Origin of the sequence: Streptomyces dengpaensis, from assembly GCF_002946835.1 — a bacterium.
GTDB lineage: Bacteria > Actinomycetota > Actinomycetes > Streptomycetales > Streptomycetaceae > Streptomyces > Streptomyces dengpaensis.
The window spans coordinates 4287286-4344956 of the sequence record NZ_CP026652.1 but is presented as its reverse complement, the minus strand read 5'-3'; the positions used below and the strand labels follow the sequence as shown (position 1 = coordinate 4344956).

47 protein-coding genes, 3 tRNA genes and 2 pseudogenes (2 of these 52 only partly in view) are annotated in these 57671 nt (G+C 68.8%); 30 read left to right on the top strand and 22 right to left on the bottom strand.

The genetic code is table 11. The annotated features are described in order from the left end of the window. From dnaA to C4B68_RS19965, 9 genes are all read left to right on the top strand, one after another. Positions 1 to 1446: the 3' portion of a chromosomal replication initiator protein DnaA gene (gene dnaA, locus C4B68_RS20010; protein WP_099502040.1), read on the top strand. It extends 510 nt beyond the left edge of the window; only the last 1446 of its 1956 coding nucleotides appear in the window; the start codon falls outside the window, past its left edge; its stop codon occupies positions 1444 to 1446. A 1002-nt stretch (positions 1447 to 2448) separates the two neighbouring features. Continuing rightward, positions 2449 to 3579, top strand: coding sequence for a DNA polymerase III subunit beta (gene dnaN, locus C4B68_RS20000; RefSeq protein WP_099502042.1), 1131 nt, complete (start codon positions 2449 to 2451; stop codon positions 3577 to 3579). Between the two features lie 161 nt (positions 3580 to 3740). Continuing rightward, a complete protein-coding gene (gnd, locus tag C4B68_RS19995) occupies positions 3741 to 4616 on the top strand; it encodes a phosphogluconate dehydrogenase (NAD(+)-dependent, decarboxylating) (protein ID WP_099502043.1) in 876 nt (291 codons plus the stop codon). Between the two features lie 131 nt (positions 4617 to 4747). Further along, on the top strand, positions 4748 to 5869 hold the full coding sequence (gene recF, locus C4B68_RS19990) for a DNA replication/repair protein RecF (RefSeq protein WP_099502044.1): 1122 nt from the start codon (positions 4748 to 4750) through the stop codon (positions 5867 to 5869). Continuing rightward, positions 5866 to 6450: a DciA family protein gene (locus C4B68_RS19985; RefSeq protein ID WP_099502045.1), complete on the top strand. Its 585-nt coding sequence runs from the start codon at positions 5866 to 5868 to the stop codon at positions 6448 to 6450. Before recF ends, C4B68_RS19985 begins: the two co-directional genes overlap by 4 nt. Positions 6451 to 6939: 489 nt before the next feature. Continuing rightward, on the top strand, positions 6940 to 9003 hold the full coding sequence (gene gyrB / locus C4B68_RS19980) for a DNA topoisomerase (ATP-hydrolyzing) subunit B (protein ID WP_099502046.1): 2064 nt from the start codon (positions 6940 to 6942) through the stop codon (positions 9001 to 9003). 42 nt (positions 9004 to 9045) lie between these two features. Then, complete coding sequence (gene gyrA / locus C4B68_RS19975) at positions 9046 to 11676, top strand: DNA gyrase subunit A (protein WP_099502047.1); 2631 nt, start codon at positions 9046 to 9048, stop codon at positions 11674 to 11676. A gap of 18 nt (positions 11677 to 11694) precedes the next feature. Further along, positions 11695 to 12390 carry a DUF3566 domain-containing protein gene (locus C4B68_RS19970; protein ID WP_099502048.1) on the top strand — a complete coding sequence of 232 codons (696 nt, stop codon included), beginning with the start codon at positions 11695 to 11697 and terminating at the stop codon, positions 12388 to 12390. 132 nt (positions 12391 to 12522) lie between these two features. After that, positions 12523 to 12599, top strand: a tRNA-Ile gene (locus C4B68_RS19965). A 341-nt stretch (positions 12600 to 12940) separates the two neighbouring features. On the opposite strand, the gene C4B68_RS19960 is transcribed toward C4B68_RS19965, so the two are convergent. Further along, positions 12941 to 13297 carry a DUF6344 domain-containing protein gene (locus tag C4B68_RS19960; RefSeq protein WP_099502049.1) on the bottom strand — a complete coding sequence of 119 codons (357 nt, stop codon included), beginning with the start codon at positions 13295 to 13297 and terminating at the stop codon, positions 12941 to 12943. A 326-nt stretch (positions 13298 to 13623) separates the two neighbouring features. Here C4B68_RS19960 and C4B68_RS43370 point away from each other — a divergent pair, with 326 nt between their 5' ends. Both C4B68_RS43370 and C4B68_RS19950 read left to right on the top strand, forming a co-directional pair. Next, positions 13624 to 13752 carry a DLW-39 family protein gene (locus C4B68_RS43370; RefSeq protein ID WP_003999697.1) on the top strand — a complete coding sequence of 43 codons (129 nt, stop codon included), beginning with the start codon at positions 13624 to 13626 and terminating at the stop codon, positions 13750 to 13752. 192 nt (positions 13753 to 13944) lie between these two features. Next, positions 13945 to 15465, top strand: a complete 1521-nt coding sequence (locus C4B68_RS19950) for a hypothetical protein (protein WP_180289255.1) — start codon at positions 13945 to 13947, stop codon at positions 15463 to 15465. 34 nt (positions 15466 to 15499) lie between these two features. Here the strand turns inward: C4B68_RS19950 and C4B68_RS42490 are convergent, their stop codons facing one another. Then, a complete protein-coding gene (locus C4B68_RS42490; protein ID WP_099502051.1) occupies positions 15500 to 17743 on the bottom strand; it encodes a serine/threonine-protein kinase in 2244 nt (747 codons plus the stop codon). Between the two features lie 130 nt (positions 17744 to 17873). After that, entirely contained in the window at positions 17874 to 18422 is a 549-nt protein-coding gene (locus C4B68_RS19940; RefSeq protein WP_099502052.1) for a helix-turn-helix domain-containing protein, read from the bottom strand. A 183-nt stretch (positions 18423 to 18605) separates the two neighbouring features. Between C4B68_RS19940 and C4B68_RS19935 the strand changes: the two genes are divergently transcribed. Further along, positions 18606 to 18678, top strand: a tRNA-Ala gene (locus C4B68_RS19935). Between the two features lie 506 nt (positions 18679 to 19184). On the opposite strand, the gene C4B68_RS19930 is transcribed toward C4B68_RS19935, so the two are convergent. Continuing rightward, on the bottom strand, positions 19185 to 19889 hold the full coding sequence (locus C4B68_RS19930; protein WP_099502053.1) for a DUF5324 family protein: 705 nt from the start codon (positions 19887 to 19889) through the stop codon (positions 19185 to 19187). Between the two features lie 332 nt (positions 19890 to 20221). Here C4B68_RS19930 and C4B68_RS19925 point away from each other — a divergent pair, with 332 nt between their 5' ends. Together C4B68_RS19925 and C4B68_RS19920 are read left to right on the top strand one after the other, a co-directional pair. Further along, positions 20222 to 20755 (top strand): peptidylprolyl isomerase, encoded by a 534-nt coding sequence (locus C4B68_RS19925; protein ID WP_099502054.1) that lies wholly within the window; start codon positions 20222 to 20224, stop codon positions 20753 to 20755. 195 nt (positions 20756 to 20950) lie between these two features. Beyond that, complete coding sequence (locus C4B68_RS19920; protein WP_099502055.1) at positions 20951 to 21856, top strand: rhomboid family intramembrane serine protease; 906 nt, start codon at positions 20951 to 20953, stop codon at positions 21854 to 21856. Between the two features lie 400 nt (positions 21857 to 22256). Here the strand turns inward: C4B68_RS19920 and crgA are convergent, their stop codons facing one another. Beyond that, the gene (gene crgA / locus C4B68_RS19915) at positions 22257 to 22511 is read right to left on the bottom strand and encodes a cell division protein CrgA (RefSeq protein ID WP_099502056.1); all 255 of its coding nucleotides are present in this window, start codon (positions 22509 to 22511) and stop codon (positions 22257 to 22259) included. Between the two features lie 141 nt (positions 22512 to 22652). On the opposite strand from crgA, the gene C4B68_RS19910 reads away from it, so the two are divergent. The 6 genes from C4B68_RS19910 to C4B68_RS19885 all read left to right on the top strand — a co-directional run bounded on the left by C4B68_RS19910 (position 22653) and on the right by C4B68_RS19885 (position 27247). Continuing rightward, positions 22653 to 23432 (top strand): DUF881 domain-containing protein, encoded by a 780-nt coding sequence (locus C4B68_RS19910; protein WP_099502057.1) that lies wholly within the window; start codon positions 22653 to 22655, stop codon positions 23430 to 23432. A 43-nt stretch (positions 23433 to 23475) separates the two neighbouring features. Further along, positions 23476 to 24177, top strand: a complete 702-nt coding sequence (locus C4B68_RS19905; RefSeq protein ID WP_099502153.1) for a class E sortase — start codon at positions 23476 to 23478, stop codon at positions 24175 to 24177. A 71-nt stretch (positions 24178 to 24248) separates the two neighbouring features. Next, the gene (locus C4B68_RS19900) at positions 24249 to 24410 is read left to right on the top strand and encodes a hypothetical protein (protein WP_099502058.1); all 162 of its coding nucleotides are present in this window, start codon (positions 24249 to 24251) and stop codon (positions 24408 to 24410) included. Beyond that, the gene (locus C4B68_RS19895) at positions 24407 to 25045 is read left to right on the top strand and encodes an aminodeoxychorismate/anthranilate synthase component II (protein WP_099502059.1); all 639 of its coding nucleotides are present in this window, start codon (positions 24407 to 24409) and stop codon (positions 25043 to 25045) included. The genes C4B68_RS19900 and C4B68_RS19895 overlap by 4 nt, the downstream gene beginning before the upstream one ends. Continuing rightward, a complete protein-coding gene (locus C4B68_RS19890; RefSeq protein WP_099502060.1) occupies positions 25042 to 26430 on the top strand; it encodes a class E sortase in 1389 nt (462 codons plus the stop codon). Before C4B68_RS19895 ends, C4B68_RS19890 begins: the two co-directional genes overlap by 4 nt. A gap of 55 nt (positions 26431 to 26485) precedes the next feature. Further along, the gene (locus C4B68_RS19885; protein ID WP_099502061.1) at positions 26486 to 27247 is read left to right on the top strand and encodes a class E sortase; all 762 of its coding nucleotides are present in this window, start codon (positions 26486 to 26488) and stop codon (positions 27245 to 27247) included. Positions 27248 to 27350: 103 nt separating this feature from the next. On the opposite strand, the gene C4B68_RS19880 is transcribed toward C4B68_RS19885, so the two are convergent. The 8 genes from C4B68_RS19880 to C4B68_RS44090 all read right to left on the bottom strand — a co-directional run bounded on the left by C4B68_RS19880 (position 27351) and on the right by C4B68_RS44090 (position 36881). Further along, complete coding sequence (locus tag C4B68_RS19880) at positions 27351 to 28400, bottom strand: restriction endonuclease (RefSeq protein WP_099502062.1); 1050 nt, start codon at positions 28398 to 28400, stop codon at positions 27351 to 27353. A 217-nt stretch (positions 28401 to 28617) separates the two neighbouring features. Then, positions 28618 to 30606 (bottom strand): Stk1 family PASTA domain-containing Ser/Thr kinase, encoded by a 1989-nt coding sequence (gene pknB / locus C4B68_RS19875; protein ID WP_099502063.1) that lies wholly within the window; start codon positions 30604 to 30606, stop codon positions 28618 to 28620. 170 nt (positions 30607 to 30776) lie between these two features. Then, positions 30777 to 32246: a peptidoglycan D,D-transpeptidase FtsI family protein gene (locus C4B68_RS19865; RefSeq protein ID WP_099502064.1), complete on the bottom strand. Its 1470-nt coding sequence runs from the start codon at positions 32244 to 32246 to the stop codon at positions 30777 to 30779. Beyond that, positions 32243 to 33688 carry an FtsW/RodA/SpoVE family cell cycle protein gene (locus tag C4B68_RS19860; RefSeq protein ID WP_099502065.1) on the bottom strand — a complete coding sequence of 482 codons (1446 nt, stop codon included), beginning with the start codon at positions 33686 to 33688 and terminating at the stop codon, positions 32243 to 32245. The genes C4B68_RS19865 and C4B68_RS19860 overlap by 4 nt, the downstream gene beginning before the upstream one ends. 26 nt (positions 33689 to 33714) lie before the next feature. Continuing rightward, on the bottom strand, positions 33715 to 35286 hold the full coding sequence (locus C4B68_RS19855) for a Stp1/IreP family PP2C-type Ser/Thr phosphatase (RefSeq protein WP_099502154.1): 1572 nt from the start codon (positions 35284 to 35286) through the stop codon (positions 33715 to 33717). Positions 35287 to 35384: 98 nt separating this feature from the next. Beyond that, positions 35385 to 35909 (bottom strand): FHA domain-containing protein FhaB/FipA, encoded by a 525-nt coding sequence (locus tag C4B68_RS19850; RefSeq protein WP_099502066.1) that lies wholly within the window; start codon positions 35907 to 35909, stop codon positions 35385 to 35387. 10 nt (positions 35910 to 35919) lie between these two features. Beyond that, positions 35920 to 36759 carry an FhaA domain-containing protein gene (locus C4B68_RS19845; protein WP_099502067.1) on the bottom strand — a complete coding sequence of 280 codons (840 nt, stop codon included), beginning with the start codon at positions 36757 to 36759 and terminating at the stop codon, positions 35920 to 35922. Continuing rightward, positions 36747 to 36881: a hypothetical protein gene (locus C4B68_RS44090; protein ID WP_257217332.1), complete on the bottom strand. Its 135-nt coding sequence runs from the start codon at positions 36879 to 36881 to the stop codon at positions 36747 to 36749. The genes C4B68_RS19845 and C4B68_RS44090 overlap by 13 nt, the downstream gene beginning before the upstream one ends. Before the next feature lie 424 nt (positions 36882 to 37305). On the opposite strand from C4B68_RS44090, the gene C4B68_RS19840 reads away from it, so the two are divergent. The 3 genes and pseudogenes from C4B68_RS19840 to C4B68_RS43365 form a co-directional block, all read left to right on the top strand. After that, positions 37306 to 37392: transfer RNA gene (locus C4B68_RS19840), tRNA-Leu, on the top strand. Between the two features lie 193 nt (positions 37393 to 37585). Next, positions 37586 to 37786 (top strand): hypothetical protein, encoded by a 201-nt coding sequence (locus C4B68_RS19835; RefSeq protein WP_099502068.1) that lies wholly within the window; start codon positions 37586 to 37588, stop codon positions 37784 to 37786. A gap of 160 nt (positions 37787 to 37946) precedes the next feature. Then, positions 37947 to 38192: pseudogene (locus C4B68_RS43365) on the top strand (IS5 family transposase); the annotation flags it as partial. A 22-nt stretch (positions 38193 to 38214) separates the two neighbouring features. On the opposite strand, the gene C4B68_RS19830 reads toward C4B68_RS43365, so the two are convergent. Together C4B68_RS19830 and C4B68_RS19825 are read right to left on the bottom strand one after the other, a co-directional pair. Beyond that, entirely contained in the window at positions 38215 to 40647 is a 2433-nt protein-coding gene (locus C4B68_RS19830) for an ATP-binding SpoIIE family protein phosphatase (protein ID WP_099502069.1), read from the bottom strand. Positions 40648 to 40728: 81 nt separating this feature from the next. Continuing rightward, the gene (locus C4B68_RS19825) at positions 40729 to 43200 is read right to left on the bottom strand and encodes a SpoIIE family protein phosphatase (RefSeq protein WP_099502070.1); all 2472 of its coding nucleotides are present in this window, start codon (positions 43198 to 43200) and stop codon (positions 40729 to 40731) included. 308 nt (positions 43201 to 43508) lie between these two features. On the opposite strand from C4B68_RS19825, the gene C4B68_RS19820 reads away from it, so the two are divergent. After that, the gene (locus tag C4B68_RS19820; protein ID WP_104880004.1) at positions 43509 to 44138 is read left to right on the top strand and encodes a TetR/AcrR family transcriptional regulator; all 630 of its coding nucleotides are present in this window, start codon (positions 43509 to 43511) and stop codon (positions 44136 to 44138) included. A gap of 233 nt (positions 44139 to 44371) precedes the next feature. On the opposite strand, the gene C4B68_RS19815 is transcribed toward C4B68_RS19820, so the two are convergent. The 4 genes and pseudogenes from C4B68_RS19815 to C4B68_RS41960 all read right to left on the bottom strand — a co-directional run. Then, positions 44372 to 45556 (bottom strand): cytochrome P450, encoded by a 1185-nt coding sequence (locus tag C4B68_RS19815; protein ID WP_099502072.1) that lies wholly within the window; start codon positions 45554 to 45556, stop codon positions 44372 to 44374. A gap of 31 nt (positions 45557 to 45587) precedes the next feature. Further along, the gene (locus tag C4B68_RS19810; RefSeq protein ID WP_099502073.1) at positions 45588 to 46955 is read right to left on the bottom strand and encodes an NAD(P)/FAD-dependent oxidoreductase; all 1368 of its coding nucleotides are present in this window, start codon (positions 46953 to 46955) and stop codon (positions 45588 to 45590) included. Next, the gene (locus C4B68_RS19805) at positions 46945 to 47154 is read right to left on the bottom strand and encodes a ferredoxin (RefSeq protein ID WP_099502155.1); all 210 of its coding nucleotides are present in this window, start codon (positions 47152 to 47154) and stop codon (positions 46945 to 46947) included. The genes C4B68_RS19810 and C4B68_RS19805 overlap by 11 nt, the downstream gene beginning before the upstream one ends. 120 nt (positions 47155 to 47274) lie before the next feature. Further along, positions 47275 to 47457: pseudogene (locus C4B68_RS41960) on the bottom strand (hypothetical protein); the annotation flags it as partial. 204 nt (positions 47458 to 47661) lie between these two features. Here C4B68_RS41960 and C4B68_RS19800 point away from each other — a divergent pair. Further along, positions 47662 to 47916, top strand: a complete 255-nt coding sequence (locus C4B68_RS19800) for a hypothetical protein (RefSeq protein WP_099502074.1) — start codon at positions 47662 to 47664, stop codon at positions 47914 to 47916. A 356-nt stretch (positions 47917 to 48272) separates the two neighbouring features. On the opposite strand, the gene C4B68_RS19795 is transcribed toward C4B68_RS19800, so the two are convergent. Together C4B68_RS19795 and C4B68_RS19790 are read right to left on the bottom strand one after the other, a co-directional pair. Beyond that, on the bottom strand, positions 48273 to 49031 hold the full coding sequence (locus C4B68_RS19795; RefSeq protein ID WP_099502075.1) for a TetR/AcrR family transcriptional regulator: 759 nt from the start codon (positions 49029 to 49031) through the stop codon (positions 48273 to 48275). Positions 49032 to 49255: 224 nt separating this feature from the next. Continuing rightward, a complete protein-coding gene (locus C4B68_RS19790) occupies positions 49256 to 49912 on the bottom strand; it encodes a TetR/AcrR family transcriptional regulator (protein ID WP_099502076.1) in 657 nt (218 codons plus the stop codon). A 129-nt stretch (positions 49913 to 50041) separates the two neighbouring features. Here C4B68_RS19790 and C4B68_RS19785 point away from each other — a divergent pair, with 129 nt between their 5' ends. Together C4B68_RS19785 and C4B68_RS19780 are read left to right on the top strand one after the other, a co-directional pair. Beyond that, positions 50042 to 53260, top strand: coding sequence for a bifunctional cytochrome P450/NADPH--P450 reductase (locus C4B68_RS19785; protein ID WP_099502077.1), 3219 nt, complete (start codon positions 50042 to 50044; stop codon positions 53258 to 53260). A gap of 133 nt (positions 53261 to 53393) precedes the next feature. Beyond that, positions 53394 to 54440 (top strand): zinc-binding dehydrogenase, encoded by a 1047-nt coding sequence (locus C4B68_RS19780; protein WP_099502078.1) that lies wholly within the window; start codon positions 53394 to 53396, stop codon positions 54438 to 54440. A 94-nt stretch (positions 54441 to 54534) separates the two neighbouring features. Here the strand turns inward: C4B68_RS19780 and C4B68_RS19775 are convergent, their stop codons facing one another. After that, positions 54535 to 55170, bottom strand: a complete 636-nt coding sequence (locus tag C4B68_RS19775; protein WP_099502079.1) for a TetR/AcrR family transcriptional regulator — start codon at positions 55168 to 55170, stop codon at positions 54535 to 54537. A gap of 137 nt (positions 55171 to 55307) precedes the next feature. On the opposite strand from C4B68_RS19775, the gene C4B68_RS19770 reads away from it, so the two are divergent. The 3 genes in view from C4B68_RS19770 to mhpA are tightly spaced (each overlapping or abutting the next) and all read left to right on the top strand, a layout consistent with a single transcriptional unit that may run on beyond the window. Beyond that, on the top strand, positions 55308 to 56453 hold the full coding sequence (locus C4B68_RS19770; RefSeq protein WP_099502080.1) for a VOC family protein: 1146 nt from the start codon (positions 55308 to 55310) through the stop codon (positions 56451 to 56453). Beyond that, positions 56450 to 57424, top strand: coding sequence for a fumarylacetoacetate hydrolase family protein (locus C4B68_RS19765; RefSeq protein WP_099502081.1), 975 nt, complete (start codon positions 56450 to 56452; stop codon positions 57422 to 57424). The genes C4B68_RS19770 and C4B68_RS19765 overlap by 4 nt, the downstream gene beginning before the upstream one ends. Next, on the top strand, positions 57421 to 57671 hold the 5' portion of the coding sequence (mhpA, locus tag C4B68_RS19760) for a bifunctional 3-(3-hydroxy-phenyl)propionate/3-hydroxycinnamic acid hydroxylase MhpA (protein WP_099502082.1). Its footprint extends 1393 nt past the window's final position; 251 of the gene's 1644 nt are visible here — the first part of the coding sequence; the start codon lies at positions 57421 to 57423; the stop codon falls past the right edge of the window. Before C4B68_RS19765 ends, mhpA begins: the two co-directional genes overlap by 4 nt.

The window sequence follows — 57671 nt, the reverse complement described above, 5'->3', positions numbered from 1 at the left end:
GACCACCGCAGCGGCCGCTCCGACCAGCTTCCCGGCGCCCCGGGCGACCAGCTCCCGACCGCCCGCCCCGCGTACCCGGACTATCAGCGCCCCGAGCCGGGCGCCTGGCCGAGGCACTCCCAGGAGGACTACGGCTGGCAGCAGCAGCGCCTCGGCTTCCCGGAACGCGACCCGTACGCCTCGCCCTCGCAGGACTACCGGCCGCAGTCGATGGAGCGCCCGCCCTACGAGCAGCAGCGCCCGGACTACGACCAGGCGCGCCCCGATTACGACCAGCGGCCCGACCGCCGGGTTCAGGAGCCGCCCTCGGGCAGCGGTCAGGCACATCGCGGCGGCTCCGCGCTGCCCTCCTCCAGCGGCGCCCCCGGCCCGCTGGCCGCGCAGCCCGCGCCGGCGAGCGGTCCCGGTGAGCCGACCGCGCGCCTCAACCCGAAGTACCTCTTCGACACCTTCGTCATCGGTGCCTCCAACCGCTTCGCGCACGCGGCCGCGGTCGCCGTCGCCGAGGCACCGGCGAAGGCATACAACCCCCTCTTCATCTATGGGGAGTCGGGTCTCGGCAAGACGCACCTGCTGCACGCGATCGGGCACTACGCGCGCAGCCTGTACCCGGGCACGCGGGTGCGGTACGTGAGCTCCGAGGAGTTCACCAACGAGTTCATCAACTCCATCCGCGACGGCAAGGGCGACAGCTTCCGCAAGCGGTACCGCGAGATGGACATCCTGCTGGTCGACGACATCCAGTTCCTCGCGGACAAGGAGTCGACGCAGGAGGAGTTCTTCCACACCTTCAATACGCTCCACAACGCGAACAAACAGATCGTGCTGTCCTCCGACCGGCCGCCCAAGCAGCTGGTCACCTTGGAGGACCGACTGCGGAACCGTTTCGAGTGGGGTCTGATCACCGATGTCCAGCCGCCCGAGCTGGAGACCCGAATCGCCATCCTTCGTAAGAAGGCGGTTCAGGAGCAGCTCAACGCTCCACCGGAGGTGCTGGAGTTCATCGCCTCCCGGATCTCGCGCAACATCCGCGAGCTGGAGGGCGCGCTGATCCGGGTGACGGCGTTCGCGTCGCTCAACCGGCAGCCGGTGGATCTGGGTCTGACGGAGATCGTCCTCAAGGACCTGATCCCCGGCGGCGAGGACTCGGCCCCCGAGATCACCGCGACCGCGATCATGGCGGCCACCGCCGACTACTTCGGCCTCACGGTGGACGACCTGTGCGGGTCCTCGCGCAGCCGCGTCCTCGTGACGGCGCGGCAGATCGCCATGTATCTGTGCCGCGAGCTCACGGACCTGTCGCTGCCGAAGATCGGCGCGCAGTTCGGCGGCCGCGACCACACGACCGTCATGCACGCCGACCGCAAGATCCGCGCGCTGATGGCCGAGCGTCGCTCCATCTACAACCAGGTGACCGAACTCACGAACCGCATCAAGAACGGCTGACAGAGGCCGTCGTACGTCGCCGAAGGCGCCCCGGGAGACATTCCTGAGGGCGCCTTTCGCTGTTCTCGCACCCGGTTCTCACACCCGCCCGGAGGGGCTCCGGCACCGCTCCGAGAGGCTCTGACACCGCGCCGAGGGGGGGCAGACAACCGCTCCGAGAGGGTCAGACACGTGCTCCCAGGGCGCCCGCCCCGCTTTCCACCGCTACCGACTCGACACCTGCCGTTCGAATATGAGCCCGGGTACGGCCACTCTCCACAGATTCGGTGAGTTTCTGGCGTCCACACCCTGGGGACTGGGAAGTTGTCCCGATCGTGTCCACAGGGGGCACGGTTGAGAGACCATCAGACCAGGTCAACCCCCTGTGGATTCGTGGACGAAGACTCTCCACAGTCTGTGGACGGAGAAAAGATCCACAGGGCGTGCACGGAGTTGTCCACCGTCGGCCCACAGGCGGACGCCGGTTGTCCCCAGCGCTCCCCAGCTTCTCCACACCTCTGTCCACTGTTCGGCAACGCGCCGCGCCTTCTCACCGTGTCGAGTGAAAGGCGTCACACCAAGGTGCCCGGTTGGGCTGTGGGGAACGTGGGTAAGGCTGGGGACGGCGCTGGGGAGAAGTGGGCCGAGGCTGTGCATCGAGTGTGCAGAACTTTTCGTCGTCCACAGAGACCCCCGGTTGTCCACCGTCTCCGCCCACAGGGTCAGTGGACAAAAAATCGCCTCTGAGCTGCGAAAACGCGGTTATCCACGGTTTCCACAGGCCCTACTACTACTCCCAACTAGAGAGAGCCTGGGAATCGTTTCGAAGACGGGGCTGTGCACAACTCGCTCTCGGAGGCTCAGGGGCCGCTCGGCACGACTTGACCCCGAGGGGCACCGACTGTCAGTGAGGTGCGTCAGACTGGTCCCCGGTGTCCTTCCCCTCACAGGGCCGAGCGACACCGAGTCAGAGGACGAAGGCCAGCAGGGCGGCAGCGCCGGCAACAGACGGAGGCGGCAACGGTGAAGATCCGGGTGGAACGCGACGTACTCGCGGAGGCAGTGGCCTGGGCGGCACGCAGTCTCCCGGCCCGTCCGCCGGCGCCTGTGCTCGCCGGCCTCCTTCTGAAGGCCGAGGAGGGCGCTCTGAGCCTCTCCAGCTTCGACTACGAGGTCTCGGCACGCGTCTCCGTGGACGCGGAGGTCGACGAAGAGGGCACGGTCCTCGTCTCCGGCCGCCTGCTCGCGGACATCTGCCGCGCCCTGCCCAACCGGCCGGTGGAGATTTCCACAGACGGTGTACGGGCGACCGTGGTCTGCGGCTCCTCGCGATTCACACTCCACACCCTGCCTGTGGAGGAGTACCCGGCGCTTCCGCAGATGCCGTCGGCGACCGGCACCGTTCCCGGTGAGGTCTTCGCCTCGGCCGCCGCCCAGGTGGCCATCGCGGCAGGGCGCGACGACACGCTCCCCGTGCTCACCGGTGTCCGCATCGAGATCGAGGGCGACACGGTCACCCTCGCCTCCACCGACCGCTACCGCTTCGCGGTCCGCGAGTTCCTGTGGAAGCCGGAGAACCCGGACGCGTCCGCGGTCGCCCTGGTGCCCGCCAAGACGCTCCTGGACATCGCCAAGGCCCTCACGAGCGGCGACAGCGTGATCCTGGCGCTGTCCGGCTCCGGAGCGGGCGAGGGCCTGATCGGCTTCGAGGGCGCCGGGCGGCGTACGACCACCCGTCTGCTCGAAGGCGACCTCCCGAAGTACCGCACGCTGTTCCCGACGGAGTTCAACTCCGTGGCCGTGATCGAGACCGCCCCCTTCGTGGAGGCCGTCAAGCGCGTCGCCCTGGTCGCCGAGCGGAACACCCCGGTGCGCCTGAGCTTCGAGCAGGGCGTGCTGATCCTGGAGGCCGGTTCCAGCGACGACGCACAGGCTGTGGAAAGGGTCGACGCCCAGCTGGAGGGCGACGACATCTCGATCGCCTTCAACCCGACGTTCCTGCTCGACGGCCTGAGCGCCATCGACTCGCCGGTGGCCCAGCTCTCCTTCACCACGTCCACCAAGCCCGCGCTGCTGAGCGGCAAGGCAGCCATGGACGCCGAGGCGGACGAGGCCTACAAGTATCTGATCATGCCGGTGCGCCTGTCGGGCTGAGCCCTTCGCCCGCCGGGCCGCACGGTCCGGCGGGCGAATTCGTAGGAGGGGCGTACTTCTGAGCGGCTATGCCCACAGGTGTGCGTGAGCGTCTGGGTTTAGGCTCAGACACAGGTACGAGTGTGCCCTCACGCCACGTCGCAACCCCTAAGGAACAACTGATGGAGCTCGGTCTCGTCGGCCTCGGCAAGATGGGCGGCAACATGCGCGAGCGGATCCGCCGCGCAGGCCACACCGTCATCGGATACGACCGCAACCCGGACCTCGCCGATGTCCACAGCCTGGAAGAGCTTGTGAGCAAGCTCAAGGGCCCGCGCGTGGTGTGGGTCATGGTCCCGGCCGGTGCCGCGACCCAGTCGACCATCGACGAGCTGGCCGCCCTGCTGGAGCCGGGCGACGTCGTCGTGGACGGTGGAAACTCCCGCTGGACGGACGACGAGAAGCACGCCGTCGAGCTGGGCATCAAGGGCATCGGCTTCGTCGACTGCGGTGTCTCCGGTGGCGTCTGGGGCCTGGAGAACGGCTATGCGCTGATGTACGGCGGCGACAAGGAGAACGTCGCCAAGGTGCAGCCGATCTTCGACGCGCTCAAGCCCGAGGGCGACTTCGGGTCGGTGCACGCGGGCAAGGTCGGCGCGGGCCACTTCGCGAAAATGGTCCACAACGGCATCGAGTACGCCATGATGCAGGCCTATGCCGAGGGCTGGGAGCTCCTGGAGAAGGTCGACTCCGTCACCGATGTGCGCGAGGTCTTCCGCTCCTGGCAGGAGGGCACGGTCATCCGCTCCTGGCTGCTCGACCTCGCCGTCAACGCGCTGGACGATGACGAGCACCTCGACAAGCTCCGCGGCTACGCCGAGGACTCGGGCGAGGGCCGCTGGACGGTGGAAGCCGCCATCGACAACGCGGTGCCGCTCCCGGCGATCACCGCTTCGCTCTTCGCGCGCTTCGCCTCGCGGCAGGACGACTCGCCGCAGATGAAGATGATCGCGGCGCTGCGCAACCAGTTCGGCGGCCACGCCGTCGAGAAGGCCTGATCCGCGCCCCGGGTTCTCCACACCCGGGGTGACCCGGTTGTCCACAGCCGGGGAAAGCCCGCAGGCCGGAACGCATCCGGCCGCCGGGGGAAAACCCGAAACACCACGCTGGGGGAGGTCGGCGAACGACCATGCACGTCACGCATCTGTCGCTGGCCGACTTCCGCTCGTACGCCCGGGTCGAGGTCCCTCTCGACCCGGGCGTCACCGCGTTCGTGGGCCCCAACGGGCAGGGCAAGACGAATCTGGTCGAGGCCGTCGGCTATCTCGCGACCCTTGGCAGCCACCGCGTCTCCTCCGACGCGCCGCTCGTCCGCATGGGCGCCGACCGGGCGATCGTCCGGGCCAATGTCCGCCAGGGCGAGCGTCAGCAGCTCATCGAGCTGGAGCTGAACCCCGGCAAGGCCAACCGCGCCCGCATCAACAGGTCCTCGCAGGTCAGACCCCGTGACGTCCTCGGCATCGTACGAACCGTGCTGTTCGCCCCCGAGGACCTCGCCCTCGTCAAGGGCGACCCTGGTGAGCGGCGCCGTTTCCTCGACGAGCTGATCACCGCCCGTTCCCCGCGCATGGCGGGTGTCCGCTCCGACTACGACCGGGTCCTCAAGCAGCGCAACACCCTCCTGAAGTCGGCCGCGCTGGCCCGCCGGCACGGCGGCCGCACCATGGACCTGTCGACGCTCGACGTGTGGGACCAGCACCTCGCGCGCGTGGGCGCCGAGCTACTCGCCCAGCGGCTCGACCTGATCTCCGCGATCCAGCCGCTGACCGACAAGGCGTACGAGCAGCTGGCGCCCGGCGGCGGCCCGATCACCCTGGAGTACAAGCCGTCCGCCCCCGGCGAGGCACACACGCGCGAGGACCTGTACGAGCAGCTGATGGCGGCGCTCGCCGAGGTCCGCAAGCAGGAGATCGAGCGGGGCGTGACCCTTGTAGGACCCCATCGGGACGATTTGCTTCTCAAACTCGGTCAGCTGCCCGCCAAGGGATACGCCTCCCACGGCGAGTCCTGGTCCTACGCGCTGGCGCTGCGCCTGGCCTCGTACGACCTGCTCAGGGCCGAGGGCAACGAGCCGGTGCTGGTGCTGGACGACGTGTTCGCGGAGCTGGACACGCGCAGGAGGGAGCGCCTCGCGGAACTCGTCGCGTCCGGCGAGCAGGTGCTGGTGACCGCCGCGGTCGACAACGACGTACCGCACGTACTGGCGGGGGCGCGGTACGCCGTGTCCGAGGGCACGGTGGAACGCGTATGACAGAGAACACACCGAAAAAAAACGCTCCCGAAAGCGCATCTGGCGACACACCCAAGAAAAAGACCCCCAAGACCCCCGAGCCCTCCGGCGTCGACCTCGCGCGCGTGGCGCTGCGCGCAGCCAAGGAGCAGGCACGCGCGCGTGGGGACGCGGCGCAGCAAAAGAAGCAGGCGCGGCGCGGCGGCCTGCGCTCCGGCGCGCGCGCCGACGGGCGCGACCCCATGGCGCTCGGCGCCGCCATCAACCGGCTGCTCACCGAGCGCGGCTGGGAGACACCGGCCGCCGTGGGCGGCGTGATGGGCCGCTGGCCGCAGATCGTCGGCGACGACCTGGCCAAACACTGTGTTCCGCTGCGGTATGACGACGAGCCGGCCGAGCGGGTGCTGACCGTGCAGTGCGACTCGACCGCCTGGGCCACCCAGCTGCGTCTGCTCGCCCCGCAGCTGGTCGCGCGGCTGAACCAGGACCTCGGGCACGGCACGGTGCGGCTGATCAAGGTGCAGGGCCCCGGGGGCCCCGCGCGCCGCTTCGGGCCCCTGCGCGCCCCCGGGAGCACGGGGCCCGGCGACACCTACGGGTGACCGCGGCCTGCGGAAACTGCCGATCGCCGCTGGCAGGGTCACGACACGGCCGACGTTGCAACCCACGTCACAGTCGACATTGCAGCCGACGTTACAGCCGTCGGTCACGGCTGATCGCGGCAAATTCGCAACCGTCGATCGCGGCTCATAGCCAAGTGCCGCGACCGTGGATCACGGGCGACCGTGGCGGCCGCGAACACCGACCTGACTCCGCAGTAGCCAAGGGTTGACACCCGGAAGCGCTGAGTGCCGCTGTGAGCCTCTTTGAGCCCGGGTCCGCATATGGGGAGTCGGCCGAGACCGGTTCAGGGCGGCACATGCGGACTCAGGTACCGGCAAACCCCCATCACTGTCGGCGCTACCGGTAGACTGGAAGCTAATCCCGCCCCAAACGTGGGGACCGTCCGGGAAAAGCTGAGCAACGCTGATCAGGGCTTACCAACGCAACATGCCGCAGCCGCTCCGGCAACCCGCCGACGAGCCTGGCTCGTGCTGTGCCAGAAAGGGCGCTTCGTGGCCGATTCCGGCAACCCCAACGAGAACATCCCGTCCACCGACGCCGGCCCCAACGGCGAGGTCACATCCTCGTACGACGCCAGCGCCATCACCGTCCTCGAGGGTCTGGACGCGGTCCGCAAGCGACCCGGTATGTACATCGGCTCGACCGGCGAGCGCGGACTGCACCACCTCGTGCAAGAGGTTGTCGACAACTCCGTCGACGAGGCGCTGGCCGGCCACGCGGACACCATCGACGTGACGATCCTCGCCGACGGCGGGGTGCGCGTGATCGACAACGGTCGCGGCATCCCGGTGGACATCCACCCGGTCGAGAAGAAGCCGGCCGTCGAGGTCGTGCTGACCGTGCTGCACGCGGGCGGCAAGTTCGGCGGCGGCGGGTACGCGGTTTCCGGCGGTCTGCACGGCGTCGGCGTCTCCGTGGTGAACGCCCTGTCCACCAAGGTCTCGGTCGAGATCAAGCGGGACGGCTACCGCTGGACGCAGGACTACAAGATGGGCGTCCCGACGGCCCCGCTCGCCAAGCACGAGACGGTCGAGGACTCGGGCACGGCGGTCACCTTCTGGGCCGACCCGGACATCTTCGAGACCACTGACTTCTCCTTCGAGACGCTGTCGCGGCGCTTCCAGGAGATGGCGTTCCTCAACAAGGGTTTGACGATCAAACTCACTGATGAGCGCGAGTCGGCGAAGGCCACCGCGGGCGCGGACGAGGCCGGGGCGGACGAGACTCCCGAGGTCAAGACCGTCACGTACCACTACGAGGGTGGCATCGTCGACTTCGTGAAGTACCTCAACTCCCGCAAGGGAGACGTGGTCCACGACACCGTGATCGACATCGAGGCCGAGGACAAGGAGCGCATGCTCGCCGTCGAGGTCGCGATGCAGTGGAACAGCGGCTACACCGAGGGCGTGTACTCCTTCGCCAACACCATCCACACCCACGAGGGCGGTACGCACGAGGAGGGCTTCCGCGCGGCACTCACCGGCCTCATCAACCGGTACGCGCGCGACAAGAAGCTGCTGCGCGAGAAGGACGACAACCTCACCGGTGACGACATCCGCGAGGGTCTGACCGCGATCATCTCGGTCAAGCTCGGCGAGCCCCAGTTCGAGGGCCAGACGAAGACCAAGCTGGGCAACACGGAGGCGAAGACCTTCGTGCAGAAGGTCGTGCACGAGCACCTTACGGACTGGCTGGACCGCAACCCGAACGAGGCCGCGGAGATCGTCCGCAAGTCCATCCAGGCGGCCACCGCGCGCGTGGCGGCCCGCAAGGCGCGCGACCTCACCCGCCGCAAGGGTCTCCTCGAGTCCGCGTCCCTGCCGGGCAAGCTCTCGGACTGCCAGTCGAACGACCCCATCAAGTGCGAGATCTTCATCGTCGAGGGTGACTCCGCCGGCGGCTCGGCCAAGTCCGGCCGGAACCCGGAATACCAGGCCATCCTGCCGATCCGCGGCAAGATCCTGAACGTCGAGAAGGCCCGGATCGACAAGATCCTGCAGAACCAGGAGATCCAGGCGCTGATCTCCGCCTTCGGCACCGGAGTCCACGAGGACTTCGACATCGAGAAGCTCCGCTATCACAAGATCATCCTGATGGCGGACGCCGACGTCGACGGCCAGCACATCAACACCCTGCTGCTGACCTTCCTGTTCCGCTTCATGCGGCCGCTGGTCGAGGCCGGGCACGTCTTCCTGTCGCGCCCGCCGCTCTACAAGATCAAGTGGGGCCGGGACGACTTCGAGTACGCGTACTCGGACCGTGAGCGCGACGCGCTCATCGAGCTCGGCCGGCAGAACGGCAAGCGCATCAAGGATGACTCGGTCCAGCGCTTCAAGGGTCTCGGTGAGATGAACGCCGAGGAGCTGCGCATCACGACGATGGACCAGGAGCACCGCGTCCTGGGCCAGGTCACCCTCGACGACGCCGCCCAGGCCGACGACCTGTTCTCGGTGCTGATGGGCGAGGACGTCGAGGCGCGGCGCGCGTTCATCCAGCGCAACGCCAAGGACGTCCGCTTCCTCGACATCTGAGTCGGTCTCCGCTGACCGCACCAGGAAGGATCTTCACCAGCAATGACCGACGAGAACATGCCCCCTACGCCTGAAGAAGGCGTCGACATCAGCGTGAGTGTCGAGACCGTGGTGCCCGAGGAAGGCGTCCAGCGTGTCGAGCCCGTCGGGCTCGAGACGGAGATGCAGCGCTCCTACCTCGACTACGCGATGTCCGTCATCGTGTCGCGCGCGCTGCCCGACGTACGGGACGGTCTCAAGCCCGTCCACCGCCGCGTCCTGTACGCCATGTACGACGGCGGCTACCGGCCCGAGAAGGGCTTCTACAAGTGCGCCCGCGTCGTCGGCGACGTCATGGGCAACTACCACCCGCACGGCGACTCCTCGATCTACGACGCGCTGGTCCGCCTCGCGCAGCCGTGGTCGATGCGGATGCCGCTGGTGGACTCCAACGGCAACTTCGGCTCTCCGGGCAACGACCCCGCCGCCGCCATGCGCTACACCGAGTGCAAGATGGCGCCGCTGTCCATGGAGATGGTCCGCGACATCGACGAGGAGACCGTCGACTTCACGGACAACTACGACGGCCGCTCCCAGGAGCCGACCGTCCTGCCGGCCCGCTTCCCGAACCTGCTGATCAACGGCTCGGCGGGCATCGCGGTCGGCATGGCGACCAACATCCCGCCGCACAACCTCCGCGAGGTCGCGGCCGGCGCCCAGTGGTACCTCGAGAACTCCGAGGCCTCCCATGAGGAGCTCCTCGACGCTCTTATCGAGCGCATCAAGGGCCCCGATTTCCCGACCGGCGCCCTCGTAGTGGGCCGCAAGGGCATCGAGGAGGCGTACCGCACGGGCCGTGGCTCCATCACGATGCGCGCGGTCGTCGAGGTCGAGGAGATCCAGAACCGCCAGTGCCTGGTGGTCACCGAGCTCCCCTACCAGGTCAACCCGGACAACCTCGCGCAGAAGATCGCCGACCTGGTCAAGGACGGCAAGATCGGCGGCATCGCCGATGTCCGTGACGAGACGTCGTCCCGTACGGGCCAGCGGCTGGTCATCGTCCTGAAGCGCGACGCGGTCGCCAAGGTCGTCCTGAACAACCTCTACAAGCACACCGACCTGCAGACGAACTTCGGCGCCAACATGCTGGCGCTGGTCGACGGCGTGCCCCGGACCCTCTCGCTGGACGCGTTCATCCGCCACTGGGTGGCGCACCAGGTCGAGGTCGTCGTCCGCCGTACGAAGTTCCGGCTGCGCAAGGCCGAGGAGCGCGCGCACATCCTGCGCGGCCTCCTGAAGGCCCTGGACTCCATCGACGAGGTCATCGCGCTGATCCGGCGCAGTGACACCGTCGAGATCGCGCGCGAGGGCCTGATGGGCCTCCTGGAGATCGACGAGATCCAGGCCAACGCGATCCTCGAGATGCAGCTGCGCCGACTGGCCGCCCTGGAGCGCCAGAAGATCATCCAGGAGCACGACGAACTCCAGGCGAAGATCACGGAGTACAACGCGATCCTGGCCTCGCCGATCCGTCAGCGCGGCATCATCAGCGAGGAACTCGCCGCGATCGTCGAGAAGTTCGGCGACGACCGCCGCTCCAAGCTGGTGCCCTTCGACGGCGACATGTCCATCGAGGACCTCATCGCCGAAGAGGACATCGTCGTCACCATCACGCGCGGCGGCTACGTCAAGCGCACCAAGACGGACGACTACCGCTCGCAGAAGCGCGGCGGCAAGGGCGTACGCGGCACGAAGCTCAAGGAAGACGACATCGTCGACCACTTCTTCGTGTCGACGACGCACCACTGGCTGCTGTTCTTCACCAACAAGGGCCGCGTCTACCGCGCGAAGGCGTACGAGCTTCCGGACGCCGGCCGTGAGGCGCGCGGTCAGCACGTCGCCAACCTTCTGGCCTTCCAGCCGGACGAGGCGATCGCCGAGATCCTCGCGATCCGCGACTACGAAGCGGCGCCGTACCTGGTGTTGGCCACCAAGGGCGGCCTGGTCAAGAAGACGCCTCTGAAGGATTACGATTCGCCCCGCTCCGGCGGCGTGATCGCGATCAACCTCCGTGAAACGGAGGACGGTTCCGATGACGAACTGATCGGAGCCGAACTCGTCTCGGCCGAGGATGATCTGCTTCTGATCAGCAAGAAGGCGCAGTCGATCAGGTTTACCGCGACCGACGAGGCACTGCGTCCCATGGGCCGTGCCACCTCGGGCGTCAAGGGCATGAGCTTCCGTGAGGGAGACCAGCTGCTCTCGATGAATGTTGTTCGACCCGGTACGTTCGTGTTCACTGCCACAGACGGTGGGTACGCGAAGCGGACCGCCGTCGACGAGTACCGCGTCCAGGGTCGCGGCGGCCTCGGCATCAAGGCCGCCAAGATCGTCGAGGACCGCGGGTCTCTCGTCGGTGCGCTGGTGGTCGAGGAGACCGACGAGATCCTCGCCATCACGCTGTCCGGCGGTGTGATTCGTACGCGAGTCAACGAGGTCAGGGAGACGGGCCGTGACACCATGGGCGTCCAACTGATCAACCTGGGCAAGCGCGATGCCGTCGTCGGTATCGCTCGTAACGCCGAGGCCGGCCGCGAGGCGGAGGAAGTCGACGGCGAGGATGTCGTGGACGAGACCGTCGAGGTCGTGGAGGTCGTCGGTACGGACGAGGGCGAGCCGTCCTCGGCCGAGTAGCGCGAGGAGTGAGTCATCGTGAGCGGAGCCACGGGCGCCGGATCGACCGGTACGGATACGGACGGCGGCCGTGGCCCCGCCACGCATGCGACTGACTCCCATGACTCTCATGGATCCCAGGGGGGAACTGTGACGGACACCCGAGGCCCGCAGGCCCAGCAGTACGCGGGCGGGCAGGCGGCCCCGGCGGCGGCACCCGGTTCGCCGGCGCCGGGCTCTCCGCTGCCCGGGGAGCGGCAGCCGCAGCCCGCGCAGCCGTATCACCCGCCGCAGGCGTACCCGGCCCAGCAGCCGCCGACGGGCGCGGTCCGCCGGCCGCGCACCGGGGCGCGTACGACGCCGCGTACGCGCAAGGCGCGACTGCGGGTTGCCAAGGCCGACCCGTGGTCGGTGATGAAGGTCAGCTTCCTGCTCTCCATCGCCCTGGGCATCTGCACGATCGTGGCGGCCGCGGTGCTGTGGATGGTCATGGACGCGATGGGCGTCTTCTCGACCGTCGGCGGCACGATCTCGGAGGCGACGGGCTCGAACGAATCCAACGGATTCGACCTCCAGGCCTTCCTCTCGCTCCCGAACGTCCTGATGTTCACGTCGGTCATCGCGGTCATCGACGTGGTCCTCGCCACGGCGCTCGCCACGCTCGGCGCGTTCATCTACAACCTCTCCGCCGGCTTCGTCGGCGGCGTCGAGCTGACGCTGGCCGAGGACGAGTAGGACGACTAAGCGCCGTCTCAAACGTCTTCTGACGGCCTTCCGACGGTCCTCCGACTATCGATTTTGGGACTGGCCACGTCGTGCGCTAATCTTCAGAGGTCAGCGCGCGGGACACACACCGCAAAGCGCGGCGGGGCTATAGCTCAGTTGGTTAGAGCGCATCCCTGATAAGGATGAGGCCACAGGTTCAAATCCTGTTAGCCCCACCAGCACGAAGACCCCTAGGTGATCACACCTAGGGGTCTTTGGCATCTACGGTGAACCTGCGCGACGCTGCTCTTGCGCGGAGACTGAGGTCATCCGCCCGGGAGCGCAGCGGCTACTGCAAGCGCTGAACGGAGCACCCCACAACACGAAGACCCCCACCGATCCCGGTTGGGGGTCTTGCTGGTGCACGGCGTGTACGCAAGTTCGCCGGTACGTGAGGGATGTTGCGGGCGGTGTCAGTAGTGCTAGCGGAGCCGGTGGAGCCAGTGGTGCAGGCAGTCCGCGCGGGACGTGAGTGCGTGAGGGGCAATGCGCGTCCGGGTCGCGGGGCGGTGCCGTCTGGTCAGCGCTGCAGGGGCGCGTCGGCTTCCGCCGCTGTGTGGGAGTCATCGGCGTCGCACAGGGCCAGGAGGTCGGCCGTGTCTGTGTCGGCCGGCGGGCGGTGGCGGCAAGTCGGCGAGGAGCCGTGGGCCTCGGCACGGATGCGTTGCTTCATCGTGGGGGGCAGGGCCCGGCTATAGGACCAGGACCAGGGGGACATCATCGTCGGCACCGTCACGGGGGCCGCGCTGTTGCGCGTCGTGCTGGCCTGCGGTACAGCCGCGGCCGCGGTGGTCGTAATGAGTCCGAGCGCCGTGCAGAGCGCCAGGAAGGCGGTGACGAACGCGGTCCACAGCTTCATGACCTTGTTCTGGGTCATGGCCCCTCACTTTCGGGTCAGGCGATTTGCGTACTTTCCTCATGATGTGTATGCGGCCCGCGAAGTGGTGGACCAACGCCTGTGGCGCGTCGATGTTCGGATGAACACCACCCGGATGGCCGCAAGAGACCCGAAAAGGCGGGGATCGCAGCAAAAGTCACTGTCTGTGAGGTGTGATCACCCTGCGATCGGAGCGGCCGCGTCCGCATCTACTGCTGTGTGCTGGGCGGGAGTTGAGGGCTGATCCAGATCACCGATCGATATCGGTCGGTGTGTATAGTCGGGCGCCAGAGGTCCCCTACGTCAAGGAAAGACGAGGTCGCGCGGTGAAGAAGCTTCTCCTGGTCGCACTAGCCGCCATCGGCGGGCTCCTCGTGTACCGCCAGATCCAGGCGGATCGCGCCGAGCAGGATCTGTGGACGGAGGCGACTGACTCCGTGCCCACGGGTTCGTGAGCATCGACAACAGTCTCAGAGCAGACCCCGGCCGCTCCTCGCGGCCGGGTTTTGTGTTGTCTGGGGGGCTTGAGGTCTGTGGGGGTTTCGTGCTCGTGTGTGGGGCCTCGTAGACGCGCCTTCCGGCCGCCCGTACGGAAAGCACGGGTGGCTCGGTGGCCCGCGGGGCAGGATGGGCCACGGTCCGATGCCGTGACGACGGGCTACGAGGTCTGCGACGGGGGGCGCGTGATGGGGCGGCGCACGGTGAGGCGGCGCACGGTGAGGCGGCGCGCGATGCCGTGGCCCGGCCGGGCGCTCGCGGCCGCCGCAGCGGCGCTCTGCGCGACGGCCGCTTCGGCGGGCCAGGCCGCCGCGACCGGCGGCACGCAGATGGCTGCGACCGGCAGCACGCAGATGGTGGCGGCCTCGGCCACTCCAGCGCCGTACGCCTTCGCCGAGGACGCCACGACCGTCAAAGGCACGACGGACACCACCGGCTCCGTCCGACTCGACCCGGGCAAGGCGTACAAGAGCTCCATACGCAGGGACGGCAAGCTCTACTACCGCCTCGAACTCGACGCCACGTCCAACGCGTACGTCTCCGTCACCGCCGTCCCCAGGCCGGGTGCGACGGTCTCCTACTCGGACGGCCTCAAGGTGTCGGTGCAGGACGCCAACAGCCGCAACTGCTCCTCCTCCGGAACCGCCCACTTCGGCGCCACCCAGAGCCCCCACCCCATCGCGGCCTGGGCGGCGCGCGAAACGGGCGGTGACCAGTACGCCTGCCAGACGGCGGGGACGTACTACGTGGTCGTCGCACGCAGCGGTACGACGGATTCCGCGTCCGGCGACTGGGACCTGGAGCTCAGTCATGTGTCGGAGCCCAGCCTGAAGGTGGCGGCCGGTTCGACGAACGCTCCCGAGGTCTGGAACTCCGCGTCGCCCGACGCGCTCGCGGGGGACCCGAAGCGCCGCAGGGGCGGTGCGGGGTTCACCACGGCGAGCCCGCTGGAGCAGGGCATCTGGCAGGACGGGATCAGCCCCGGGCAGACGCTCTTCTACAAGGTGCCGGTCGACTGGGGACAACAGCTCTACGCGACCGCGGACCTGGGCAGTTCCAGCCGTGGCACCGGCTATGTGGGCACCGCACTCGCCATGTCCGTCTACAACCCCGTACGCGGCTTCGTCGACGACGTCGGCTCCGGGTACGACGGCAGCCAGCGCTCTGCCGCGCTCGATCCGCTGCCTCCCGTCACGTACGAGAACCGCTACGCCCTCAACGACCGCGTGAGCGGGATGCGGTTCGCGGGCTCGTACTACCTCGCGGTCCATCTCTCCGCGCAGGTCGCCGACAGATTCGGCGACGGACCGTTCGGGCTGACGCTGCGCGTGCACGTAGCGGGGACGGCACGGACGGGCCCGGATTACGCGGGACGGCCCGAGCCCAGTGGCGCGTTCGACGTCGCGGCGGGGGACTCCGACGAAGCGCCGGACGACGGCACGGCGGGCGGGCCGCTCGGTCCGGGGGACGGTGGCAGCGATCGCACAGCGATGAAGCTCGTCGCCTTGGGCGGGATCGGCACGGGGAGCGCGCTGGTACTGGCCCTCGCGGTGTGGACGGTGGTCGCGCGGGGCCGGGCGGGCGTCGCGCCGGAGGACGCGGATACGGCCTCGGCTCCGCTGCCTGCGCCTGCCTCGAGACCGTGGGAGCGGGCGCCGCGGGGCTGGTAGGACCGGCCCCGCTCGGGCTGGCTCCGTTCAGATCTCAGATCTGGGCCAGCGCCCAGAATCCCACCGCGAAGCAGGCCAGCGCGATGAGCAGCACCGGCACAGCCACCTTCGCGGGCGGCCCGGGCCGCGGCCGAGCCCGCCTCGCGCGCCGCTCCGGAATTGCCCCCGTCTGAGGTGGAACCTGCGGGGATCGAGCGGTGTATGAACCAGTAGAGGCGTACGCGTGCTGCTGCATCGCGGCGGACGGAGCCGCGGACCGATGAGGGGAGGGCACTTGCGTGGGAGTGGGCGTCGGAGTGTGGAGGGGAGTTGGCGCCGGGAGCGCGACCGCGGTGGAGGGAGTGGGCGGCTGCTCGGGCGGATGCCTCGGCTGGTGGGGGATGGGCTGCTGCTGAGTCTCGTGCCATACCTGCTCGGGCTGTGGATGCAGCGGGGACTGCCGTTGAGGCTGAGGGTGCGGTTGAGGCTGGCTCCGGGGCTGAGCCGGTGGCTGTCCGTCGGGAACGGCCGGCTGCGGGGGCGGCAAGTGGAAGCTGCCGGTGTCCGACATCGTGGACAGCTGTGGGGGGACGGCGCCCTGGGGAGTGGGTTGCGGTGGCGGTGGTACGTCGCCCAGTGCCGACTGCGGTCGTACGTTGCCGGGGACGGACTCCGGCTGTACGGGACTGGCGCCGGCCTCCGGTCGTACGTGACTGGAGTCCGGGTCGGGTCCTACGTGGCCGGTGCGGGACTCCGGCTGTATGCCACCGGTACTGGAACCTGCCCTGGCACCTCCGGAATCGGCCTCCTGATACAGCGGGCCCGAGCTGGCTTGCCAGGGCTCGGCACTGGCACCGACACCGGCGGACGCGGAGTCAGGGACAGAGCCAGGTTCGAGCCTGGTCCCGGGGCCAGTGACGGACTCGGACTCGAAGCCGACACCGGGTTCAGCGCCGACGCCGGGCCCGTAGTCGGAGTCAGATGCAGGGTGGCGTTCAGAGGCGGAGCTGATGTCGGCCACCGGGACGGATTTGGAACGGGCGGCGGCGTCACGGCCGGAGTCGGAGTCGGAGCCGGGCACAGCACCGGAGTCGAAAACGGGCCCAGCACCGGAGCCAGCCCCAGGACCAGGGCTGGAGGAAGAGCCAGAGCCAGAGCCAGAGCCAGAGCCGGGCGCCAAGTCGAAGGCGGTACGGGAGTTGGAGCCCGTGCTGCCAGAGTCGGATCCGGAGTTGGAGCCGGAGTCGACGCCAGAGCCGAAGGCGGCGCCGGACCCGGCGTCAGAGCCGACACCAGAGCCGAAACCAGACCCGGACCCAGGCCAACGTGGCGTGCTGTCCAGGCCAAGTCGTGGCGCCGCTGCGCCCCGAGGCGGTGGTCCGGACGGCAAGCCGTCCGCGTTCACCCCTGGCACAGCCCGGAGTGGTCCGTGTGGACCGAACCCCTCGGGCAGCGGCCCGAGTTGGTCGAAGACCTCGACCAACTCGTCGTCGGGGCCTGGCTCGGGCAGCAGCTCGGCGGCCGAGGCGAGCGCCTTGCGCGCCCCGGTAGCGGTGCGGAACCGTGCGTGCGGGTCGGGCTGCAGCAGCATGGCCACGACCTGCCACAGCGGCTCGGGTATGCCCCGTGGCGCGGACGGTGTGCCGTTCTCGGCGAAGTACTCGATCAGCGCCTTGGCGTCTGGCTTGGCACCCTCCAGCAGATAGAGGGCGACCAGACCCACGGCGAAGAGATCGGCGGGGAAATCCGGCTCGGCGCCCATCATCTGCTCGGGTGCGAAGTAACCGGGCGTTCCCACCACATAGTTGGTCTCGGTCAGCCGGGGCTCGCCCAGCCGCATCGCGATGCCGAAGTCGGAAAGGCGCAGCCGTGGCCGGGCCGTGCCAGTCGCCTCGAGGAGCACGTTGGCGGGCTTGATGTCGCGATGCACGACCCCCTCGGCGTGCACGGCGGCGACGCCGGCCAGCAGTTGGTCGAGCAGGGTGCAGACGAAAGGCGGAGGCAGGGGGCCGTAGTCATTGACCAGGTGGACCAGGGAACCCCCGGCGACGAGATCCATGGTGAACAGGACCTTGTCATCGTCGGCGGCCCAGCTGGCGGGAGCCAGCACATGCGGATGATCGATCCGCAGCGCCTGCTCCCGCACGAAGCGGAGCAGCGCATGCGCGTCCCTCTGCTGCAGTACCTTGGCGGCCACATACCGGCGCCGCCGTTGGTCCCAGGCGCGCCAGACCGCACCGACTCCCCCGTGCCCGATCGGGTCGACCAGTTCGTACCGGCCGGCGAAGACCTCACCCATGGTCGTACGTCGCTCCCCTTCGGCGGTCGGTCCGGAGGCCTCTTCCGAGGTGCCCGGCTGCCTGACTTGCGGCGGCTGGAAGGTGTAACGGTCCTTCAACAGCCGGGCGTTCGGCGGCCTGGCGGCTGGCTCAGCTCTGGTGCGACTGGTAGTGCGCGACCGCATCGGAGGTGCGGCCGGCGCCGTACACCCGGAGGAACTCTGCCAGTTCCGGGTGGGTCGGGGCGAGGGTGTCGGCGGCCTCGATGATGTCGCCGGCGGCTGCCACCGAGCGCAGCAGCGACTGGATCTCGCGGACCACCCGTTTGACCGTCGGCGCGCCCGAACTGGTCGTCGACTGCGTGCTGTTGCTGAGCACCGAGCCCCCCTGCGACTTCTTGATCTCGTCCATGCGCTCGGTCGCCTCGGCGGCGCTGACACTGCCGTCCACGACCTGACCCGCCAGGTCCTGCAGCAGCTGTACACGCTGGACCACGGCGGGATTGCCGATCTTGGCCCGCTGACCGCTCATCAGCTGCGACAGCATGGGCGCGGACAGACCCAGCACCCCGGCAAGACGCGCCTGGTTGAGACCCAGATCGTCTATGAGCCTACGGAAGAGCGCCCCCAGCGGCTCCCCGTACCAGTTCCGCTGCAGCTCCCGGGCTCTTGCGGTCGCTTCCTGCTGTGCGGCGTCCATTGCGTCTCCCCATCGCTTCCCCAAATACCCGTGGTTCGCTGTAGCGAACCACGTCGAGCATCTTACGGAGAGTGGTCGTCCACGGGGACCCCCAATATTTTTGCGAGATCCCGGGGGTGACCCGGTACTCTGGTCTGCGGCGACCGTCGGCAGAGGAATCCTGCGGCCGGACGCCTGTCTTTCGGGGCCTTAGCTCAGTTGGTAGAGCGCTGTCTTTGCATGGCAGATGTCAGGGGTTCGACTCCCCTAGGCTCCACACCTCGGACCGGTCAGACGCTCTTCGTGGCGGCTGGCCGGTTTTTGTATGCCCCATTTTCTTTCCCTGTGCGCGCCCGGTGGGAGACGGCTGTCGGGCGGTATTGACGCCGACGCGAGTCGTGGCAGTGACGTGTGTCACAGGGGGTCGTTTGCAGTCATTGCAGTTCTTTGCGCAAACGGATGCGAGGCGTGAGGTTCCTGAATCCACCTGCGGGCGGCCGGTGCTGTGCGTGCGTGGCCTGTGTTGGCATGAGGGCCTTGTGCGGGCCGGTCTCTGTGAGGGTGCGTAGCTGGGTCATCACGTCCTGTTAACGAGGTCTGCACGGATGCTGCACACGGAGGGCGTTGCAAATGTCATCGTGGGCGGCTCGCGTAAATCCGCTGCTGCGCTCCCGCGCCCCTCTGATCCGCCGGCCCTCGGGCCTCCGGCCGTTCCACGTGAAACAACGCCGTGGGGCAGGAGACCGTCAAGTCTCCTGCCCCACGGCGATGTTGAGGTCGGGATCAGCGGCGATCGTCGTTCTCGTCCGCCGCCCGCTCATCGGCCTCCTTGGCCTGGACCTCGGGGTCCAGGCCGGACTGGCCGGTGCCGTCGACCGACGTCAGCCGGCCGCTCTCAGATACCTCGGTCGCGGCGGGGGGCTCGACCAGCCAGTCGGGGTTGGCCTGCTTGTCCCACCACTTCCAGGCGGCGAAGGCGCCGGCGGCCAAAACCCCCAGGACGGCCAGACCCTTGGCCAGACGACCGGCCTTCATTCGCCGTTCGTGCTTGCGGGCCAGCTTCTGGATCTCCTCGGGCGAGACCTGCCCGCGCAGCGCGGCCAGTGCCGCCACGCCACGGGACGCGGCCTCCTCTCGAACGGGCTGGGCCGCGGCCACCGCCTGTTCGATCCTCGGCATGGAGTAGTCGGCTGCCTGACGAGCCGCCTTGCGCGTACGGACGGCGGCGTCATGGGCGGCCTGGTCGACCTTCGGCGGCACATGGGTGCGGGCTTGTTCGAGGCGCGGCGCGAGATGGGCGTCGTACTGCACGCGGGCCTGTTCGGCGGCCTGCGACACCTTCGGCGCGAGCCGTACGCGAGCCTCGTGTGCGTAGTGCGAGGCCCTGTCCTTGGCCGTGTCGGCGTAAGGCGCCACCACTTCCGCGGCGTGCAGCACGCTGTCCTTCGCCGAGCCGGTCGCGGCGCGCACGCTGTCGATGCGGGTCACGGGTTTTCCTCCTCCTCGGTGGCGTACGTGGGCGTTTGAGTACCCCAAAGGCACAGTTCGCCTTTCCACCCATTTTGAGATCATGCCCCGAGCTGGGCTGCGAGGCATGCGAGATAGGGCATACGGGGCAACAGGAGCTTGTCGTCGACAATGCCACGGATCTCCGCGACGCGCCCCCGTCGCGGGGCGACCGGACCGGTTTTCCGTAAGCGCGGCGCACGAATATTCGTTCAGCTGCGCACGGATATTCGCTCAGAGGTGGTGGCCGTGCGACGTGCGGCCCGGTCCGTGCGAGGATCGTGGGGTCAAGAGAAGGCAACGGAAGGCAGATCGTGGCTGAGCAGCTTTACGCCACCCTGAAGACCAACCACGGCGACATCGAAGTCCGGCTCCTGCCGAACCACGCGCCCAAGACGGTCCGGAACTTCGTCGAGCTCGCCAAGGGCGAGCGTGAGTGGGTCAACCCGGCGACGGGTGCGAAGTCCACGGACAAGCTCTACGACGGCACGGTCTTCCACCGGGTGATCAGCGGATTCATGATTCAGGGCGGCGACCCGCTGGGCAACGGCACCGGCGGTCCCGGCTACCAGTTCGAGGACGAGTTCCACCCGGACCTCGCTTTCGACAAGCCGTACCTGCTGGCCATGGCCAACGCCGGCCCGGGCACCAACGGCTCGCAGTTCTTCATCACCGTCTCCCCGACGGCCTGGCTGACCCGCAAGCACACCATCTTCGGTGAGGTCACCGACGAGGCCAGCCAGAAGGTCGTGGACGCCATCGCGAGCACCCAGACCAACCCGCGCACCGACCGCCCGGTCAAGGACGTCGTCATCGAGTCGGTCGTCGTCGAGACCCGCGAGGGCTGATCCCCGAAGGCTGGCCCCGAGGTCTGGTCCCCGAGGTCTGGTCCCCGGGGCTCGCCCGCGGCGCGCGGTAAGTCCGAACGCTCCCGCAGGGAACCAAACGCCCCGTTCATCCGTAAGGATGGGCGGGGCTGTGCGTTGTGCACACGGACTCCCGTGTGTACGCGCGCGAGCCGTCGTACGGAGATTGGGGACCCCATGGACCAGGCGCCAGGCAACCCGCAGGGCCCACCGGATCAGGGACCGCAGGACGCCCAGAGCCTGCCCACCTGCTACCGGCACCCGGACCGCGAGTCCGGCGTCCGCTGCACCCGCTGCGAGCGCCCGATCTGCCCGGAGTGCATGGTCAGCGCCTCCGTGGGCTTCCAGTGCCCCGAGTGCGTACGCAGCGGCTCCGGCACTGGCCACTCCCCGGCGGCCGCCCAGCCCCGCACCCTCGCGGGCGGTACGGTCACCGCGGACCCCCGGCTCGTCACCAAGATCCTCATCGGGATCAATCTCGCGATGTTCCTGGTCCAGCAGGCGGTGGGCGACAGCTTCACCAACAGCTTCGACCTCTTCGGACGCGCACTGCTCTCCGGCGAGCTCCAGGGCGTCGCCGAGGGCCAGTGGTACCGGATGCTGACGTCGATGTTCCTGCACGGCAGCGTCATCCACATCCTGTTCAACATGCTCAGCCTGTGGTGGATCGGCGGCCCCCTGGAAGCCGCCCTCGGCCGCGCCCGCTACCTCGCCCTCTACTTCCTCTCAGGCCTCGCGGGCAGCGCGCTCAGCTATCTCCTCGCCGCCCCTAACCAGCCGTCGCTCGGCGCCTCCGGCGCGATCTTCGGCCTCTTCGGCGCGATGGCCGTGCTCATGCGCCGGATGAACTACGACATGCGCCCGGTCATCGCCCTGCTGGTGATCAACCTGATCTTCACCTTCGGGTGGAGCAACATTGCCTGGCAGGCGCACATCGGGGGCCTCGTCGGCGGCCTCGCCGTCGGCTACGCGATGGTTCACGCGCCGCGCGAGCGCCGGACCCTCGTCCAGTACGGGGTGTGTGGCCTGGTCCTGGCCGCGGTGGTGATCATGACTCTGCTCAGGACCGCTCAGCTCACCTGAGGACGGAATCGCATCACCTGAGGGCAGGATCGGCCCACCTGGGGACAGGATGGGCTCGGCTGGGGACAGGATCGGCTCACCTGGGGACGACGGGCCCAGCTCACCTGAGAATGTGCTCAGCTCACCTGAGGTACCGATGTTGTCCACAGATCGTGGTGGATCTTGTGCACACTGTGCGGGAACAGCTGTGCCCCCTGTCGCTGACCCAAGTTTTCCCAGGTCGGACAGGGGGCGAACAGATTTGCGTATCCCGGTAGGTCAGTCACACCGGCGTCAACGCCGGATGGGTTATCCACAGATCGTCGTTCTTTTTCCACTCCTGTGGACAACTGTGGACAGCGGCTGTGGATAACTCAGTGGATAACCCTGGGCAGAGCTGTCGTGGACGCCCTGGTGGGGGCTACTTCCACTGTGTGGAGACGCCGAATCCCGCCGCGATGAAGCCGAAGCCGACCACGATGTTCCAGTTGTCGAGGGCGTCGATCGGCAGGGAGCCGTCCGTCACGTAGAAGATGACGATCCAGGCGAGGCCGATGAGGAACATGGCCAGCATGACCGGTGCGACCCAGCCGCGGCTGGTCAGCTTGATGTTGGTCGCCTGCTTCGCCGGGGGCGGCGTGTAGTCGGCCTTCTTGCGGATACGTGACTTCGGCACGAGGGTCTCTCCTGTCGATGCGCTGCGTGGCCGCGCAGGGAACTGGGGCGGGCTCCGGGGCAGCGTACAAGGGGACATGAGTGCTCCCCCGGGCGTCCGTTAGCGTAGTGCTTCCGCGGCGCCGAAGGAGATAAGGGTACGTTGAGCAATTCTGCCGACTCCCCCGGGACGGGATCCAGTCCTGCCCGTGCGCGCCGTTTCCGGCCCGTACGTGCACTCACCGCGGCCGTGTTCGCTCTCGCCGGCCTCATTTTCTTCACCAGCTTCGACACGGCCAAGGGCACCAATATCCGCACGGATGCGTCCTTGCTGAAGCTGTCCGACTTGATCCAGGAGCGCAGCCACAAAAACGCGTCGCTGGACGAGTCCAACAGCGCCCTGCGGGACGAGGTCGACGCCCTCGCCGAGCGGGAGAGCGGCGGCACGAAGGCCGACGATGCCAAGCTCGCCGCGCTGGAGGAGACCGCGGGCACCAAGAAGCTCAAGGGCGAGGCCGTCACGGTCACGCTCAACGACGCCCCTCCGAACGCCACGGCGAAGCTGCCCGGCTACCCCGAGCCGCAGCCCGACTACCTGGTCATCCACCAGCAGGACCTGCAGGCGGTGGTGAACGCCCTGTGGGAGGGCGGAGCCCAGGGCATCAAGGTGATGGACCAGCGGCTGATCTCCACGAGTGCCGTGCGCTGTGTCGGCAACACCCTGATCCTCCAGGGCCGCGTCTACTCACCGCCGTACAAGATCACCGCTGTCGGTGACCCGCAGAAGCTCCAGAACGCGCTCGCCGCCTCTCCGGCGATCCAGAACTACATGGTGTACGTCAACGTCTACGGGCTCGGCTGGAAAGTCGAGGAGGACGGGCCGGTGACTCTTCCCGGCTACTCGGGCACAGTGGATCTCCACTACGCGAAGCCTGTGGAGTAGTGGGCCAGTGCACTAGTAGCCGCCGCTGGGGGACCTTGTGTCGGTGCGAGTGGTCATCAGGACGATCAGCGAACTGTGCACCACCGTCGGCACCGTGATCGTGCTCTTCGTGGTCTACGTGCTGTTCTGGACGGGCGTGAAGGCCGACAGTGCGATGGACCACCAGATCGACGTGCTCCAGAGGGAGTGGTCGAAGGGCACGGTCGCCCAGGAGCCGAAAACGCCCAGCACGGGCGCCCCGGCCGCCGGGAGCCCGGCGCCGCCCGGCCCGTACAGGTACGGGAAGCCCTTCGCGCTGATGTACATCCCGCGGCTTGGTTTCACGTGGAACAAGCCCTTGCTCGAAGGCGCCGCCGCGAGCGTCCTCAAGAAGGGGCTCGGGCACTACCGGGGCACGGCCCAGCTCGGGCAGACGGGGAACTTCTCGGTCGCCGGCCACCGGCGCACGTACGGGGATCCCTTCAAGGATTTTCCCCGGCTGCGCCGTGGTGACGCGGTGGTGCTGACCGACGGGACGACCTGGTTCACGTACCGCATCGACAAAGGTCCCTACAAAGCAGTGCCGTCGGACATTGAGGTGATCGATCCTGTTCCACGTAAGTCCGGGTACACGCGGCCGGGCCGCTATCTCACGCTGACCACCTGTGACCCGGAGTGGGGACACAGCCACCGGCTGATCGTCTGGGCGCACCTTGATTCCACGCAGCCTGTGGAGGCCGGGAAACCGGCGGCTCTGCGCCGTTAGTCTGGTGCAGTACGGCGTGAGCCCGGTGGTGTGTGAGGGCTCGGGTGCCGTGGCGCGACGGAAGGGACGGCATGTACGGCTGGATCTGGCGGCATCTGCCGGGGAACGCATGGGTGAGGGCGATGATCTCACTCGTACTGGTCCTCGCGGTGGTCTACGTGCTCTTCCAGTACGTCTTCCCGTGGGCCGAACCACTGCTTCCCTTCAACGATGTGACGGTGGACAACCAATGAGCGCGCGGATTCTCGTCGTGGACAACTACGACAGCTTCGTCTTCAACCTGGTCCAGTACCTGTACCAGTTGGGCGCCGAGTGCGAGGTGCTGCGCAACGACGAGGTGTCGACCGCGCACGCCCAGGACGGCTTCGACGGGGTGCTCCTGTCACCGGGTCCTGGCACTCCGGAACAGGCCGGGGTCTGCGTCGACATGGTCCGGCACTGCGCCGCGACCGGAGTCCCCGTGTTCGGTGTCTGCCTGGGGATGCAGTCGATGCAGGTGGCGTACGGCGGTGTCGTGGACCGCGCGCCGGAGCTGCTGCATGGCAAGACCTCCCGCGTCGAGCACGGGGGCCAGGGGGTCTTCGCGGGCCTGCCGTCGCCCTTCACCGCGACCCGCTATCACTCACTGGCGGCGGAGCCGGAGACCGTGCCGGACGAGCTGGAGGTCACGGCTCGTACCCATGACGGGATCATCATGGGCCTCAGGCACCGTGAACTGCCCGTCGAGGGCGTGCAGTTCCATCCCGAGTCGGTGCTGACCGAGCACGGCCACCGGATGCTCGCCAACTGGCTGATGGAGTGCGGCGACAAGGTGGCCGTGGCGAGGTCGGCGGGGCTCGCCCCGGTGGTGGGCAGGGCCACGGCGTGACCGCGCTGCGCCCCGAGCGCGACAGCTCCCCCTCGTACGGCGGCGAGGCCGCGTACGGGGGCGCTGACGCGTTCGAGGGCGCGTACGGGATTGGAGGCGGTTACGGGACCGGGGGCGCGGGCGTCTATGACGCGGCCGAGCGGCTCGCGGACCCACTGACGGATCCCCTGCCGGGGCAGCGGCAGGGACAGCCGCAGGGCGGGCAGCAGGAGGAGTGGTACGACCCGGAGGGGTACGCGCGGGACTGGTACGCGGGGCAGGTTGCTGCCCAGCCGCAGCCGCAGCCGCCGCAGCCACCGCGGCAGGCGCAGGTGCGGCAGCAGTCGCCCTCGGCGTACGAGGAGATGTACGCCCGGCCGCCGTACGAGGCGACGTACGCCCCGCCGTCGTACGAAGAGCCGGTGGCCGCCCCGTACCAGGAGCCGGTCGCCGCTCCCTATGAGGAACCCGTCGCCACGCCCCTGACGGTGGACGACGAAACGGTGGGGCTCCGCGTCTCCGAAACACCCCGCAGAGCCGAGAGCGCGGCCGGGAGCGGGTCCGTACCCGCGACCGGAGGCCGTGCGGCGCGGCGCAAGGCTGCGCGGCGGCATGGGCGGCGCGGAGGGGCTCAGGAGGCTCAAGAGCCCCAGGGGGACCGGGAGTCGGCGGAGAAGGGCGCTGGGGCGCCTCTCAGCCGCGTGGAGGCCCGGCGGGCGGCGCGGGCGCGCAAGCCCAGCGCGGGCGTCATCGCGAGCCGGGTGATCGGCGAGGTGTTCATCACCACCGGCGTGCTGATGCTGCTGTTCGTGACGTACCAGTTGTGGTGGTCGAACGTGCGGGCCAACCAGCAGGCGGGCAGCGCCGCGAACAGCCTTCAGGAGGACTGGGCGAAGGGCAAGCGGAACCCGGGGACGTTCGAGCCGGGGCAGGGGTTCGCCATCCTGCACATCCCGAAGCTGGACGTCGTATCGCCCATCGCGGAAGGAATCGACAAGCAGAAGGTGCTCGACCGCGGGATGGTGGGCCACTACGCCGAGGGCGCGACCAAGACCTCGATGCCGGACGCCAAGACGGGCAACTTCGGGATCGCCGGGCACCGCAATACGCATGGGGAGCCGTTCCGGTACATCAACCGGCTGCAGCCGGGCGACGAGATCGTGGTCGAGACGCAGGACGACTACTACGTCTACGAGATGGCGGCGATCCTGCCGGTGACGAATCCGGGCAATACGAGCGTGCTGGACCCGATCCCCAAGGGGTCGACTTTCACCAAGCCGGGCCGCTACATCACACTGACCACCTGCACGCCGGAATTCACCAGCAAGTACCGCATGATCGTCTGGGGCAAGATGGTCGAGGACCGGCCGCGCAGCAAGGGCAAGCCGGACGCGCTCGTCGAGTAGGACGCGCCGGGGCACGTGAGACAACCTGAGACAGACCAGACGGGGCAGATGCACAGTGGCAGCGAGGACCGACCACGGCGAGCGCGCCGAATCCGCGGCCGAGGTTGATGGCACGGCGCCCGCACCGCGACGTCGCGGCTCCCGCGGCCGTATCGCGATGGCCGTCAGCGTTTTCGGCGAACTCCTCATCACCGCGGGTCTGGTGCTCGGCCTGTTCGTCGCCTACTCCCTGTGGTGGACGAACGTCGTCGCGGACCGCGCGGCGAACCAGCAGGGCGACAAGGTCCGCGACAACTGGGCGCAGGACAAGGGCGGTCCGGGCGCGCTCGACACCAAGGACGGCATCGGCTTCCTGCACGTCCCGGCGATGAACAACGGCGAGATCCTCGTCGAGAAGGGCACCTCGACCGAGGCCCTCAACGACGGCGTCGCCGGCTACTACACGGACCCCGTCAAGGCGACCCTGCCGACGACCGGCGACAACGGCAACTTCACCCTCGCCGCCCACCGCGACGGCCACGGAGCCAAGTTCCACAACATCCACAAGCTCAAGAAGGGCGACCCGATCGTCTTCGAGACCAAGGACAAGTGGTACGTCTACAAGGTCTACGAAATCCTCCCGGAGACCTCGAAGTACAACGTCAAGGTCCTCCAGTCGGTCCCCGAGCAGTCCGGCAAGAAGAAGCCGGGCCACTACATCACGCTGACCACGTGCACGCCGGTGTACACGTCCCGGTCCCGGTACGTGGTGTGGGGCGAGCTGGAGCGGGTCGACAAGGTGGACAGCGAGCGGACTCCGCCGAAGGAACTGGGCTGAGCGACAGCCCTCCTCCAGGGGGTCTTTCACCTAGGATGGCGAAGGCCCGAAGCCGCAACTTCTCTTTGCGGCTTCGGGCCCTTTCGGTCGCCTGCGGTGATGCTTACTGGAGGGCAGGGAGCGGGACTCCCGCGCTCCACTTCTCCAGGTGAGCGCGGTCCACGAGGGTGACGCCGTGGCTCTCCGCGATGGCACGCGCGTCGGGCGTGAATGACGTCGTAGCGACGAAGAGTGCCACGTCGGCCGCGTGCTGGACGTGCGAGGCGCCGAGGAACTTCTGCAGTTCGCCGCTCCACACGGGGCGGTATGGCGCGAAGCTCTTGCACTGCGCGACAACCGTGCGGCCGTCGGCGGTGCACGCCGTGACATCGACTCCCCGGTCACCCGGACCGCCGTGCACGATGACATCCGTACAGCCGTCGCGGCGCAGCAGAACGGCGATGTGGTGCTCGAACTCCCGCCAGTTCATGGCGTCGATGGAGGCCATGATTCCGGTGTACTGGCGCGGGCCACTGGTGCGTTCGAGATCGGTGATGCGGGTGTCGTGGTCGCACAGCCGCTGCTCGATCCGCTGGACATCCTCACGGAGAGAGATGAGTTCCTGACGGTGTTCGCCCGAGGTTTCGATCAGGGCGTTGAACATCGGGACTACCGTCTTGCCGAGGATGTGGGTGATGCGGCGGTCGACGCGTTCGTCGAGCGACCTTACGTCGCTCGGGGCAGGTTCCCCCATGGGATGAGCGCGAGCCAGGTACTCCATGTCGAGGAGGTACGTGCGTACCCGGCGGGCGACGTCGCTGTCGCGGAGGAGCATGGCGATGTTGAGCATGGCCCGTCGGGAATAGATGGTGAGGCTTCTGCGGGCCTGTGGATAACTTCCAAGCGAGAGTGACATGTTGTCACTCTCGAATTTCCGCAGGTCAGCGCCGCGCAGCACGACTAGCCCATTGACCTCCAGTTCCTCGCGATGGCGCTTTACGAGCTGCCGGACGGTCTCGATGGCCACGTCGAAGTACGTGGCAACCATCGCCGTCGTCACATGCATGCCGTCCGGCAGCAGTGACAGCGCTTTGACTTTGTCGAGTACTTCCGTGCGCTCCAGCACGCTGCTCCGCAGCGCTTTCGATTCCAGCAGAGCCGATTCGTCGATCACGTACTGCCCCTTCTACTCGTGTCGTGGCCATGTGGCCGGGGCAGAGCGTCGAATCCCCGCCCTATCCGTTCAACGAGTCACGAAGTATGAAGATACGGCCGAATTTCGCACAGAAGGTCGGCGAGGGCGGGTGGGATACGGGATCGACGACACGACACGCAGGGGACACGGGAAAGGCCCCGGCACTCTGATGAGTGCCGGGGCCTTTGAACGTCGCTCAGTCGCCTCCGTCGGCTCCGCCGAAGATTCCGCCGTTGTTGTTACCGCCATTGCCGCCGCCGCCCAGCGTGGTCAGCGTGACCGGGGCGTTCGGATCGGCCGGTGTGTTCGGCTGAGGGTCCTGGGCGACGACGATCGCGTCGTCGGCCGGGTTGCTGCCGGGGGCGAAGGCGACGTTGTTGAAGCCGCTCTGCTGCAGGATCTTCTTCGCCTCCTTCACGTTCTGGCCGACGACGCCCGGCACCGTGGCCTGCGCCTTGGCCTTGCCGATCTGGATCGACACCTTGGAGCCGGGGTCGGCCGGCTGGTTGGGCGCCGGGACGGTCTGGATGACCTTGCCGACCTGGTTGGGGTCGGCGGTCTCCACCTCGGTGCATTCGCCGACGAGGTTGTTGGCCGTCATCTGGGCCTTGGCCTCATCACAGGTCTTGTTGGCGACGTCGGGGACGATGGACTGCTGCTTCTCCTTGGCGATGGTGAGGGTGATCGTCGATCCCTTCTCCACCTCGGTACCCGGGTCCAAGCTCTGTTCGAGGACCGTGCCGGGCGCCACGCTGGACTCCTTGGGCTTCGTCTTGACCTCGAACTGGTACTTGTCGGCCTCAAGCTTCGCCGTCGCGGAGTCGACGTCCTCGTCGATGACGTTCGGCACCGCCACCTTCGGCGCCCCGGTGGACACAACCAGGTTGATCGTGTCCCCCTTCTTCACCGACGTCCCCGCAGCCGGGTCCTGCTCGCAGACGTTGCCCTTGGGCTCCTTCTCGCAGGGCTTCTTCTCGGTCGTGAGCTTCAGGTCGCGGTTCTCCGCCATGTTCTTGGCGTCTTCCAGCGTCTGGCTCACGAAGTTCGGCGCCTTGAACGTGTCGTTGCTGACGCCGTCGCCCCCGAACGCCCACTTGCCGATGAGGATCGCGCCGATGAGGACGAGAACGCCCGCCACGACCAGGAGGACCGTGGAGGTGTTGTTGTTCTTCTTCTGGCGGCGGCGGTCGGGGCGGTCGTCGTAGCCGAAGCCGCCGTCGTCCGGGTTCATCGGCGGGAGCATGGACGTGGCCTGCGCGTCCGTGGAGCGCAGGGCCGTCGTCGCCTGGTCGTCGGGGTAGCCGCCGTAGCCGACCGAGCCCATGGCCGCGGTGGCCGCGACGGGCTGGCCGTCGAGGCAGGCCTCGATGTCGGCGCGCATCTCGTCGGCGGACTGGTAGCGGTAGTCCGGGTCCTTGACCAGGGCCTTCAGTACGATCGCGTCCATCTCGGGCGTGATCTCGGGGTCGAAGACCGACGGGGGCTGCGCTTCCTCCCGTACGTGTTGGTACGCCACCGCGACCGGGGAGTCGCCCACGAAGGGGGGACGTACGGTCAGGAGCTCGTAGAGCAGGCAGCCCGTCGAGTAGAGGTCGGAGCGGGCGTCGACCTGCTCGCCCTTCGCCTGCTCCGGCGAGAGGTACTGGGCCGTGCCGATGACCGCCGCCGTCTGCGTCATCGTCATGCCGGCGTCGCCCATGGCGCGCGCGATGCCGAAGTCCATCACCTTGACCTGGCCGTTGCGCGTCAGCATGACGTTGGCCGGCTTGATGTCGCGGTGGACGATGCCGTTGCGGTGCGAGTACTCGAGCGCCTGGAGGATGCCGATGGTCATCTCCATCGCGCGCTCGGGCAGCAGCTTGCGGCCCGAGTGCAGCAGCTCGCGCAGTGTGGACCCGTCGACGTACTCCATCACGATGTACGGGATGGAAGTGCCGTCGATGTAGTCCTCACCCGTGTCGTACACGGCGACGATCGCGGGATGGTTGAGCGAGGCGGCCGACTGGGCCTCTCGGCGGAACCGGGCCTGGAACGACGGGTCGCGTGCGAGGTCAGCCCGCAGCGTCTTCACCGCCACGGTGCGGCCGAGCCGGGTGTCATGTGCGAGGTAGACCTCTGCCATGCCACCACGGCCGAGCACCTGGCCCAGCTCGTACCGGCCGCCGAGGCGACGCGGCTCTTCCATAGCTACCTACCAGCCCTCTCCGTTGGTCCCGACCGCACCTTTGTGTGGTCCGGCGGTGTGCTGTCCGGGCATACGGTACCCGGCTCCGCTTGTGTGACCTGGCCAAGACCGTCACCCGATACAGGACCGGTATCGCAACGTGCACCGATGTGAAGACGGCGTGAGCGGGGTCACTTCTTGCTGTCGATAACTGCCTTCATCACGTCCCTTGCGATGGGGGCGGCGAGGCCACCACCCGAGATGTCGTCACGGTTGGCGCTGCCGTCCTCGACGACCACGGCCACGGCGACAGGCGAGCTGCCGTCGCTGAGCCTGGCGTACGAGATGAACCAGGCGTACGGCTTCTCGCTGTTGTCGATGCCGTGCTGGGCGGTGCCGGTCTTGCCGCCGACGGTCACGCCCGGGATCTGGGCCTTGGTGCCGGTGCCCGTCTTGATCACCGTCTCCATCATCGACTGCAGGATCTGCGCGTTCTGCGAGGAGAGCGGCTTGCTCAGTTCCCGCTGCTCGGTCTTCTCGATGACGTCCAGGTTGTGGGTGCTCAGCTCGCTGACCATGTACGGCTTCATCAGGGTGCCGTCGTTGGCGACCGCGGAGGCCACCATGGCCATCTGCAGCGGGGTCGTGGCGGTGTTGTACTGGCCGATCGAGGAGAGCGCGGTCTGCGACTTGTTCATGCCGTCGGAGAAGACCGACGCGGTGGAGCGGACCGGGACGAACTGCTCGGAGCCGAAGCCGAACTTCTTGGCCTGCTCCAGCATCTTGTCGTTGCCGAGGTCGGAGCCGATCTTGCCGAAGACGGTGTTGCAGGAGACCTCGAGCGCGACCCGCAGCGTGGCGTTCTCGCAGGGGAGGTCGCCCTCGTTGGGCAGTCCCGTCGTGGTGCCCGGCATGGTCCACGGGTCCGGCGAGTCCGTCTTCGTGTCCGCGTCGCTGTACAGCCCGTTCTCGAGGGCCGCGGCCGCCGTCACGACCTTGAAGGTGGAGCCCGGCGGGTAGGTCTCGCGCAGCGCCCGGTTGAGCATCGGGTCGTCGGGGTCGGACTTCTTCTGGAGCTTGTTCCAGGCCTTCGCGTCCGCGTCGGTGTTGCCGGCGAAGGTCGACGGGTCGTACGACGGCGTGGAGGCCAGCGCCAGGATCGCGCCCGTCTGGGGGTCGACCGCGGCGACGGCGCCCTTCTTGTCGCCCAGGCCCTCGAAGGCGGCCTTCTGCGCGGCGCCGTTGAGGGTGGTGACGACGTTGCCGCCCTGCTTCTTCTTGCCCGTGACCATGTCGAGGGTGTTGCGGAAGAAGAGCCGGTCGTCGTTGCCCGTGAGGATGCCGTCTTCGAGCTTTTCCAGCTGGGAGGCGTCGAAGGCCTGCGAGGCGTACCCGGTGACGGGGGCCCACATCGGGCCGTTCCTGTACGTCCGCTTGTACTCGAAGTCGCTGCCCTCGGACTTCTTGGACCCGGTGATCGGGTTGCCGTCCACGATGATGTCGCCGCGTGGGGTGGCGTATCGCTCGATGGCCACGCGGCGGTTCGCCGGGGCGGCGCGCAGCTCGTCCGCCTGGACGTACTGGAGCCAGTTGTCGCGGATGAGCAGGGCGAGGACGAGGAGTCCGCAGAACAGTGCGATCCGGCGCAGGGGTTTGTTCACGGCCGGACCACCTGGGTCATCTCTGCGTCGGGGTTCGGGGCGGGAGCGGGCGCCGGGCGGCGCGCGGTGTCGCTGATCCGGATCAGGATGCTGATCAGAACCCAGTTGGCGATGACGGACGATCCTCCGTAGGCGACGAAGGGCATCGTCATACCGGTCAGCGGGATCAGGCCCATGACGCCGCCGGCGACGACGAAGACCTGGAGGGCGAAGCCGCCGGAGAGGCCGACGGCGAGCAGCTTGCCGAAGGGGTCGCGGGCCGCGAGTGCCGTACGGATGCCGCGCTCGACGATCAGGCCGTAGAGGACCAGGACGGCCATGATGCCCGCGAGGCCCAGCTCCTCGCCGAAGGTGGCGAGGATGAAGTCGGAGTTGGCGGCGAACCGGATGAGCTCGGAGTGGCCCTGGCCGAGGCCGGTGCCCAGCGTGCCGCCGGAGCCGAAGGCCCACAGGGCCTGCATGGCCTGCTCGGAGTGGACGATGCCGTCGCTGGTCCCGGCGCGGCTGAGCTGGTACTCGCGCATCGGGTCGAGCCAGGCCTGTACACGCGTCTGGATGTGCGGCTCGAAGCTCGCCACGCCGACCGCGCCCACGGCGGACATCAGCAGACCGAAGACGATCCAGCTGGTCCGCTCGGTGGCGACGTACAGCATGATGACGAACATTCCGAAGAACAGCAGCGACGTACCGAGGTCGGTCTCGAAGACCAGGATGAGGATCGAGATCGCCCAGACGACGAGGATCGGGCCGAGGTCGCGGCCACGCGGCAGGTACAGGCCCATGAACCGGCGGCTGGCCAGGGCCAGCGCGTCGCGCTTCACCATCAGGTAGCCGGCGAAGAAGACGGCGAGGACGATCTTGGCGAACTCGCCGGGCTGGATGGTGAAGCTGCCGACCGAGATCCAGATCTTGGCGCCGTAGATGTTGGCGCCGAGGCCCGGGACCAGGGGCAGCAGGAGCAGGACGAGCGCGCCGACCATGGAGATGTAGGTGTAGCGCTGCAGGACGCGGTGGTCCTTGAGGAAGACGAGGACGCCGACGAACAGGGCGATGCCGAGCGCGGTGTACATGAGCTGCCGGGGTGCGGAGCCGCCTGCCTGGTTGATCGACTGGAGCAGCTTGGACTGGTCGAGACGCCAGATGATCACGAGTCCGAGGCCGTTGAGCAGCGTCGCCAGCGGCAGGAGCAGAGGGTCGGCGTACGGCGCGAACTTGCGTACGACGAGGTGGGCGACGCCGGCGAGCAGGGCGAGGCCCAGGCCGTAGCTCAGCAGGCCGGGCGGCACCGTTTCGTTGATGGCGAGGCCCACGTTGGCGTAGGCGAACACCGGGATGACGACGGCGAAGACCAGGAGCGCCAGTTCGGTGTTGCGCCGGCTCGGTGTGCCGATGGAGCCGATCGTGGAGGTGTGGTGCGTCGGCGTGTTCGTACTACTGCTCATCGTGTGACAGGGCCCCTCACGGCTGCTTACTGCTTACCGCACAGCGAGACCAGCTTCTGCTCTTCGTCGGAGAGACTGGGGCCGGGTGTGGGAGTGGGTGCGGTCGTGGACTTGGAGGACGACGGTGCCGAGTTCGACGGGGTCGGGCTCGGGGTGGACGTGGCCTTGGACGTCAGGGAGGTCCGTGTGGTTCCCGTGGTTCCGCCGGCCTCGCCCTCGCCGGTCCTGGCGCTGTTCTCGCTCTCGGCGGCGCGGCGCTGGGATTCCTTCTTGCAGGCGGAGGCCTGGAGGGCGAGCTCGTCGATCTTCGACTTGGCGTCGTGCAGGCCGCCCTCGGTGATGGTCGCCTTGACCTGCTTCTGCTGGTAGGGCGGCAGGTACTTGAGTTCGATCTCGGGGTGGTCCTTCTCCAGGTCCGAGAGCGAGACCCAGGCCAGGTCCTGGCTGATGCCCCGGTACAGCGCGACGTGCTCGCCCTTGGTGCCGACGTAGTACTGCGTCTGCGTCCAGCGGTAGCCGCCGTACAGGCCGCCGCCGATGACGGCGAGGGCGAGCGCGGCGTAGAGGGATCTCTTCAGCCACTTGCGTCCGGTGCGCGGTTTGACGAAGTCCTCGTCGGAGTAGCCGCCGAAGCCGTCCGTGGGCACATAGCCGGTGGTGTCGCCACTTCCGGGCGGGCCGAACTCACCGCCGCCACCCTGTCCGGGGACCGGGCGGCCGAGGTGGGAGGCGCGGCCCGCGGGTGTCTGCATGGCGCCGTTGTCGTGCAGCTGGTGCTGGTTCTCGGCGACCGCGCCCACCACGACCGGGGTGTCGGAGAGCTGCCCGGCGAGGGTGTCTCCGGAGTCGATGTCGAGGACGTCGGCCACGATGACCGTGATGTTGTCGGGGCCGCCGCCGCGCAGCGCGAGCTGGATCAGCTCCTGCACGGTCTCCTGCGGGCCCTGGTAGCTGGCGAGGGTGTCCTCCATCGTCTGATGGGAGACGACCCCGGACAGTCCGTCGGAGCAGATCAGATACCGGTCGCCGGCGCGGACCTCGCGGATGGAGAGGTCCGGTTCGACGTGGTCGCCGCTGCCCAGCGCGCGCATGAGGAGGGACCTCTGCGGGTGGGTGGTGGCTTCCTCCTCGGTGATGCGTCCCTCGTCGACGAGGCGCTGCACCCATGTGTGGTCCTGCGTGATCTGCGTCAGTACGCCGTCCCGCAGCAGATACGCGCGCGAGTCGCCGACGTGGACGAGACCGAGCCGCTGACCGGTCCACAGGAGAGCCGTGAGGGTCGTCCCCATGCCTTCGAGCTGGGGATCCTCCTCGACCATCATCCTGAGCTGGTCGTTGGCCCGCTGCACGGCCGTGCCTAGCGAGGTGAGGATGTCGGAGCCGGGCACGTCGTCGTCGAGCGGGACGATCGTGGAGATCACCTCGGAGCTGGCGACCTCACCGGCGGCCTGGCCGCCCATCCCGTCGGCGATCGCGAGCAGACGCGGACCGGCGTAGCCGGAGTCCTCGTTGCCCTCGCGGATCATGCCTTTGTGCGATCCGGCGGCGAAGCGCAGTGACAGACTCATGCGCACCTCGCCCGTCGGCTCCGGGTACATCCGCACGGTGCCCACCCTCCGGTCGGGAGCGCGCCGGGGCCCGTCGTGTGGACCGCCGCTGCGTGCTCGCTCCGCTCGCGCTCATTCATGATGTAGCACTACTTCCGCAGCTCGATGACGGTCTTGCCGATGCGGATCGGCGCGCCCAGGGGAACGGGCGTGGGAGTCGTCAGCCGGCTCCGGTCGAGATACGTGCCGTTGGTGGAGCCGAGGTCCTCGACGATCCACTGGCCGTCCCGGTCCGGGTAGATCCTGGCATGCCTGCTGGACGCGTAGTCGTCGTCCAGCACGATGGTGCTGTCGTGCGCGCGGCCCAGGGTGATGGTCTGCCCCTGCAGCGCCACCGTCGTACCCGTAAGGGTGCCTTCGGAGACGACCAGCTTGGTGGGGGCGCCGCGGCGCTGCCGGCCGCCGCCGCTGCCCGCTGCCGCCTGCTGGCGCTGCTGCGGCGGCGTTGCCTGGCGTGCGGCCTGCTGCGGCCTGTTGGCGTCTCGGCGCGAGCCGCGCTGTGTGACGCGCGTTCCGAACAGGTCGCTGCGGATGACCTGCACGGCCACGATCACGAACAGCCACAGTACGGCCAGGAAACCCAGCCGCATGACCGTGAGGGTCAGCTCTGACATTGCCCCCGCTTCACCCTTCGGCTTGCCGGTAAATGATGGTGGTGCTGCCCACGACGATCCGCGAGCCGTCGCGGAGCGTAGCGCGGGTGGTGTGCTGTCCGTCCACCACGATGCCGTTGGTGGATCCGAGATCCTGGATCGTCGAGGGCGTTCCGGTCCGGATCTCGCAGTGACGGCGCGAGACACCGGGGTCGTCGATCCGCACGTCGGCTTCGGTGCTGCGGCCCAGCACCAGCGTCGGGCGGGAGATCTGGTGGCGGGTGCCGTTGATCTCGATCCAGTGCCGCATACGGCCGCCGGCCTGCGGGCCCGCGGCCGCGCCGGGCCGCTGGCCCATGGGCGCGGGGCCGGGGCGTGCGCCGGGCGGCGGGGCGGACGGCATGGGGGGAGCGCCTGCGGGCTGGGCGGGCGGCGGGTAGCCGTAGCCGCCGGGGCGGCCGGCGGCCGGGGCCGACGCGGGAGCCTGCTGGCTGCTGGAGGAGGCGAGCGTACGGCTGCGTACCCGGTACAGACCGGTGTCGAGGTCGTCCGCCTTCTCCAGGTGCACCTTGATGGGGCCCATGAAGGTGTAGCGCTGCTGCTTCGCGTAGTCGCGCACCATGCCGGCGAGCTCGTCGCCGAGCTGGCCGGAGTAGGGGCTGAGGCGCTCGAAGTCCGGCGTGCTCAGCTCCACGATGAAGTCATTGGGTACGACGGTCCGGTCGCGGTTCCAGATGGTCGCGTTGTTGTCGCACTCGCGCTGGAGTGCTCCCGCGATCTCCACGGGCTGGACCTCGGACTTGAACACCTTGGCGAAGGTGCCGTTGACCAGACCTTCGAGACGCTGCTCGAACTTCTTCAGGACTCCCATGGGGCACCTCCTCCTTCGTAGCCGTCCTGGTACAGCTTGCTGTGGTCTTGCTGGCCCTGCTGGTCTTGCTGGCTCTGCTGGTCTTGCTCGTCCTGCTGGTACTGCTTACTGATCGTATCCACGCGTCGGGAAATCGGCTGGTTCCCCCTGTCGGCCCGGTCGACGGGTTGTCGACGCCTTCCGAAGTCCCCTCCCGAAGTTCCCTTCGGGGCTCCTCTTCGAACTCTGCCCGGCACTGCTTCTGCCATGGATCGTAGAGGCGCCGCGTGACCAGTGTCCCGCACCTGACTGTGCGGCCCGTCCGGCTCCTGGGGAGATGCGCAGGACCGGTACGAGGTTGATACGTGAACCAGTACTGACCGAGACGTGCGGCGGGCGCCAGCACCGACACGAGGACGTGGCCTGGGCGGGAGCCCGGGACGGCGGGGGTGCGGGGCCGTCGGGGCCCCGGGAAAGGGATGTGATTCCGCCCCGGACAGCGTGCTAATCTTCTGCATGTCGACAGGCGCTCACACCACGCGGTGGGGGACGGGCGACACACCCAATGCGCGGGTGGCGGAATAGGCAGACGCGCTGGATTCAGGTTCCAGTGCCCGCAAGGGCGTGGGGGTTCAACTCCCCCCTCGCGCACCAGGAGAAACCGACGGAACGGGTCTCTGTAGGTGACGGAAGTCATCGCAGGGGCCTGTTTCTCGTTTCCATGATCGCTGTGAGGCATCACACAGCCTGGTCAGGCCACACAACAGGCCCCGACGCGTGAGCTATCTCACGGATGGGGCCTGTCTCGGCATGCAGGTCGACGGTGGCGTTGATGAGGGGCTCGGGCATGGAATCGGAGACCGGCGCACTCGAGGCCGCACAGCACCGCGGCCACGTGTGTGCGGGACAGGTCGTACCGCAGACGCTGGGCGGCCGCTTCCTGGTCGACCGCAACAGGGACTCGTCGGCCCGAGCAGCTGTCAGCTCCAGCCGTCCCGGGCTGAGCCGGACATCGCGTACCAAGGCCGTCCCCGTCCACGGTGTGTAGTGACTGGCCAGAACAAAGTGCACGACCGGCCCGCCCGCCTTGCGCTCCCAGCGTCCGGCATCGCCGGCGGCAGATCTTCAGCGGGCCGAGTCCGCGCAGATACGGACCGGGGAAAAGCGCCGGGGTCGAGCCGCCCGGTGGGGTCCAGGTCGAGCCCGAGAACCACGGGCTCGGACGGTCGCGCGGTGGGCTGACCACCAAGCTGCACCTGGCGCTCGAGCAGGGACAGAAAATGTGCCGTCTGTTGTGGTGACCGCCGGGCAGTGGGGACTGCCCGCAGCTCCGCGTGGTCCTGGACCGCATCCGGGTACCCCGCCGGGGACCGGGCCGCCCGCGCACCCGAACGGACAAGGTCCGGGTGGACAAGGCCTACGGATCCCGCTCGAACCGGCGGGGCGTCGACCGGAGCGCCACGGCCGCCCGGTCGGTCAGAGGGGACACTCGATGAGCTGTTCGGACCAGATCGTCTTGCGATTCTGGCCATGGCGGCAGCCCCAGCGCGCGCCGAGTCGAGCGACGAGGAACAGGCCGCGTCCTCCCTCGTCGGTTGTGCTGGCACGCCGCAGGCGGGGCTGGGTGCCACTGGAGTCGGTGACCTCGCACACCAGGACGTCGTGGCGAATCAGACGGAGGTCGATCGGCGGACGACCGTAGCGGATGGCGTTGGTCACCAGTTCGCTGACGATGAGTTCGGTGGCGAAGAGGAGGTCGTCCAGGCCCCACATGGTGAGTTGGCGGGCTGTCCATTCTCGGGCCTTGGAGACGGCGGCCGGATCGGCCGGGATCTCCCAGTGAGCGGTGTTCTCCGCCGGGACGGCGCGGGTGCGGGCCAGCAGCAGGGTCGCGTCGTCGCGCGGCGCTTGGTCTGCCAGATCGGCGAGGAGAGCCCGGCCGGTTTCGTCCAGGGCACGATCCGGACGGCAGGACGCGGCGAGGGCATCCGTCAGGCGCCGCGTTCCTTGGTCGATGTCGTGGTCGTGCTGTTCGACCAGGCCGTCGGTGTAGAGGGCGAGGACGCTGCCCGGCTCGAGGTCGATCATGGTGGTCTCGTACGGCATGGTGCAGACGGCGAGTGGTGGCCCCGGGGAGATCCGGACGACTTCGGCAGTCCCGTCGGGCCGGACCAGGATGGGTGGCGGGTGCCCTGCACTGGCTATGGCGCATCGCCTGGTGACCGGGTCGTAGACCGCGTACAGGCAGGTGCCGCCGACGATGTCGTGGTCGCCGGGTGGGGCTTCGGCCGCGAGGCGCTGGATCAGGTCCGCGATCCGGGTGAGCAACTCGTCGGGTTCGAGTTCCAGGTCCGCGAGCGTCTGGATGGCGGCGCGCAGGCGGCCCATGGTGGCGCTTGCGGGCATACCGTGGCCGACCACGTCTCCGGCGACAAGGGCCAGCCGGAGAGAGGGCAGAGCAATGGCGTCGTACCAGTCGCCGCTGCTGCCCGCTCCCCCGCCTGCGGGCAGGTAGACGCCGGCGGTCTCGGCTGCCGCAGTGTCGGTCGTGGCCGGGGGAAGGAGGCGCCGCTGCAGCGCCGTGGCCGCCCTGTGCTCGCGCGTGTAACGGCGGGCGTTGTCGATGGCGAGCGCACCCCGTGAGGCGATCTGCTTCATGAGATCCGCCTCGTCCTCGGTGAAGGGGTCGGATCGGCCGCAGCGCCAGGCCGTTATGGCGCCGAGCGTGAGCCCGCGGGCATGCAACGGTGCCACCATCACCGAATGGGCGTCCTTCGGGACGAGATACTCGACCAGCTGCGGGTCGCCGACCATGGCGATGAAGTCGGCGAGGCCGAAGACGACTGTCTTGCCGTGTCGGAAGCTGCGCAGGAGGGGGTGGTCGGGAAGGGGCGGGATGGGGTCGCCGTGCTTGATGCCGGCGGGCCACACTGCGGTGGCCGGCGCAAGGGCCGCGTTGGCCATGTCTCCACCAGCCAGCTGCTTCGAGGGTTCTTCCCCGTCGAAAACGGAGTACGCAAGGTCGACTGCGGCGAGATCCCCGAACGTGGGTACGAGTACGTCCGCAAGGTCCTGCGCGGTGCGCACGACGTCCAGGGACCCTCCCACCTGCTCGGCCACCTCGCGGGCGAGATCCAGATGACGGCGGGCACGCAGCTGGTCGGCGCTGTCGATGTACAGGGCTGCGACCCCCGTGGGGCGTCCTCGCTGGTCCTCCAGACGGAAGGCGGACAGCGACAGCGCGTGCCGCCGCGCCGGATCGTGCCGCCAGCTCACTTGGTGGTTCTTGCGGACCACCGGGACACCCGTCTCGAGCACCTGACGCAGTACTGCCTCGAGGTTCTCGGCGTCCTCGGCGCACAGCACGTCGCTCAGCCGAGTGCCGGGCTGTACCGGACGGCCGTCGAGAGTGCCCGGCGTGGCGTTCGTTTGCACAGTGGTCAGCTCCGCGTCGTGCAGAGCGATCGTGACCCGGTTCTGTGCGGACAGTGCGCGCAGGAGCGCTGCGCCCTGCTCGTGGTCGGTGACGTGGTGTGTAGGTGCCGCCAGGACGAGGACCTCCGCCGAGCCCTCCACCTTTGTGGTCCGGAAGGTGACATCGATGGTGTTGCCGCGCTGGTGCCGCAGCCGTACCCGGCCGGACGCCGGCATCTCCGTGGCGCCGCGCAGGTCGTCCGGGAGGTCGGCCACCAGTTCCTGCACGGGGCGGCCGCAGACCTCGTCGGCGCAGAACCCCGTCAGGTCCTCCGCTGTCCCGGTCCACCGCACCACCGCGCCTCGCTTGTCGAGCACGGCGGCCGCCAGGCCGTCGAAGGCGTACAACCCGTCCCCGGGACCGGAACCGGAGACGTCCGTTGCTCCTTGGGAGGCGCCTGGCGAGCAGGCGTTCTTGACCTTCTCTGCATCCATCTCTGGCTTCCTTTACGAGTACATGCGGCTCTGAGATATCGGCATGCGGTGGCGGCCGTCGGCCGCCCGGTCGGCAGCGCGTCACATCGCAACGGCTACGGAGGGCAGGTCCTGTTCGGCCCAGACGACCTTGCCGTCCGTTACGGAGCGCGAGCCCCACCTGCGGGACAGCTGAGAGACGAGGAAAAGACCGCGGCCGTTCTCGTCGAGGATGCGGGGATGACGGGGGCGTGGGTGGCTGGTGTTGCTGTCGGAGACTTCGCACGTCAGAACCTGGTGCTGGATGAGCCGTAGGCGGCTCGGTCCCTCGCCGTGGCGGATGGCGTTGGTGACCAGTTCACTGACGATCAGCTCCACAGTGGTCACCAGATGCTCAAGCCCCCACTCGCTGAGCTGACGGGCGGCCGCCTGCCGGGCGATGCTGACAGCGGCCGGCTCGTTCGGCAGTTCCCAGGAGGCGACCTGGGCCGACTCGAGTACGCGAGTCCGCGCAAGGAGCAAGGTGACATCGTCGGCCGGGGCCTGAGTCGGCAAGGTCTCGATCACCTGAGAGCACAGGTCTTCCAGGGACGAACCGGTCTCTGCCAAAACGGCACCCAGGCGGCGCATGCCGACGTCGAGGTCGTCGTCGCGGGACTCGACCAGGCCGTCGGTGTAGAGCGCGAGGACACTTCCCTCGGGCAGTTCCATTTCCGTGGACTCGAAGGGGACCAACCCGAGGCCGAGGCCGAGCGGGGCTCCGGCGGGCAGATCGGGGAAGGTGACATGGCCCTGCGGGTCGATGATCGCGGGCGGGGGGTGCCCGGCCCGCGCCAGCGCGCACCGCCGGATGACCGGGTCGTAGACGGCGTACAAACAGGTGGCGCCCACCACCGTGGGCGCCGTGTCCTGGGCTTCGGCGTCTTCCTCGTTCTCATCGTTCAGCCGCCGGACGGTGTCATCGAGGTGCGCCAGCAGTTGGTCGGGTGGTAGGTCCAGGTCCGCGAGCGTGCGGACGGCGGTGCGCAATCGGCCCATCGTCGCCGCGGCGTTGATGCCGTGTCCGACCACATCTCCGACGACGAGGGCCACGCGGGCGCCGGACAGCTTGATCACGTCGAACCAGTCGCCCCCCACGCCGTGGTCCATGTCAGCCGGCACATAGCGCGAGGCCACATCGACGGCGGCGCCGCCTCCCACATGGTGGGGGAGCAGGTCGCGTTGGAGCGTCAGGGCCGCGGTGCGTTGGCGAGCGTACTGGAGAGCGTTGTCCAGGCTGAGCGCGGCCCGGGTGACGAGTTCCTCGGCGAGGAGCAGGTCGTCCTCCTGGAACGGCGTCGGCTCCTCGGAGCGGCCGAACAGTGCCAGTCCCAGCACACAGTGCCGCCCACGGATGGGTACGACCATCAAAGAGTGGACGCCGCTGTCACGGACCTTCTGCGTCCGCACCGGGTCGCTGTTGACCCAGGGGCCTGAATGGGTGTCCAGCACCGGTTCCAGGTAAGAGCTGCCCGTGCGCAGGGCGGTGTCGAACAGCGAGTCCGGGAAGGGGTGGATCACCTCTTCGCGCATCCACGGCAACTCCAGGAGGCCCAGGTCGACGGAGGCCAGACCGGCACGGCGCAGCAGATGGGGGCGGCCGCTCGCCTTGCCGATCCCTGCCGAGGGCTCCAGGCCGAACGGAACCGACTCCACCAGGTCGACGAGGGTGTGGTCGGCCAGCAGGGGCACGGCAAGCTCGGCCAGTTCCTGCCCGGTCTGCATGACGTCGAGGGTGCTGCCGATGCGCGTGCTGGCCTCGCTGAGGATGGCAAGGCGCTCGCGCGCCCGCCGGTTGCCGGTGACGTCCACGCTCATGGAGCACACTGCCAGTGCCGTGCCGTCCGCGTCCTGGAGGCAGAAGAACGAGGCCGAGAAGGCGTGCTCCTGGCGCCGGTCCGTCGCCGACCACGCCCGGTACTCGTGGACCGTGGTGGTGCCACTCTCCAGCACCTGCCGCATCACCACCTCGAGCGCTTCGGCCTCGACGGCGGGCAGTGAGTCCTGCAGGCGGCGCCCGAACCGTCGCTCAGGAGGAGTGCCGTCGTGGCGCTCCATGACGTCGTTGACCCAGGTACAGCGCAGCTGCGGGTCATAGACGGCGATGCCGATCGGTGCGTGGGCCAGGAGCGACTCCCGCACAGCTCCGTTGGACGCCCCCGAGGACAGGGTGCCTATGTCGGTCACGGACACCAGCCACCGGGTGCCGGCGTCCTGCCCCCACAGCAGCGAGATCCGCAGCGTCATTTTGATGGCGTGGCCGTCGCGGTGGCGGACCGTCACGGTGCCGGACCAACCATCCTGGGCACGGCACTGCTCGGCGAACGCTGAAGCACTCGGGGCGTCCTCGGCGGGCGGCAGCACGTGTGCGGCGGACCGGCCCACCACTTCCCCGGCCGAGTACCCGACAAGCAGCTCAGCGGCGCGCGTCCACCCCACCACGGTCCCCTCCGCATCGAGCATCGCTATTGCCGCGTCGGGTATCTCGCGGGGGCTCAGCGGCTCGGCGCGTGGCGTGTGGTCGGTGTTCGTCATCGCGGTTCTTCCCATCGGTGCGGAGGTGTGAGAGAGCGTCGGCCTGTGGCGTGACGGCTCGATCTGCAGCCGTGGTGGCCGGGGTGGATCGCCCGGTGGGACCGGCTCAGCGGCTCACCAGCACTGCAACTGTCAGGCGGGCCGCTTTGCCCATATCTGATGAAATAGTCAGTTATGGGCATTTGGTTGTCAAGTCTCCTCATTGCTGATCGAATGATCAGATGTGGCGCGCAGGGTGGAGGGTGGACAGGTGAGGCCGATTAATGTGATGATGAATTCATCAGAACTGCTGCTCTTATTCACGGAGCATGCCGATGCCAGCCTCACGCAGGAACCGATTCGAACGCCGTCGTTCCGAGACCCGGCAGGCACTCGTCCGCGCCGCGCGGCAGATCCTGGCCGAGTCCGGCGACACCAGCGCCAGCATCCGTGCCATCGCGGAGCGCGCGGACGTCGGCTTCGGCTCCTTCTACAACCACTTCACGTGTAAGCCGGACCTGTTCGACGCGGCCGTGGCCGATGCACTGCAGGAGTACGCCCAAGCCGTCGAAGAACACCTGCACGGCGTAGAAGATCCCGCCGAGCGTCTTGCTGGGGGCGTGCGGCTCAGCGCGCGTATGGCCGACTCGTACCCGGAGATCATGCAGATCCTGTGCCACAGCGAGCTCGGTCGGATATACGCCGGCGACGGACTGGCTCCGCGCGCGAAGCGCGACGTGGAGCAGGGCATGGCCGCAGGCCGGTTCACCGTGGACGACCCGGTGATCGCCCTGACCGCGCTGCATGGCAGCCTGCTGGCGCTCCTGGAGCTTTGGTGTAAGCAGCCGGAGGCCGACAGCGACCAGGCCGCAGGCAAAATGGCCGAGATGATCCTGCACATGCTCGGCCTCTCCCCGGATGAGGCCCGTGACCTCGCCCGGCGGCCTCTCCCCGGATGAGGCCCGTGACCTCGCCCGGCGGCCTCTCCCCGGATGAGGCCCGTGACCTCGCCCGGCGGCCTCTCCCCGGATGAGGCCCGTGACCTCGCCCGACGGCCTCTTCCCGCTACAGCGTGACGAGGATCCCGTCGCGCACCGGCCGACTGGCGCCGACTGCGCACCGGTTCCCGCGGCCTGCGCAAAGGTACCGGGGTGGCTGGTCTCTCCTGCCTGCTGTCTGCCGCCACGCAGCCTCAGAGTTGGATGGGCAGGTGGCGGGGTCCGCGGAGCATGGCGTTCTGGCGGTAGGGCGGCGGGTCCTGGACCAGGCGTGCCGTGCCCAGGTGGGGGAGCAGCGCGCCGAGCGCGGCCTGGGCTTCGATGCGGGCGAGGGGGGCGCCATAGCACAGGTGGATACCGCTGCCGAAGCCGAGGTGCTCGTTGTCCGGGCGGGTGGGGTCGAACCGGTCGGGCTCGTGGAACCGCATGGCGTCACGGTTGCCCGAGGCCAGCACCAGAACGACGGAGGTGCCTTGGGCGATCGGCGTACCGGCGACGTCGATGTCGGCGAGGGGGATGCGCTCGCGTATGTGGACCGGGGGCTCGTAGCGCAGCAGTTCCTCCACCGCTCGCGGCAGCAGGTCGTGGTCGCGGCGCAGCTGGTCCAGGTGCTCGGGTTGGCGCAGCAGGGTGAGCACCCCGTTGGCGATCAGGTTGACCGTGGTCTCGTGTCCCGCGATGAGGAGCAGCACGGCGGTTTCCGCGAGTTCCTCCTGGGTGAGCCGCAGGGCCGGGTCCGGCTCGTTGACGAAGGCGGAGAGCATGTCGTCGCTCGGGTTGCCACGGCGCTGCTCGGCGAGGTTCACCAGGTACCCGCCCATCTCGATGCGCGCCTGGTCGCCCGCCTTGTCCGTCTCGGTGGTCTCCGCTTCGGGCCTGACGTCGGCGGCTGCGACCAGGGCATCGGACCAGGCCCGGAACAGCGGCTCGTCCTCGCGCGGCACCCCGAGCAGGCGGCAGATCACCGTGACGGGCAGCGGGTAGGCGAAGTCGTCGACGATGTCGATCTGCCGGCCCGCCTCGAAGGAATCCATCAGTTCCTTGGTGATCTGGTCGATCTCGCCGCGCATTGCGTCGACCCGGCCCGGGCTGTGCGGCGGGCCGAAGGGCCGCATGGCCAGGGTGCGCAGCCTGTGGTGCTCGGGGTCGTCGAGCCGCAGGAACGGCGGCTTGTGGGTCACTTCGCCGCGGGTGCGGGGATCGACACTCATCCGCGGGTCATGGAGCAGAGCGGCGATCTCGTGGTAGGTGCCGACCAGGTAACCGCCGTCCGCCTGCCGCACCACGGGGCCGGACTCGCGGAGTTCCGCGTACAGCGGGTAGGGGTTGGGACGGTTCGCGTAGTCGGTGATCCGTGCCAGCAGGGTCTCGGAGTCCATGGTGGCTCCTCGTCGTTGGACGGGACGTGGGTCAGCCCGTGGGCTGCACCACGGTCAGTCGGCGGTCGGGCAGGTACCCGGTGAGCGCCACGGTGGGGCCGTGGGACAGCCCCTTCGGATCCGGCACGTCGGACGGAATCGGGACGTCGGCCGCGATCGCCCGGTCCGCCGCGCCGGTCGGAGGCGGGAACGGAGCAGCCGTCTCGATCAGGTGCCGGTAGTAGTCGAGCGACTTGGCCATATCGACGGTGACCGCGGCGGTGACCCGGCCCTGGTAGCCGTAGACCATCGCCAGACGGCGCGCCTCCAGGGAGCCCTGGGCGATGACCACATGGTCGGAGTAGGTGGGCACCCCCACCGATTTGATGTTGAGCCCGAACTGGGTCGACCAGAACGTCGGGACGGCCAGGTGCGGGCGCTGCAGGGGCCCCGGATTGACCATGTTGTGTGCCGCCACCTCGGCCTGCTCGACCGCGTTTCCCCAGTGCTCCAGGGAGAGCATCTGGTAGCCGAACAGCGGGTGGGGGAAGCGGGAGACGTCACCGGCCACGAAGACGTCGTCGGTGACGATTCCGTACATGTTGAAGGCCCGGCATCCGGCGTCGCAGGCGATCCCGCGCGGGCCCGCCGCCAGCCCGGACTCCGCCAGCCACTCGACGTTGCGTACCGCCCCCAGCGCCACGACGCAGACGTCGGCGTCGACGCGGCTGCCGTCGGACAGCTCCGCACCGGTGAAGCCGCCGTTCCCGTGCAGGGCGGTGACCGTCACCCCGGTGCGCAGGTCCACGCCGTGGTTGCGGTGCATGACGGCCGCGAGCTTCGACAGGGTGCCGCCGAGCGCGCCCACCAGGGGTGCGGGGCCGCGTTCGGCGACCGTGACCTCCAGCCCTCGTTCCCGGCAGGCCGAGGCGATCTCCGAGCCGGTGAAGCCGCCGCCGATCACCAGCACGCGCTCCGGCCCGGCGGCCAGCCGCTGGGCCAGTCCCCCGGCGTCCTCGCGGGTGCGCAGGGTGAACACTCCGTCCAGCAAGGCCTCTTCCGGGTTGGGCCAGGGCCGCGCGCGGGTCCCGGTGGCGATCAGCAGCCGGTCGTACGGCAGTGGCTCGCCGTCCTCCAGCAGCACCTGTTTCGCGAGCAGGTCCACGCCGGTGGCGCGTACGCCCAGCCGCCAGTCGGCGTCCGGGTCCCGGCGCATCGGCAGCCCGGTGCTGTCCGCCGTCGCCTGGCCGAGCAGCACCTGCTTGGACAGCGGCGGCCGGTCGTAGGGCGGGTGGGGCTCGTCCCCGACCACGGTCAGTGAGCCGGTGAAGCCCTCCTCACGCAGCGCTTCCGCGGCCCGAAGCCCCGCCAGCGACGCGCCGACGATGACGATACGGCCCTCCTTGAGGTCACCGGGCACCGGCGCTCACCTCCTCACCGAGGAGGATCGCCTGCACCGGGCACGCCGCCGCGGCCTGGCGCACACGCTCGATCTGCTCGTCGGGGACGGCGGTGGCGTACAGCAACCCCTCCTCCCCGTGCAGCTCGAACACCTCCGGCGCGAGGAACACACACTGCGCATAGCCCTGGCAGCGCGTGAGATCCACAACGGTCTGCATCCCCACCACTCCCTCCGTTGTCTCCCCCCTCGTTTCCAGCATGGGGTCGGACCTGGGCACCCGCACGCCACGGCTCCGGAGACGGAAAATCCCGGACAGCTCGTCCCCCGGGGCGACGGCTCAGCCCAGGACGTGGTCGAGCCCGAAGGCCGCGCCGATGAGGGAAAGGCGGGTGAACGCCCGGGAATTGCTGCCCAGTTGCTCGCCGGTCTGGCTGATCTCCTGGGTGCAGAACCCGAGATGGTCGGTGCGGGTGAGCATCTTCTCGAAGGCCAGGCGGACTTCGTCCACGCGGCCAACGCGGTCGGGGTGAGGACGTCGAGCTGTTCAGCCCGCTGTCGGCCGGGCGGGCCATTTTCGCCGCCTCGACATTTCCATACGACGTATGGTAATCCTGGGGGCACTTCCGTACGACGTATGGAAGATCTTGCCCGGACCACGCCAGGCGCCGCACATCGCCTGCATGCAGCCGATGGTGCAGATCGCACCCATCGGGAAGGAAAGACCATGAAGAAGCTCACGAGGCGCGTTGTCGTCACCGTTTCCTCCGTGGCGGTCGCGGGTGTCGCCGTTCTCGGCGCCGGGGGCACCGCTTCGGCCGCGACTTCCGCATCCGCGCACGTCCAGCGCCCGGCCGTCAGCGTCAACGCCGCCGAGTACCGCTGGGACCACGGTGTCGGCTACCTGCTCGAGCAGGGCTACACCTGGGACGAGATCCGTGGCTGGCACCGCGACGGCGGTGAGGAGATCAGCTGTCGCTGACCGCCGCCCGGGCGGCCGTCGCTCCGGCGCCCGGGCTCTGCTGTAACGCCTCTCCCTTCGTTGCCTCTTCGCTGCCGGCCCAACGGCGGTCCGGCGGCGCAGCGCAGCCGAGGCAGCGACACCTTGGAGTCATCCGTACCCGCATCGACCGGAAAGCCGCCCGATGACCACGCCTCCCGACGCCCCCACCTCCCGCCGTGTCCGCGCCCGTTCCTCCGGTTGACGGGCGGTCATCGCGCGTCCGCGGCGAACATGCCGCGGTCGGCGAGTGATTCCGATGAATGAAACATCGACAGCCGAGGTGTCAGTCAGACTGAGAGTCAAGCCTCCGAGCGGTGCCGGCTCCATCCTCGCTGTCAGACTGGGTCCGGCCATCGCGAGCTGGACACTGATTGCTGCCTTGGGACAAAGACCGGCTCGCCCGACCACGGGTCTGCCTCAGGCGCACCGTCTCGGTCGGCGCCCTGGCCGTCATCATCGGCGGTGAGCCGGCTTTCCAGGCCCGTGATGATCGTGTCGAGCACCAGGCGGAACATACGTTCCTCGTCAGGGCCTGCGTCCGGGGGCCCGTCCTCGCCGGCAGCGGGGGCGGTGGGGTCGAGGCTCGACCACTGGTGAAGCGAGCCGTTGAGCTCGGCGATGAGGACACCGATGACGACGGCGCACATGAGAGCGGCGACCTGCCGGATCTCTGAGCGCGGTACCCCTGGGACATCCAGCGTCGCGATCAGCGCAGCCCAGAACGGGTCTTCGGGCTGGATGAAGTCCGGCTGGCTGAACGAGTAGGCCATGAGGTTGGGGTGGCGATGCGCCAGCGTCCGGAAATCTGTGGCGAGCAGGCGGATGCGCTCCTGCCAGGGAGCATCCTCCAGCGTCACGGTGCGGAACTGGGCGCCGACCATCCTGACCGCGCCGCGCAGCAGGGCGTCCCTGTTCGGCACGTGGTGGTACAGCGACATCGGGTTCGCATCCAGCGCGGTCGCGAGTTTGCGCATGGTGAGCGCCTCGACCCCGTCCGCGTCGATGAGCCGTAGGGCGGCGGCACAGATCCGGGCCTCGGTCAGAGGCACGTCTCTCCTCCTCGTTCCCCGCGGGGGACGCTTCACCTTTTTCATACGCCGTACGGTATCGGGTTTCGTACGGCGTATGGACATGAACTCGACCACACGGTGACGGAGCAGGCACTCCCGCGACCCGCATTGCGGTCGCGCCTGGGCAGGTGACTGACCAGGGACGTAGTGTCGCCGCGTTCGTCCGCCGCTTCGCCGCCTCAATGACTGCGCACTGAGGCGGCGGAGAAGTGCGCGTCAGCCGAGCCCACGGCAGCCGCTCCGCGCCGTCACGGCTCCTCACGGGTTCGTGCGATCTGGCTTTCCAGGCCGGCGATCGTGGCGTCCAGCGCATAGCTGAACATCGCGTCGACCACGTCCTTCGCAGGTGGGGGCGCGTCTTCCCCCTCGGGGCCGGCTGGTGCCGGCGGCAGGGTGGTCCACCGCTGGAGTGCTCCGGTCAGTTCGCTGAGCAGCAGCCCCGTGAAGACCGCGCACAGGGAGGCAGCGACGCGCGGGATCTCCGCGGGCGGCAGTTTCGCGGCGGCCAGGACGTCGGTGAGTCCCCGCCAAAAGGGGTCTTCCGGCTGGACGTAGTCGGCGCGCGCGAAGGAGTACCCCATCAGCTTGGGGTGGCGGTGTGCCAAGGCGCGGAAGTCGAGCGCCAGTTGGCGCATGCGCTCCTGCCAGGGGATGTCCTCCCGCTTCCCCGCGCGGAACTGCGAGCCGACGCGCGCGGCCACGCCGCGCAGCACGGCGTCCTTGTTCGGCACGTGGTGGTACAGCGACATCGGATTCGCATCCAGCGCGGTCGCGAGTCTACGCATGGTGAGCGCCTCGACCCCATCGGCGTCGATGAGCTGCAGCGCCATGTCGTAGATGCCGTCCTTGGTGAGTGGTACATCCCTCTTCCTCGTGCCCCGGGGGGCCTTCCTTTCCTTTTCCATACGTCGTATGGTACCACTTGAGCAGTTCCGTACGGCGTATGGAAAGTCGGGGTGCTGCTGCATCGGCGGCCTTCCCGCGCATCGCCCGGCGCCCTTGCCCCTCCCCTCTCCGCACAAAGGAGCAAGCCCATGACCACGCAGCCCGAGACCGGCCTCCGCCCCGCACGGTCCCCGCACGGCATTCCGATCCTCGGCTACACGCCGCAGATTCCCGACACCAACCCGGTCGCGTACTTCGGCGAGCTGTCCAAGCAGTTCCCCGAGGGCATCTTCAGCATGGACGTCGGAGGCCAGGAGAACGTCTTCGTCTACGACCCGGACCTGGTCACCGAGGTCTGCGACGAGACCCGCTTCGGGAAGCCGATCTTCGCGCCGCTGAGCCATGTCCGGGACTACACCGGCGCCGGCCTGTTCACGGCCCACCAGCACGAAGAGGAATGGGGCATGGCGCACCGGATCCTCATGCCGGCCTTCAGCCAGCGGGCCATGAAGGGCTACTTCGGGCAGATGCTGGAGATCGCCCAGAACCTGGTGGGCAAGTGGGAGCGTAAGGAGGGTCAGTCGGTCAACATCACCGACGACTACACCCGGCTGACCCTGGACACGATCGCGCTGTCGGGATTCGGCTACCGGTTCGACTCCTTCGAGAAGGAAAAGCTGCACTCCTTCCTCCAGGCACTGCTGGAGGCGCTGGTGGAGTCGATGCGGCGCTCGCAGGAACTGCCGAGCCTGACCGCGCTCCGCAAGGCCGATGACAAGAAGTACCGCGAGAACATCCGGCTGATGCGGGACCTGGTCGAGAGTGTGATCAAGGAGCGCCGTGAGGGGAAGGGCAGTGGTGAGGACGACCTGCTGGGGCTGATGCTGGAGGCCACCGACCCGGAGACCGGCAAGGGGCTGGACGACGACAACGTCCGTGACCAGGTGGTGACGTTCCTGATCGCCGGTCACGAGACCACCAGTGGTCTGCTGTCGTTCGCCACGTACTCGCTGATGCGCAACCCGCACGTCCTGGCCCAGGCCTACGCCGAGGTGGACCGGCTGCTGCCCGGCGACACCGTGCCGGACTACGACACGATCATGCAGATGGATGTCATCCCGCGCATCCTCGAGGAGACCCTGCGCCTGTGGGCTCCCATTCCGCAGATCATGAAGGCGCCGTTGGAGGACACCGTCATCGGCGGCCGCTACGAGCTGAAGCAGGGGACGAAGACGAACCTGCTGATGGGGCCGCTGCACACCCACGCCAAGGCGTGGGAGCGGCCGGAGGAGTTCGACATCAACCGGTGGCTGCCGGAGAACCGGGCCCAGCACCACCCGCACGCCTACAAGCCGTTCGGCAACGGCGTGCGTGCCTGCATCGGCCGGCAGTTCGCGCTCACCGAGGCCCGTCTGGCCCTCGCGCTGGTGCTGCAGAAGTTCAAGTTCTCCGACACCAGCGACTACAAGATGGACGTCAAGGAGGCGCTGACGCGCAAGCCCGGCGGCTTCGAGCTGAAGGTGCGGACCCGTCAGGAGCACGAGCGGACCGTGTTCGGCGTCGCGGACCTGCAGACGGACGACACGCGGGTGCAGGCCGCGGTCAGCGGTGTCGGGGTGAACCTGACCGTCGCCTACGGCTCCAGCCTGGGCAGCTGTGAGGACCTGGCGCGCACCATCGCCGACCGCAGCGAGCGCTCCGGCTTCGGGACCACCCTGACCAGCCTGGACGAGCTGGGCGACAACCTGCTCACCGAGGGCCTGCTCGTCGTCGTGGCCGCCAGCTACAACGGCAAGGCCCCGGACAACGCCCAGCGTTTCGACGAGCTGATCGCCGCCGGGCTGCCCGAGGGCTCGCTGTCGAACGTGCGGCTCGCGCTGCTGGGTGCCGGCAACACCCAGTGGGTGGCCACCTACCAGGCCTTCCCCACGCGGATCAACGAAGCCCTGCTGGCCGCCGGCGCCACCCCGGTCATCGAGCGCGGCATCGCGGATGCCGCCGGTGACTTCGACGGCATGGCCTCCCGCTGGATGGACACGCTGTGGGCCACCCTGGCCGAGGAGTACGCCGCCGACACCTCCGAGGCAAGCGGCCCGCGCTACCAGGTCCAGCTGCTCACCGAGGCGGACGTGCGCCCCGCGATCGTCTCCGAGCAGGCCTACCCGCTGACCGTGGTGGCCAACGAGGAACTCGTGGCCGACGCGACCGGCCTGTGGGACTTCCAGATCGAGCCGCCGCGCCCGTCGGCGAAGTCCATCACCATCGAGCTGCCCGAGGGTGTCACCTACGACACCGGTAACCACCTGGCCGTCTTCGCCAAGAACGAGCCGGCCCTGGTCGACCGCGCGCTGACGCGGCTCGGGGTGGAGCGTGACCAGGTGCTGCGCCTGGACCAGCCGGCCGGCGGCCGCACCCACCTGCCGGTAGGCACTGCGGTCACCGCAGGCCTGCTGCTCACCGAGTTCCTGGAGCTGCAGGACGTGGCCACCCGCGCCCAGGTGCGCATCCTGGCCGAGCACACCCAGTGCCCGTGGACCCGGCCGCAGCTGCAGGCCTACACAGCCGACACCGAGGAAGCCGAGAAGCGCTACCAGGAGGAGATCCTGAACAAGCGTGTCTCGGTGCTGGGTCTGCTGGAGCGTTTCTCCGCGGTCGAGCTGCCGCTGGCGGTCTTCCTGGAGATGACGGGGCCGATCCGTCCCCGCTTCTACTCCATCTCCTCGGCCCCGCTGGCCAACCCGCGCCACGTGCGCCTGACCGTCGGCCTGCTGGAGGGCCCGGCCCTGTCCGGTGACGGCCAGTACCGCGGCACCTGCTCCTCCTACATCGCAGGCCTTGAGCCCGGTGACGTCTTCTACGGCTACGTGCGCGTGCCCTCCCCGACGTTCGCCCCGCCGGCCGACCCCGCCACGCCGCTGATCCTCATCGGCCCCGGCACCGGCATCGCGCCGCTGCGCGGCTTCCTGGAGGAGCGCGCCTCGCAGCAGGAGAACGGCACGCAGGTGGGCCTGTCGCAGGTCTTCGTCGGCTGCCGCCACCCGGAGCACGACTACTTCTACCGCCAGGAGATGCAGACCTGGGAGAAGTCCGGGATCGCCCAGGTCCACACCGCCTACTCGGCGGTGACCGGCCACCCGGCCCGGTTCGTGCAGAACGCCATCGCCAACGCCGCCGACACGGTGTGGCAGGCCATCGAAGACGGCGCGTACATCTACGTCTGCGGTGACGGCCGCCGCATGGCACCCGCCGTCCGCGAGGCCCTCGCCGCCATCTACCGCAAGCACACCGGCAGCGACGACGAGGCCGCCCAGCAGTGGCTCGCCCAGCTCGAGGCCGACGAGCGCTACCAGCAGGACGTCTTCGCCTGACCCCCAGACGCCGGGAGGCGTGCGGCGGTCCTGACACCCCGCACCCTCCCGGCCACCACAAGCCACCAAGACACCACACGGCAGCCATCGGCCAGAACCGCCGCGGAGTGCCGCTCACAGAAAGCTGATCACCATGGACACCATGCTCGCCGGACGCTTCCACGTGGACAGCAAGAAGTTCGTCGTGGAGGAGGCCCCCGTCCCCGTGCCGGGCCCGGGCGAGGTCCTCATCGAGGTCAAGGCCGCCGGCGTCTGCCTGTCGGACGTCCACCTGCTCGACGGCTCCCTCCCCCCGCTCTTCCTGGACTCCGACGTGGTCACCGTCGGCCACGAGGTCTCCGGTGTGATCCACTCGCTCGGCCCCGGCCTCAAGCGAGACCTGACCGTCGGCACCCGCGTCACCCTGGAGGCCGGCAAGGCCTGCGGCCAGTGCGACGGCTGCGCACGCCACCGCCCCTGCAGCCAGATGCGTACCGCCGGCATCGACTACGACGGCGGCTGGGCCCAGTACATGGTCACCCCCGAGGAGACCATCGTCCCCATCCCGGACAGCCTCCCGTTCGACCAGGCCGCGATCATCCCCGACGCGGTCTCCACCCCCTACGCCGCCGTCGTCGCCACCGCGGGCGTCCGTCCCGCCCAGTCCGTCGGCATCTGGGGCGTCGGCGGAGTCGGCGCGCACAACGTGCGCGTCGCCCGCCTGGTCGGCGCCGCGCCGATCATCGCCATCGACCCGCTGCCCGGCGCCCGCGAGCGCGCCCTGGAATTCGGTGCGGACCTGGCCCTGAACCCGGCCGCCCCCGACTTCGCCGAGCAGATCCGCGCGGCCACCGCCGGGCAGGGCCTGCACTTCGCCTTCGACTGCGCCGGCGTGCCCGCCGTCCGCGAGCAGGCCGCCTCCGTACTCGGCCGCGAGGGTTCCCTGATCCTGGTCGGCATCACGCCCAGGCCGCTCACCATCACCGAGGGCCTGACCTTCAACTACATGATGAAGCAGGTGCGCGGTCACTACGGCGCCACCCCCGAGAGCGTCACCGAGCTGGTGCAGCTGGCCTCCAACGGCCGCCTCGACCTGGCCCCCTCCATCACCGGCCACATCCCGCTCGCCGACGCCGCCGACGCGGTCCACCGGCTGGAGAACAAGATCGGCGACCCGATCCGTCTGATCCTCGTCCCCTGACCTCTCTGCAGAAGGACGACCAAAGCCACCTCGGGCAGGGGTGAGTGGGCGCCGGTGCTTGAGGGAGCACCGGCGCCCACGGCTAACTCCGGGGTCAGATGAGGTCGGGCAGGGGACGCCGGGTGACCTCGTGGGCGTCGTCCGGGGGGACGCCGAGCATGCGCAGGACCATCTCGGCCAGGTCCGAGGCGGCCTCGTCGCCGTCGAGGTCGGGGCGGGCCAGCCTCAGCGCCACGAGGGACAGCAGAGTCCCGCCCACGGCGGACAGGGCGGTGGTCGCGTTGGTGCAGGTGAAGCGGCCCGAGGCGATGCCGATCTCCAGGTCACGCAGGGCTCGCGGGGCGAGTCCGCGTTCGGAGTGAATCTGGGCCAGACCGCGGTCACGCAGGATCCGCATGAGTTCCGGGTGGGAGTCGGCCATCCGGGCCGTGAGCCGGAAGCCCGCCGCGACGAGCTCGGCCGGATCCTCGATCCCCTGGACGCGCTCGTCGATGACCTGCCCGAACTCCTCCAGGGCGTCCGTCACCGCGGCGTCGAACAGCTCCGTCTTCGACGCGAAGTGGTTGTAGAAGGAGCCGAACCCAACGTCCGCACGCTCGGCGATCGCCTGGATGCTGGCGCTGGTGTCCCCCGTCTCCGCGAGGATCTGCCGGGCCGCACGGACGAGCGCCTGACGAGTCTCGGCACGACGCCGCTCGAAGCGGTTCTTGGGCGGGGCTGACGTCGGCATACGGCGAGTGTAACAACCGTCGCGATGAGTCCAACATGACTGATGGATTCGTCAATTATTTGGGCTCGCCCTATTGACGATGAGTTACAGCAAAGTTGATGATTCCCTCATTACGGCAGTGTTGCTTGGAGGGCACCATGTCCGAAACCCCCGTTAACAGGGCCGCTCCCCAGACGCCCCACCAAGACCTCCACAGCGAGCAGGGCGCCCTGCGCGGCGAGCACCCCGGGCGCGCCCGGAATCCCGTGATCAAGGTGGCGGACCTGGCCTGGCTGGAGTTCGAGAAGCCCGACCTGGACCGGGCCGAGGCCTTCGCCCGCGACTTCGGGTTCGCAACCGCCGGCAGCACCGAGCGGGAACTGTGGCTGCGCGGCACGTTCGCGGGCTCGCCCTGCATGGTCATCCGGCGTGGGCGTGCGTCCCGCTTCATCGGGCCGGCGTTCCGCGCGGCCGAGCAGGCCGATCTCGACCGGCTGGCCGGCGCCACCGGGACCGCGGTGCGGGACGCGAGCGTCCCCGGCGGCGGAAAGGCCGTCGACCTGCTCGATCCCTCCGGCTTCCCGGTCCGGGTCGTGCACTGCGCCGAACAGCTGCCCGCTCTGCCCGAGCAGCAGCCCCTGCTCCTCAACTTCGGCACGGATCACCGTCGTACGAACGCCACACAGCGCCCGCCTCGCGAGCCGTCCCGTATCCAGCGGCTGGGCCACGTGGTGCTGGAGACACGGGTGTTCGCCCGCGCCCTGGACTGGTACCTGGAAACGCTCGGGATGATCGTCAGCGACTTCCTGTTCCTGGACGGGCAGCGCGACCGCGGGCCGACCATGGCGTTCATCCGCTGCGACCAGGGCAGCCTGGCGGTGGACCACCACACGCTGGCCATGCACCTGGGGCCCGGCACCGGCTACGTCCACTCCGCCTACCAGGTCACCGACCTCGACTCGATCGCCGCCGGCGGTGAGTACCTGGCCGAGCGCGGATACCGGCGCAGCTGGGGCGTCGGCCGGCATATCCAGGGCAGCCAGCTCTTCGACTACTGGCGCGACCCGGACCGCTTCATGCTGGAGCACTTCGCCGACGGCGACCTGTTCTCCCGCGACATCGAGCCCGGCTGGGCGCCGATGTCGGCGAGCGGCCTGGCCCAGTGGGGCCCGCCGGTCACCCGCGACTTCCTGGGCACGAACCCGTCCCCCGCCAAGCTCCGCGAGGTCATGACGGCCCTGCGCGGCGACAACGAACTCGACCCGGCACGTCTGCTGGGCCTGATGAAAGCGATGAGCTCATGAGCACCAACGTTCTGCGCACCGCCGACGGCTGGTGGGTCGTCCGGGACGAGCGCGCCGTCCGCATCGAGACCAAGGCGGTCACCACCGCCGAGCTGCTCGCCGACCTCCCCCACGCTCGGCTTCGCTCGCGCGGGGGCGCCCCCACCGCGGTCCGCGAGGCCGCCGCCTCCGACGAGAGCGGCACGCCCGTCGCCGACCTGGTGGCGCTGCCTCCGGTCACCACCCCGTGCCGGGTGGTCGCCCAGATGGTCAACTACCGCAGCCACGCCAAGGATTCGGGCTTCACCGGCGACATCCCGCCCACCTTCTTCCGCAAGGCGTCCGGCTCGGTCAGCGGCCCGCACGACACGATCGTCCGGCCCGCGCATGTGAACTTCCTCGACTACGAGGTGGAACTCGGCCTCGTCATGGGTGCGACCCTGCCCGTGGGCACCGTCGTCGAGGAGCGGGACCTGCCGCGCTACGTCGCCGGCCTCGTCCTGACCAACGACGTCAGCGCCCGCGACGTCCAGCTGACCAAGACCCAGTTCTACGAGAGCAAGTCCTACCCGACCTTCACGCCCACCGGGCCGTACCTGACCCTGCTGGAGCCCGAGGACTTCGCCCATCTGCTCAACCTGCGGCTGCGGCTGTCGGTCAACGGCGAGCCGCGCCAGGACCGCACCCTGGCCGACATGATCGTCCGCCCGGCGCAGGCGCTGACGCTGCTCGCCCGCTTCCAGACCCTCGACCCGGGCGACCTGCTGCTCACCGGCACCCCCGGCGGCACCGCCCTGAAGGCCCCGCCCAAGCCGCTCGAGAAGATCGGCGCGCTGCTGCCGCCGGCGCTGAAGTGGAAGGCGTTCTTCAAGAGCCAGGCCAAGAACCCCCGTTACCTGAGCGAGGGCGACCTCATCACCGCCACGATCGCCACCCCGGACGGGCGGATCGACCTCGGTGAGCAGCGGACTCCTGTGGCGGACGCGACATGAGCGCCGGATCCCGGATACCGGTGGTGATCATTGGCGCGGGGCCCGTGGGGGTCACGGCCGCCCTCCTGCTCGCCCAGCGCGGCGTGCGCAGCCTCGTGCTGGAACGCCACCGGGGCATCTACCAGCTGCCGCGCGCCGTCGTCGTGGACGACGAGGTCCGCCGGATCCTGCAGAGTGCCGGCGTCCACGAGGAGTTCGCCGCCCTCGCACGCCCGGCGCGCGGGCTACGGCTGCTCGACGCCCGGCA

Bases quoted from the DNA above. Each gene is read 5' to 3' on its own strand.
- gnd (WP_099502043.1), top strand. From the start codon at position 3,741: ATGGAGCTCGGTCTCGTCGGCCTCGGCAAGATGGGCGGCAACATGCGC.
- recF (WP_099502044.1), top strand. From the start codon at position 4,748: ATGCACGTCACGCATCTGTCGCTGGCCGACTTCCGCTCGTACGCCCGG.
- C4B68_RS19985 (WP_099502045.1), top strand. From the start codon at position 5,866: ATGACAGAGAACACACCGAAAAAAAACGCTCCCGAAAGCGCATCTGGC.
- gyrA (WP_099502047.1), top strand. From the start codon at position 9,046: ATGACCGACGAGAACATGCCCCCTACGCCTGAAGAAGGCGTCGACATC.
- C4B68_RS19960 (WP_099502049.1), bottom strand. From the start codon at position 13,297: ATGACCCAGAACAAGGTCATGAAGCTGTGGACCGCGTTCGTCACCGCC.
- C4B68_RS42490 (WP_099502051.1), bottom strand. From the start codon at position 17,743: ATGGGTGAGGTCTTCGCCGGCCGGTACGAACTGGTCGACCCGATCGGG.
- C4B68_RS19940 (WP_099502052.1), bottom strand. From the start codon at position 18,422: ATGGACGCCGCACAGCAGGAAGCGACCGCAAGAGCCCGGGAGCTGCAG.
- C4B68_RS19920 (WP_099502055.1), top strand. From the start codon at position 20,951: ATGGACCAGGCGCCAGGCAACCCGCAGGGCCCACCGGATCAGGGACCG.
- C4B68_RS19900 (WP_099502058.1), top strand. From the start codon at position 24,249: ATGTACGGCTGGATCTGGCGGCATCTGCCGGGGAACGCATGGGTGAGG.
- C4B68_RS19895 (WP_099502059.1), top strand. From the start codon at position 24,407: ATGAGCGCGCGGATTCTCGTCGTGGACAACTACGACAGCTTCGTCTTC.
- pknB (WP_099502063.1), bottom strand. From the start codon at position 30,606: ATGGAAGAGCCGCGTCGCCTCGGCGGCCGGTACGAGCTGGGCCAGGTG.
- C4B68_RS19860 (WP_099502065.1), bottom strand. From the start codon at position 33,688: ATGAGCAGTAGTACGAACACGCCGACGCACCACACCTCCACGATCGGC.
- C4B68_RS19855 (WP_099502154.1), bottom strand. From the start codon at position 35,286: ATGTACCCGGAGCCGACGGGCGAGGTGCGCATGAGTCTGTCACTGCGC.
- C4B68_RS19850 (WP_099502066.1), bottom strand. From the start codon at position 35,909: ATGTCAGAGCTGACCCTCACGGTCATGCGGCTGGGTTTCCTGGCCGTA.
- C4B68_RS19845 (WP_099502067.1), bottom strand. From the start codon at position 36,759: ATGGGAGTCCTGAAGAAGTTCGAGCAGCGTCTCGAAGGTCTGGTCAAC.
- C4B68_RS19835 (WP_099502068.1), top strand. From the start codon at position 37,586: ATGGAATCGGAGACCGGCGCACTCGAGGCCGCACAGCACCGCGGCCAC.
- C4B68_RS19830 (WP_099502069.1), bottom strand. From the start codon at position 40,647: ATGGATGCAGAGAAGGTCAAGAACGCCTGCTCGCCAGGCGCCTCCCAA.
- C4B68_RS19825 (WP_099502070.1), bottom strand. From the start codon at position 43,200: ATGACGAACACCGACCACACGCCACGCGCCGAGCCGCTGAGCCCCCGC.
- C4B68_RS19820 (WP_104880004.1), top strand. From the start codon at position 43,509: ATGCCGATGCCAGCCTCACGCAGGAACCGATTCGAACGCCGTCGTTCC.
- C4B68_RS19815 (WP_099502072.1), bottom strand. From the start codon at position 45,556: ATGGACTCCGAGACCCTGCTGGCACGGATCACCGACTACGCGAACCGT.
- C4B68_RS19805 (WP_099502155.1), bottom strand. From the start codon at position 47,154: ATGCAGACCGTTGTGGATCTCACGCGCTGCCAGGGCTATGCGCAGTGT.
- C4B68_RS19800 (WP_099502074.1), top strand. From the start codon at position 47,662: ATGAAGAAGCTCACGAGGCGCGTTGTCGTCACCGTTTCCTCCGTGGCG.
- C4B68_RS19795 (WP_099502075.1), bottom strand. From the start codon at position 49,031: ATGAAAAAGGTGAAGCGTCCCCCGCGGGGAACGAGGAGGAGAGACGTG.
- C4B68_RS19790 (WP_099502076.1), bottom strand. From the start codon at position 49,912: ATGGAAAAGGAAAGGAAGGCCCCCCGGGGCACGAGGAAGAGGGATGTA.
- C4B68_RS19785 (WP_099502077.1), top strand. From the start codon at position 50,042: ATGACCACGCAGCCCGAGACCGGCCTCCGCCCCGCACGGTCCCCGCAC.
- C4B68_RS19780 (WP_099502078.1), top strand. From the start codon at position 53,394: ATGGACACCATGCTCGCCGGACGCTTCCACGTGGACAGCAAGAAGTTC.
- C4B68_RS19775 (WP_099502079.1), bottom strand. From the start codon at position 55,170: ATGCCGACGTCAGCCCCGCCCAAGAACCGCTTCGAGCGGCGTCGTGCC.
- C4B68_RS19770 (WP_099502080.1), top strand. From the start codon at position 55,308: ATGTCCGAAACCCCCGTTAACAGGGCCGCTCCCCAGACGCCCCACCAA.
- C4B68_RS19765 (WP_099502081.1), top strand. From the start codon at position 56,450: ATGAGCACCAACGTTCTGCGCACCGCCGACGGCTGGTGGGTCGTCCGG.